This is a genomic window from Burkholderia sp. BCC0506 (assembly GCF_902833145.1).
Classification (GTDB): domain Bacteria; phylum Pseudomonadota; class Gammaproteobacteria; order Burkholderiales; family Burkholderiaceae; genus Burkholderia.
In genome coordinates, this window is sequence record NZ_CADFEN010000002.1 from 113,381 (window position 1) to 171,051 (window position 57,671).

The following is a 57,671-nucleotide window of genomic DNA, read 5'->3' on the forward strand; positions in this document are numbered from 1 at the left end:
TTATCGTGGTGCGGCCGATAAGCATCCGGGCTGCCGTCGATGCGTAGAATGCCCGCATGAACCCCTGGATCGCAGTCCTGCCGATGTACAACGTGACGCCGCGCCACGCCACCCTGTGGCGCGCGTTGCTGCGTGACGCGCTCGACGCGTTCGCGAACGCAGGCGGGCCTGCCGGCGTCGCACTGCCCGACGCGCCGTTCGACGACCTGCATGCACTGTGGCGGCGCGACGATCTGCTGCTGTCGCAGACCTGCGGCTACCCGTACCGGGTGCTGGGCTTGCGCGACGTCGTGAGCTTGGTTGCGACCCCCATTTTCGACGCGGACGGCTGCGATGGGGCGTGCTACAGCAGCGTACTGGTTGTATCGGCGCGGGTGCATGCGGGCGGGGCGACGACGCTCGCCGCCTGCCGCGGGTTGCGGGCCGCCTTCAACGGCGTGGATTCACACAGCGGGATGAACGCCTTCCGGCACGCGGTCGCGCCGCATGCGCACGACGGGCGGTTCTTCGGCTCGGTCACGCCGGTCGGTTCGCACCTGAACGTGCTGCGTGCGCTGGCGTCGGGAGAAGCCGATTGCGCGGCGATCGACTGCGTGACGTTCGCGTACGTGCGCGACGCGCTGCCCGATCTGCTGACGGACATCCGGATCATCGGCACGACGGCGTCCGCGCCGGGATTGCCGTTCGTTGCATCGCGGGCGTTGCCGGACGCGAAGGTCGCCGCGCTGCGCGACGCGCTCGATCGCGCGGTCGCAGCCGATGCGCAGCGGGCGCGCGTGCTGAGGCTGAAGGGATTCGAGCGGCTGTCGCCGGCCGACTACGACACGATTGCGCGGTTCGAGCGGGAAGCCGTCGCGCACGGCTATCCCGAACTCGCGTGACGCACGGCGTGGCGTGCGGCGTGCTGCGACCGCCCGCGCTGCGTCAGGTTACTCCTCGTCCATCAAGCGGACCTTGACCCGCTTGCCCTTGATCTTCCCCGCATTGAGCTTGCGCAGCGCATCGCGCGCGACGCCGCGCTCGATCGCGACATAGGTCGAGAACTCGGTCACGTTGATCTTGCCGATCTGCTTGCCGTCGAACCCGGCGTCGCCGGTCAGCGCGCCGAGCACGTCGCCCGGACGGATCTTGTCCTTGCGCCCGCCGAGGATCTGCAGCGTTTCCATCGGCGGCAGCAGCACGCTGTCGTCCGCCGGCGTCAGCTCGGCGAGCGGATGCCATTCGACCTCGCGCTTCTGCGCCTGTTCGATCGCGCCGACGCGGCCCATCTCGTCCATGCTCGCGAGGCTCAGCGCCCAGCCGTCCTGATCCGCGCGGCCCGTGCGGCCGATACGGTGCACGTGCACTTCGGGGTCGGGCGTCACGTCGACGTTGATCACCGCCTCGAGCTGCGCGATGTCGAGCCCGCGCGCGGCGACGTCAGTCGCCACCAGCACCGAGCAACTGCGGTTCGCGAACTGGATCAGCACCTGGTCGCGCTCGCGCTGGTCGAGCTCGCCGTGCAGCGCGAGCGCGTGGAAGCCCTGCGCGTGCAGCACGTCGAGCAGGTCGCGGCACTGCTGCTTGGTGTTGCAGAACGCGATCGTGCTCACCGGGCGGTAGTGGTTCAGCAACTGGCCGACCGCATGCAGCCGCTCGTCCTCCGTCACTTCGTAGAAGCGCTGGCGGATCTTGCTGTCGTCGTGGCGTTCCGCGAGCTTGATTTCCTTCGGATTGCGCAGGAACTGCTGGCTCAGCTTCGCGATGCCGTCCGGATAGGTCGCGGAGAACAGCAGCGTCTGGCGCGTCGTCGGGCACATCCGCGCGACTTTCGCGATGTCGTCGAAGAACCCCATGTCGAGCATCCGGTCGGCTTCATCCAGCACCAGCGTGTTCAGCGCGTCGAGCTTCAGGTTGCCGCGATCGAGGTGATCCATGATGCGGCCCGGCGTGCCGACGACGATATGCGCGCCGTGCTCGAGGCTCTGCGCCTGTGGACGCATCGGCGTGCCGCCGCAGAGCGTCAGCACCTTCACGTTCTCTTCGGCGCGCGCGAGGCGGCGCACTTCCTGTGCGACCTGGTCGGCCAGCTCGCGCGTCGGGCAGAGGATCATCGCCTGCACGTCGAAGCGGCGCGCGTCGAGACGCGCGAGCAGCGCGAGCGAGAACGCGGCGGTCTTGCCGCTGCCCGTCTTCGCCTGCGCGATCAGGTCCTGGCCGGCCAGCGCGACCGGCAGGCTGGCGGCCTGGATCGGCGTCATGTCGACATAGCCGAGCTGCGCGAGGTTCGCGAGCGTGGCGGGCGTCAGCGGCAGTGCGCTGAACGGCGTGGCGGTCGGTTGGCTCAAGACAGGTCTCCGAGGTAGGGGCGGCCTTCCATCTGCTCGTAGAGAACGTTGCCTTCGTCGTCCTCGAAGCGTTCGAGGTAGTTGCGGGCGCCGCACAGCGGGCAGCGGAACAGCAGCCCCTGGCCTTCGTCCTTGATGACGACGTCGGACTGCTCCCACTGCGTGCCGCAGCTCTGGTTTCGGCAGGTAAACACGGTCTTTCTCCAGCTGAATTCGGTTGATGGCGCGCCCGGGCGGGCGCGGCCACGGCGGGCGGCGCTCGCGCGGCTCGGGCGCGGGCCGCACCGGCGGTCGCTCGGGTTGGGTCGATGCGGGTGATGGATCGGGCGGCGACGGGGTCGCGCGTGCCGCAATTCTAGCGGAAGCCGGTGCTGGCGCCCGGCGCGCGCCACGAAAAACGGCCGCCCGGGAGGGCGGCCGTGTCGGGCGGCGCAACGGCGCCGCGCGGGTGTGGCGCGGCGTCGGGCGCGTTACAGCGCCATGTCGGCCGACGCCTTCGCCGGGCGGGCCGGCACGGCGCCGGTGGCCTGCGACGGCATGCCGAGGTCGATCTTCGGCGGCGGCGACAGTTGCAGCACGTCGCTCGTGTAGGTCCATTCCTCGACGACTTTCGCCGGGCTGTCGTTCAGCTTGGTGCCGTAGCTCGGCACGATCTGGCGGATCTTCTGCTGCCACTCGGGCGTCGCGACCTTGTCCTTGAACACCTTCTTCAGCAGGTTCAGCATGATCGGCGCGGCGGTCGACGCGCCCGGCGACGCGCCGAGCAGGCCCGCGATGCTGCCGTCCTGCGACGCGACGATCTCGGTGCCGAGCTTCAGCACGCCGCCCTTGACCGGGTCGCGCTTGATGATCTGCACGCGCTGGCCGGCCTGCCACAGGCGCCAGTCTTCCTTCTTCGCGTTCGGGAAGTATTCCTTCAGCGCGTTGAAGCGGTCGTCGTCGGACAGCATCAGCTGGCCGGCGAGGTACTGCACGAGCGGGAATTCGTCGACGCCCACGCGCATCATCGGCGCGACGTTGTGCAGGTTGGTGCTCTTCGCGAGGTCGAAGTACGAGCCGTTCTTCAGGAACTTGGTCGAGAACGTCGCGAACGGCCCGAACAGGATGATCTTCTTGCCGTCGATGATCCGCGTGTCGAGGTGCGGCACCGACATCGGCGGCGAGCCGACCGACGCCTTGCCGTACGCCTTCGCGAGGTGCTGCTTCACGACCTCGGGGTTGTCGGTCACGAGGAACGAGCCGCCGACCGGGAATGCGCCGTAGTCCTTCGCTTCGGGAATGCCCGACGCCTGCAGCAGGTGCAGCGCACCGCCGCCCGCGCCGATGAACACGAACTTCGCGTCGACCGATTGCGGCGGTTCGTCCGAGTGCAGCTTGACCCACGACACGTGCCACGTGCCGTCGGCGTTGCGCGAGATCTCGCGCACTTCGCTCGACAGCGACAGCGTGAAGTTCGGCTGCGTCTTCAGGTAGCCGACGAACTGGCGCGTGATCTCGCCGAAGTTCACGTCGGTGCCGATCGGCGTCCAGGTGGCGGCGACCTTCTGCGAACGGTCACGGCCGTCCATCATCAGCGGCACCCACTGCTTGATCTGGTCGTAGTCTTCCGAATACTGCATCCCGCGGAACAGCGGGCTCGCCTGCAGCGCTTCGTAGCGCTTCTTCAGGAAGCGGACGTTGTCGTCGCCCCACACGAAGCTCATGTGCGGCGTCGAGTTGATGAACGTGTGCGGGTTCTTCAGCACGCCCTGCTTCACCTGCCACGCCCAGAACTGACGCGAGATCTGGAACGACTCGTTGATCTCGATCGCCTTCGAGATGTCGATCTTGCCGTCCGCCTTCTCCGGCGTGTAGTTCAGCTCGGCGAGCGCCGAGTGGCCGGTGCCGGCGTTGTTCCAGCCGTTCGAGCTTTCCAGCGCGACGCCGTCGAGGCGCTCGACCATCGTCATCGACCAGTCGGGCTGGAGTTCGTGCAGCCAGACGCCGAGCGTCGAGCTCATGATGCCGCCGCCCACCAGCAGGACGTCGACCTTCTTCGTGTCGGCGGCGTGCGCGGACGATGTCGCGACGCACAGCGCGAGCGCCGACAGTATTACCCGTAACGTTTTGATCACAGCAGATCCCTTTTTCAACTTGGATGCATCGGTTTGCCATGCCGCCCGGCGTGCGGTTCCGTTGCGCCGAAACACGGATCCGGAGATCCGGATCGCGAATCCGGAATTCCGGATCGGCGCCGTGTGCCGTTGCATTTGCGCACGCGAAGCCATTCGGAAGGACACCTTCGGATCGGCTTCCCGCGAGCAGGCAAGTGCCTGCGTCGCGACGGTGCGCCACGCGCCCGGGCTCTGGCGGCAAGCCTGAGCGGACGGCGCTCCAGGCTGCGTCGAAAGAGGCCGCGTGCGACGCGTTTCGCGGGGGCGGGGTGGCAAGGGGCGCGTAATATAACCGAACTCGGACAACGTGTCGCAGGCGACGAATATCCTTGTTTTCGTGGGGTTTTTTGTGCGTCCGGGTTTCCGGAATGACGGTGCGCGACGCAGGAAAACCGGTGGGGATCGGCGGGGCGGCGGGGGCGGTCATGCACGCCGGGCACCGGACCGGCACATCATCGAGTCGCGGCGTTGCACCGCGACTCGTTCACGGTGACATCACTTCACTTCGCCCCGCCGTTCCGGCAGAACTGCTCGTAAGCCTGCGGCGAATTCGCGAAACCCTTCTGCTTCGCGAGTTCCCACGGACGCTCGCATTGCCGGGTCGTTTCGCACCAGGCATAGCCGGCCGAGCCGATGCAACCGTGTGCATCGCGATCGCCGCCGACCAGCGGCGGAACCGCTTGCGCGGAAGATTCGGCGGGTGTCGACGCATTGGCCGGCGCGGACGATTGCGCCGCACAGGCGCTCAATGCGCATGCACAGACGATCGCGGCGGCAAACGACGCGGTGGGAAAGTCACGTTTCATCGGGTAGCGCTCCATGGGATGACGATCGACGGTGGATGCCCGTGTGTGGGCGCGTGAAAAACATGAAGTCACGCGTCCGATACTGGCCCGCGCGACGAGAACTTCACCGTGTGCGACGCGAGGCTCGACCGGATCGACGACACGCGGGCCGGGCTTCTCGGCACGCGCTCGACGAAGCGGGCGACGGTGCGGGGCGCGATGCTGGTCATAGTCTAGCGCGGCATGACCGGAGAAACGAGCTTCACATCGCCCGGCCACCTGAAGCACGGCGCGATCCTGGCGTTCACGTGCAGGAGCGGCAGGAAGGCGTCGCTCGACATCGTCATGATGTCACGTCGCAGCCGGGGCGCGCGGCGCTGCTTCACGAAATCCGCATCCGCGCAGCGTCCGCGCGACGCTCCGCGTCGTGCACGATGTGCAGCTCCCGCGTGCGGATCGGCAGCGCGCAATCCGCATCGGCGAGCGTCTTGCGGACCTGGCGCGCGAGGCGCCAGCGCATCGCCCAGAACGTGTCGGTATGCGTCCACACGCGCATGTTCGCGATGGCCGTGCTGTCGTCGAAGCGCATCACCATCACGTCCGGCGCGGGATCCTGCAGCACGTCGGGATCGGCCACGGCCAGTGCGCGCAATGCATCGAGCGCGCGATCGATGTCGTCATGCACGGACACTTCCACTTCGAGATCGAGACGGCGCGTCGGGTTGCGCGTGTAATTGCGAATCGAACTGCCCCACAGCGCGCTGTTCGGCACGTACTCGCAGATACCGTCCGGCTTCGTGAGGCGCGTCATGAACAGCCCGACCTCCTCGACGGTACCCGCGACGCCCGTGCCGCCGTCGATGTAGTCGCCGACCTTGAACGGCCGCAGCAGCAGAAGCATGATGCCGGCCGCGATGTTCTGCATCGTGCCCTGCAGCGCGAGCCCGATCGCGAGGCCGGCCGCGCCGAGCACCGCGACGATGCTCGCGGTTTCGATGCCGAGCTGCGACAGCGCGCCGACGATCGCGACGATGCGGATGCCCCACACCGCGACGTCGCAGAGGATCGGCCGCAGCGTGTCGTCGACACGCTCCTTGTTCGAGAGCAGCCGGTTCAGCCAGTTGCCGACGCGTTTCGACAGCCACCAGCCGGCGACGAGCAGCGCCAGCCCGGCGGCCAGCTTGAGGGAAAGGGTGGACAACGCGTTCCACAGGAACGTCCAGCGTTCCGGGTGAAGTTGATCGAGAAACATGACGGGTTCCGGTTTGGAGACAGATGACGCAGCGCCTGGCGCTGCCGGCAGCGTTCGACTGACCATGCGGCGCGGTGGTTCACGCGAATGTGCGGAGGCGTTGATTTGATACTCGTACTAAGCGATGGATGGAGAAAATAGGATTGGTCCTATTCAGCCATTTTGAGCACGCCGATACACTCGCCTTCATGTTGCCGGATCGCGATGCAGGTTCCTCCGCGATATCCGGCTCTCTCCCGGTTTTTCATTTTTCATCGATAGATAGCGAGTGACGACGTCATGCGGTTAGACCTGCGTTTCCGTCTCGCACGCGAACAAGGTCAACCCGTGCGACGCGCCGTTCGCTGTGTTCCGTTTCGCCGCGCGCTGCTGCGCGGTGCTGTCGCGGCGGCTTGCGCGGCCGGCGCGCACGCCGGGATCGCGCAGGCGTCTCACGACGCCGTGCCGGTCGCGCCCGTGTCAGCGGAAACGACCGACCTTGTCGACGTGCCCTTTTTCAATTCCGCGCGCACGACGTGGGGCGGCCTGCGCGCATCGTCCGCGGCGCCGCTCGACGTTGCTTATGCGTCGCATGCGTTGAATGTGCCGGCAGGCACCGAGCGCGACGATCCGGTCGCGCGCTTCGGCGCCTGCGTCGCGTATCGCGTGCTGTGCGAGACGGCGCGCGGTGCGGTCGAACGCGGCTATGCGTCACGGTTCGATTACGGGCTGGCGTCGGCGCTGCCCGCGACGGGTGCGCAGCCGGCGTTCGCGCGCGGTCCGGTCGACCTGGCATCCGCCGGGCCGTTCACGCTCGCGTTGCCGGATCGCGGCACGCATGCCGGCGCGATCGTCGGCAGCCTGCGCGCGTCGCTGGCGCGCGCCGATCTGCCGGCCGGCGTCGCCGCGCAGATCGTCCGCATGCTGGCCGGGCGCGTCGATCCGAAGCAGCGCGGCGCGCATGGCGATACTTTCCGTGTGGCATTCGAGCCCGACCACGACGCAACGCGGCCGGGCCGCGTGCGCGTGACGGCGTTCGACATCCGTTTTCGCGGGCAGCGCGTCGCCGGCGTGTGGTTCGTCCCGCAGGCAGGCTCGCCGGGTGCCTACTACGATCTCGACGGCATGCCGCTCGCCGGCGCGCGCTTCGCGATGCCGGTCGCCGCGACACGCATCAGCTCGCGATTCGGCGAGCGCGTGCATCCGGTGAGCGGCGCGCGTCACGTGCATTCGGGCGTCGATCTCGCGGCGCCGGCGGGCCGCGCCGTGCATGCGTCGGAGCACGGCGTCGTCGCGTTCATCGGCACCGAGCCGCGCGGCTACGGCAAATACGTGGTGATTCGGCATGACGGCGGCTACGCGTCGTACTACGCGCATCTATCCGCGTTCGAGCCGACGCTGCGAACCGGTGCGCGTGTGATGCGCGGTCAGCGCGTCGGCGCGGTCGGCAGCACGGGGACCGCGACCGGTCCGCATCTGCACTTCGAGGTGCGCCGGCATGCCCGCCTCGTCGATCCGATCGAACTCGTGCACGCGGCCAGAGCGGCGAAACTGAAGGGCGCGCAGCGCGTGGCGTTCAACCGCGTGGCGCGCGATGCGCGCACGCAACTGGCGTCGGCCACGTTCGCGCAACCGGTGGCGATGTCGAAGGCTGTCGCGCTGCAGGCGGGGTGATCGGTGCGGAGCGCGTTGCGCGGTTGACGAATCTCGACAGTCAGCACCCGCGCACGATTACCGATAATGCGGGCGTGCGATGGCCGTGATGATTGGACGTGTGAGGATGCGGGTATGCGATCGGCCATGGCACGCGTCGTCGCGGCCGATCGCATACCCGCTGCGCGAGCCGGCGCTCGCGGAGGGCGGAGCCGCACGGGCCCATCGCCACGCCGGGCGGCGTGGCGACGCTCGTCAGGCTGCCGCGACTTAACCCAGCGGCCAGTTCAGGATCGCGATCCCGTCGTTGTAGTCGCCGTCACCGCCATCTTCCGACCCGACCAGCCCGAAGTAGGTCTTCTTGAAGATGTCGACCTGACGCGAACCGATCTTCGACGGCTTGCCGTTCGCCGTCACGACCACGCGCACCTTCCCCTTGCCGGAGTTCACGATCTGCGTGTTCAGGTTCGCGTCCTGCGTGCCGGTGCCCTGGAACGTCGCGGCCGGCTTCGGGTTGTCGTCGACGAAGACCTCGATCGTCTGCTGCGCGGACGAATTGACCAGCGCGGTCACGCCGAAGGCGATGTTCGGCGGCAGGTTGAAGACGCCGTCGCGTTCGCCGCCGCCGCTCGGCGTGGGCGCCGGCGGCACGGGTTGCGGCGTCGCTTTCGAGAAGTAATTGACCACCGCGCCGACGCCGAACTTCGCCGCGGCGCCGGGCAGCACACCCGGCGCGCCCGCCCACGTCACCGTGCAGGCAACGACCTCGCCTGCCGCATCGGTTTTCACCTTGTTCTGCCAACTGCCGACGTCGAAGCTGTACGGGATCGTCGCGATATCGACGAATACGTCGTATTGCGGCAGTTTCTCGACCAGCTGCGCGGTCATGAACTGACGCATCCGGTCGAGCACGGCCTGATCGCCGTTGGCCTGCACGGCCGTGGCGTCGTTGCCCGCGAGTTGCAGCAGTGCGTACAGATCGTCGTGGGTAAAGGGTTGTGACATGTCGTCCTCGTCTCGATGGAAGGGCTTGCATCGCACGGCCGGCGAACGGATTTACCGGGCAGCGTGCGGAGCAAAGCGTGGGACTGCAAATGACTGCTCGAACGATTCGCAATGTGTGGTTGGCCCCGTCGCCATTGCGATGCTTCATGGCGGCTGCCGCTCAGCCGAGAACCCGCCGGCCGCCATGGAAGCGGCCGGCGGCGCTCGATCGTCGATCGCGCGTCAGGTCAGCCGATCGGCCACTGGAGCACGACGATGCCGTCGTTGTAGTCGCTGTCGTGACCGTCTTCCGACACGACGATCCCGAAGTTGACCGTGAACGGCGAGCCGTCCGATTTCTTGCCGTTGATCGGCGCGAGGCGTGCGTCCGTCGCCGACTTTTTGCCGTTTACGGTGACTTCGAAGCGAAGCTTCCCGTTGCCCGAATTCAGCGTGGCTTCGCGCGGGCCGTCGCGTGTCGTCAGCTTGTGATAGGCGGCGGGTTCCTGGCTGTCGCCGATGAACAGCTTGATATGCTGTTGCTCGGCGGCATTCGCGAAGAAAATCGCGCGGAAATCGGTATTCGGCGGAATCGAAAACTCGCCGGCACGGTTGGATGACGTTTGAGAGTCGGCCATGCTTGCCTCCTGATGAGTATTGGATAAGGCGTGAGCCTTGTCGCGCAAACGTTTGCCGTTTGAAACACGACATACAAAGCATGGCGAAAAATAAATAAAAAAATATTCTGGTGAGAATGGCTATTGTTCAGTAAATCGGAAAGCAACGCTGATCGATTTAATGAAATGTGCTTAATGAAGCGGATTTGGATATATTCGATAAACGATATCGATGCGTGTATCGATTTCCTGAATGATGCGCGAGCGCGCAATGCGAAGGCGGAGTGGGAGCGGCGGGGGCAATCGGACTTCGGAGCAGACGCTCGGCGTTCGCATATGGCAGCGTTTCGTTTCAACATCGGCATCTCTGTCGTGGCCGCGCCCACCGGCCACCGTCGAACGCCCACACCGAAGCCCGATTGCAGGGGAGGAGGGGGGTGCGGCAACCGGCGAAGAGGATGGACCGACTCACTCCGAACATGAATAGGACCTCACTGGCGCCGCACCCGTGAAGCATATCGATGGGGGAAGCCGCCGCCTATCGGACGGGACTGATTCTGCGCCAGCGCGCGTGTCGAGGGACGGATCGGGATCGGTGCGTATCCGGTTGACAGCCACAGGCACCCTGTGATTTGATGCCGGTCATGCACGCCGCCCAGTTCTCCTTCTCGCTACGACTACTAGCCCGCTTCTCCGGGCTGGGTCTGCGGCTGCGCGCTTTCCATTTGCTTCTTTCCTGAAGCGCCAGATTTTCCCCGTATCACCGACCTGGCCCCGGTTGTCGACCGGCGCCTGAGTTCGTCCTTCTTTCGTCACCACTCCGCTCCGTCCCGGTCGCTCAACCGCCAAGGCCGTCGTTTGCCGTACCGCTTTGCCGTTGTGCCGCTTTTTGCCGTTTTCACCGCGGCGTGCGTAGCCGGCTCCCGATGCCGATGGCCGCCGCGCCGCGCTTCACCGACAAACAGACCGAGGACCGACATCATGATGCTGAAGAACCCCGCGACGAAATACCGACCGTTCACGCCCGTCAACCTGCCCGACCGCACGTGGCCGTCGCGCACGATCACGCAGGCGCCGATCTGGATGAGCACCGACCTGCGCGACGGCAACCAGGCGCTGTTCGAACCGATGGACGCCACGCGCAAGATGCGGATGTTCAAGACGCTGGTCGCGATTGGTTTCAAGGAGATCGAGGTCGCGTTCCCGTCCGCGTCCGAAACCGATTTCAACTTCGTGCGCGAACTGATCGAAGGCGGCCATATTCCCGACGACGTGACGATCGAAGTGCTGACGCAGGCGCGCGACGACCTGATCGAGCGCACCTTCGCGTCGCTGCGCGGCGCGAAGCGCGCGATCGTGCACCTGTACAACGCAACCGCGCCGGAATTCCGCAAGATCGTGTTCGGCCTCGATCGCGACGGCGTGAAGCAGCTCGCGGTGAACGCGGCGCGCACGATCAAGCGGTGCGCCGATGCGGCGACCGACACGCAATTCACGCTGCAATACAGCCCCGAAACATTTACGGCGACCGAACTCGATTTCGCGAAGGAAGTCTGCGACGCGGTGTTCGACGTGTGGCAGCCGACACCCGAGCGCAAGTCGATCGTGAACCTGCCGGCCACGGTGGAAATCGGCACGCCGAACTACTATGCGGACCAGATCGAATGGATGCACCGGAACCTCGCGCGCCGCGATTCGCTGATCCTGTCCGTGCATCCGCACAACGATCGCGGCACGGCAGTCGCCGCGGCCGAGCTCGCGGTGATGGCCGGCGCCGACCGGATCGAGGGCTGCCTGTTCGGCAACGGCGAACGCACGGGTAACGTCGATCTCGTGACGCTCGCGTTGAACCTGTACACGCAGGGTGTCGATCCGGGCCTCGATTTCTCGCAGATCAACGAAGTCGCGCGCACGGCCGAGGCATGCACACAGTTGCCGGTCCACCCGCGCCATCCGTATGTCGGCGACCTCGTATTCACCGCGTTCTCGGGCTCGCACCAGGACGCGATCAAGAAGGGCTTTGCCGTGCAGCGCGCCGACGCGATGTGGGAAGTCCCGTACCTGCCGATCGATCCGAACGATCTCGGCCGCACGTACGATTCGATCATTCGCGTGAACAGCCAGTCGGGCAAGGGCGGTATCGCGTATCTGCTCGAACAGGGCTACGGCGTCGCGCTGCCGCGCCGCATGCAGGTCGATTTCAGCGCGGCCGTGCAGCGCCTGACCGACGACAGCGGCCAGGAGGTGACGAGCGCGCAGATCTGGGCGCTGTTCCAGCAGGAATACGTCGACGGCGCCACGCCGCTGCGCTATGTCAGCCACGAACTGACCGAACGCGACGGCCGCGAGACGATCGTGCTGACCGCCGACGTGCACGGCGAGCGGCGCGTGCTGCGCGGCGAGGGCAACGGCCCGCTCGACGCGCTGATGCATGCGCTGCACACGCCGCTGCGGATCCAGCATTACGAGGAACGCGCGCTGTCGCAGGGCGCCGATGCGAAGGCGATCGCGATCGCCGAGCTGGCCGGTACGGGCGTGCGCGGCAGCGCATTCGGTGTCGGTATCGACGCGAACCTGACGACCGCGTCGATCCGTGCGGTGATCAGCGGCGTGAACCGCGCGTATGCGCGTGCGGATGAGGTTGTGCAGGCAACCTTCTTTGCCGGCCAGCCGGCGGTGCAGGCTGTCGCGTAACGGCGGCAGGGGCGGTCGCACCGGGATTCTCGGGAGCGGCCGCGTCGCCCGCAGGGGCGCTGCATGGCCCGTCGAGCGCCGCCTGTGGCGCCTGCTTCATGAAATCCACCCACGCGCGTGTCTTCGCATCGAGATGCGGGCGCGACGGATACACCAGAAACATCCTCACTTCGTCCGCGTCGCCAGCAGCGGCGCGAGCGACTTCGCCTGCGGTATCCGTCCGATCGTGTCCAGCGCGGCGGCTTCGAGCCGGTGGCGTTGCGCGGTATCGCGTACCAGCTCGACGCAGGTGTCGACCAGCGCGTCGTACGGCGCCGCGCGGAAGCCGTCGGCGTAGTCGGGATCGACCGACGTCGTCGGCGATACCTCGCCGGCGATCGCCCTGCCGTTCGTCATCAGATAGAACGCGCGCACGACCTCGAAGATGTGCGACGCGTAGTGATGCAGGTTCAGCACGACCTTCGCACGCGCGATGAAGGCGTCGCGTTCGGCACCGTAGATGCCGCCGCCGACGATCCCGATGTTCAGCCCGCGTGCCCGCAGCGCATCGAGAATCGCCGCGCGTCGCGGGCCGATCGTGCCGTAGAACAGCACGTCGATATCCTGATCGACGTCGTCGCGCAATGCGACGCAGCTTCGGATGGAAACCGAGCTTCAGGTAGCGCGCGTGCCCGATGCCGAGGCCGCGCAGCTTCGCGAGGTTGCGTTCGCTGTAGTCCCAGGTTTCATATCGCGACGCCCAGCGGTAGATGTTCCGGTTCCACGGCTGTTCGTCGACATGCAACTGCTCGGTGTTGACGACGATCGTGTCGTCCGGCACGTGCGCGGTCATGCCCGGATCGGCGAGATGGCAGCCGATCAGGATGTTCCGCGCATCCGGCATCATGTTGTTCTCGTTGACGTGCACGACGTGGCCGAGATCGTCGAGCCCGTACGCGATCACCTCGGCGCCTTCCGTGAAGGCGCCCGAATGCGTGTAGCCGGGCGGGCGGACGAGGCAGAGGTTGTAGTCCATGACGAAGCTCCTGTCGGGATGGCGACCGTCAACCCGCCAGATGGCGAAGATGGGCGGCGATGGCGTCCAGCACCGGCTGCCATTCCGCGAACGTCTTCTGCCGATACAGCGACGCACTCGGGTAGAACGGGCTGTCGCGGCGATCGTGCTGCCAGACCCAGTGCGGGTTCGCATCGAGCAGCACCCACGTGCGCTGGCCGAGCGCACCGCTCAGGTGCGCGGCCGACGTGCAGACGGTGATCACGAGATCGAGCGTGCCGATGAATGCGGCGGTGTCGTCGATCGTGCGCCAATCGCGTGTGCAGTCGTTCACGACGAAGCCGGCCGAGCGGGCGGCCTCGATGTCGTGCTGCGCGCCCGGTTGCAGCGAGTAGAACGCGACGTTCTGCTGCAGGCCGCCGAATGCTTCGGCATAACGTTCGAGGCCCACGCGGCGAAAGCGGTTGCGCTGGTGGGAGAGACTGCCCGTCCACGCGAGGCCGACCTTCAGCCGCTTTTCGCCCGCGAGCGCCGTACGCCACGCATCGGTGGCTGCCGCATCGGCGTGGAGGTACGGCGCCGTCGTGGCGAGCGCGTCGCGGTCGAGACCGAGCATGCCCGGGATGCTCATCAGCGGCAGCTCGACATCGAACGCGGGCAGATCCTCGATACGCATGCTGGTGTCGAACACGTCGACGTGTCGTGCAAGGCTGCGCGCGAACAGGTCGCCCATCACCGGAAACGCATTCCACACGATCCGGCCGCCTTCGCGATGCACGCGTTCCGCGAGCAGCGGTACGTAGCGGCAGAACTGCAGTGCATCGCCGAGGCCCTGTTCGCCCCATACGAGCAGCGTCTTGCCCTTCAGCGATTCGCCGTGCCAGCGCGGCCCGGCAAACACCGGCAGGTTGCCGCGCAGTTCGGCCGACCCTTCCCAGCGCGCTTCGTAGTTGGGCCAGCCCGACGCGAAGTCGCCGCGCGCCAGCTGGAGCAGCGACAGGTTATGACGATACGTCGGGTGGTGCGGCGCGAGTTCGACGGCGCGTTGCGCGTGCCGTTCGGCCTGGCCCCACCATTGCGCTTCCTTCATGGCCGTCGCCGCGTTGTTTACGGCCAGCGCGCTGTCGGGCGCCAGCGTGACCGCGCGGGTGGCCGCGCGCAATGCGCCGTCGAGATCGAAACGGTCGATGCGCGTGATGACCGCATTGGTCCATGCGCGTGCGTCGTCGGGGTCGTCGTCGAGCGCGCCTTCGATGAGCGCGAATTCCACTTCGGGATCGCCACCCGTGAGGCGGATCGCGAGCGCGAGATTGTTCTTCAGCGACGGCCACGCGGGTGCGAGTTCGAGCGCGCGGCGATAGGGTGCGATCGCGTCCGCGTGACGTCCGGCCATCTGCATCGCGTAGCCGCAGTTGAATGCCGCTGCCGGCGAGTCCGGACGCAGATCCCAATGGGCGATGGCCAGTTGGGCGGCGCGCTCGGCCTCACCGCGATCGATCAGCGTTTGCGTGGCGGTGGAGACGGCGTCGTCGCTATCGGGCGAGGCGGCATTGGCTGGCGTGGCGAGCATCGTGTCGTCGGTATCGGCGAGCGCGGGCGCGTCGTGGGGCGTGAACTGCATGTCGGGGCTCCGGAGGGCCGGCCGCGCGTCGAGGCAGCGGTCGGTGGCGGGGTTTGTCGTGAGGCGCCGGCGGCTTGTGTGTGTTGGGTACAAGCAGCATGGCGCCGGCTTGACGTCCACTTTATGGATCCGCACCCGGCAACTGAATAAGACCAGTCCGAATCGATCCGACCGTGCGATACGCCCCCGGTCTCGAACGCGTGTTTCGTCGCGTTCGTAGTCCCAGTCCTATTTTTGGGTTCGGAGACTGCCAATAAGACCTGTCTGATAGAGATCGCGTGCGGCGATCTTTGTAATACGCAGTATTCCGGCCGACGTCGTTCGGCAACTATCAGACAGGGAGTACTGACGATGAGCGCAGCAGATTTTCTGGTGAAAGGCACCGTGATCGGAATGGTCGCAAGCGCGGCCACGGTCGGGATGGTCCATGTGGTGGTCGAGTTCGGCACGCGCTGGTCGTCGAGCGGCATGGTCGTGACGATGGCGACTGCCTTGCTGATGGCGATGCTGCTGCTCGTGCCGCCGCTCGTCACTGCCTGGCGCAACCGCGAGGATGTGGTCGATCCGTTCTACGAGCCGGCGGCATTGAAGCCGATGTTGCAGGGGCGGACGATCGGCATCGTCGTCGGCATCGTGTTCGGCATTTCGATCGTGACGGGGTGGTGACGATGTCGATGCCCGTGACCGACCGAACCGATCCGGCCATGGCATTCGCCAGCGCTCCCTTGATCGATGCGCCGACCGTCTGCAAGACGCTTCGCGTGATCTCGCTGCGAGGCGAGTGTGGCCGCCGCGATGCGTTTCGCGCGAATAATCCGGCGCTCGCGTTCGAATTCGTCGATGCGATCGACGGCCGGGCGCTGTCGGATGACGATATCGCGCGAAGCGGCCTGTTCGCGCCGGCGTTGCCGTACACGCGCGGCGCGATCGGCATCGCGATGACCACGCATCGCCTGTGGACCGACATCGCCGCAGGCAACGAACTGGTCACGATCGTCGAGGACGACGCGATCTTCCGCCCGGACTTCGACGAAACGGCGATGCAATTCCTCGCCGCGCATGCCGGCCGCTACGACTTCGTCGCGTGGGGCTACAACTTCGATTCGATCCTGCGCGGCGCGATCTTCAACAGCCGCACGCCGGTGACGATGCGCTTCGACGAAGCGGCGCTCGCGCAGGCCGTCGACGATTTCCGCACCGACCGCGGCCCCGTGCTCGTGATGGACCTGCTCGAGTTCTACGGGATCTGCGCGTACACGATCTCGCCGGCCGGTGCGCGCTTCCTGCTCGATCACTGCTTTCCGCTGCAACCGGAGACGCTGTTTTCGCACGGGCTCGGCCGCACGCTGCCGAACTACGGGATCGACGTCGCGATGAACAAGTTCTATGGCGCGATGCGCAGCGTCGCTGCCTTTCCACCGCTCGCCGTGACGATGAACGCGCGCGAGACGTCGACGATTCAACGGTGACGTCATGCGGAATAGGACCAGGCTGATTGTGCCGATGCCGTATGCGCTTCGACAATGCGAAGGTCGGGCCGCTGCATGGTTTGCGCCCGATACCTCGTATCCGAAGCGCAGCTTCGTTGGACGCGCTGCCCGTTCGCCGGGCAGCGCATTTTTCTCCGCACGCGGCCGATGCGAACGGCGTTGCCTGCACGGCCCGGTCCGGATGGCAAGCGGTGAATGCCTTGCGGCGACCGGTGGGCTCGGTCGCATCTGCACCATTCGGGTCGCAGGTTGGGAGAACGATGCCTCATGCGAGCGCAGGGCATTCATCGCTGTCCTTCCCTTCGTCTGTCGCCGTCGCCCCGCCGACGGCGTCGACGCTGCTCGGCAACGCGCGGCCGGCTCGAACGGTTCGCGCTTCAGGTCTGGCCGTGGCGCGATCGCGCGTGCGGCCTGTCAGGCACCGACCCGATCGGTTGCCCGCGGTGAAGCTGCCGCATCTCCTCCCGGCCGCCATCGCGCGCGGCATCTCCCTCCATCGATGAAGGAATCGTCATGAAGAAGCATCACATTTCCATTGTTTCCACCCTGATCGCACTCGCGTGCGCCTGCGGCGCTCCCGTCGCGCGCGCCGCAGGCACGAAAACCGAAACGCCGCTGCCGCCGGGCGTCGAAGCGGTCGTCAACGACACACCCATCGCGCGCAGCGATGTGGACAGCATGATCGAAGCCACCGGGCAGGCTGTCACGCCCGAACTGCGAGCACAGGCCAAGCGAGAGCTGATCGCCCAGCATCTGGTCGAGCAGGCGGCGGAAAAGGCCAACTACGGCAGCCGCCCCGAAGTGAATCGCGTCGTGATGCGTGCGCGCACGGTCGCGGCGACGGATCTCTACCTGCGTGACAACGTGCGCCCGCAAGCGGTGACCGATGCGCAGGTGAAGGCACGTTACGACGATATCGTCGCGAGTGCCGCGCAGTTCGAATATCGCGCGGACGTGATCGCCGTGGCCGATCCGGCCGAAGTGAACGCGCTGGTCGCGGAGCTGAAGCAGGGCGCCGCGTTCGACGCGGTGGCGAAGAAGTACAACACGACGCCGAACGGCGGTGTCGCGCAGTGGGTCGAGTTGCGCACACCGGTGGCCGAAGGGAAGACGGGTGGTTTGCCGTTGCCGCTCGCGCAGGCGATTACGTCGCTGCAGCCGGGTGCCGTTGCAGGCCCGATCCGGGTCGGCAATGCGTTCGCGATCGTGAAACTCGACGAGAAGCGCGCGACGGTCGTGCCGACCTTCGACGCGGCGAAGAACGTGCTGCGTCAGCAGCTCGAAGCGCAGGCGCAGCAGCGTGCGATGACGGCGCTGGTGGACAAGCTGGCCGGGCAGGCGACGATTCAGCAGTAAGCGGGTGTATCGGGAAGACGGCGGATCGGGTGATCCGTCGGGTTAGCCGCTGCCGTGGACCACGGTGGCGGCTTTTTTCTTTGTGTCGAGCACGTACGGTCGCTATTGTTTGAACTTCATTCGCACAGCATTGCGGGTATCGTCCGCAGGTAATCGAAGGAGGAAATCTACTATGACAGATTCTTACGCAGACGAAGATCGGTATGTTCCGGTGCCGCATACCGCGGCCGACACGGCGCGCCTGCTTGCCGATCCGGCCATCAAGGCGGCATACGATGAGATGGCGGATGAGTTCGCTGCGCTCCGCGCACGACTTGAACAGAATCAGCCCAGTCCGATTGGTTGTAACGATTGTTCACGTTAAATTGAACGAGTGTGGCGCCGGAACCGCTTCGGCGGCGGCCGTTGGGCCCGGCCGTCGTCATGCTATGTGTTTGATAGCACCTACTCCTAACGCTGCCTCATGCGAGCGCCGAGGCGCTTCCGGCCGCCACACATTTCTTGAGGACGTACTCGGCCTCGTAGCGTTCAACCAGGATCACCAGCCTCTCCAGTTCGTCACCCTGCGGCGTGCCTCGCGCCGGATCCAGATCGACGAGAGTGGATACCCCCTTGAGGGCGGCCTTGTAAGCGGCCTCGGTTCGAATCCGGTGAGTGTTCGCTTTGATAGTCATGGTGATTCAACTTTGCTCTCGTGCTTGCCCGTCGCGGACAAGCACGATTGGCCATCGGGTATCGATTTTCTCCACGTTCGACCGACGCGTAGCTATGCCGGACGTGAATGCCTGATGGTGCTGGTCTTTGGTCAGGCCGTCAGACCGAAACCGTAATCCCCGCCGGCCCGAATTTCCCCGCCGGCTTCACCACGATCTCCACGTGCTGGCCGAACGACGCCAGCGTCAGCATCAGTTGATCCAGCGTCACGTTCCGGAGCCGCTCGCGCTGCTCGGGCGTAACCGCCGGTCGCGCCATCTCGGCGAGCGCCGCGGCCTCTTCCTCGTTCAGGCCGCGCGATGCGATCAGGGCGTTGAGCTTCAGCACGAGGGCGGACTTGGCCGCCAGTTCACCGACGTCGTAATAGTCGAAATCGTCCGGCACGTTGTCGGCGTGTTGATTCGATGCGTCGTAGTGCATTACGCGTCCTCCGTCATCATCGAAAGTTGCCGCTGTTGCCCTGTTCCGCAATCGGCATCGTGGAATCCATCCTTTCCAGCAGGGCTCGGGTCCGTATCATCGATCGGCGTGATCACCAGCCGCTTGTGCGATACCTCGACGTGCAGACGCTGCTCGGGATCGAAGCCCGCCGCCTCGATCCATCGGCCGGACAGCTTCATCCACAGATGCACGACAGGCGGCGCCATGTCGGCGAGCCGGAGGTGCGGGACGATACGGCGGGATTGAATAGACGATCGAGGGGAGACAAAACGATCGCGGAAATACGTCGGTGCGTTATGATTCGCGCCAGCCATGGTCAACTCTCCTGTGTTGAGTTGGTTGTGGTCAGCGGCCCGCAGGTGCTGTTTCACCTGCGGGCCGCGCTCGTTTACGCAACGGATTTCGAGCGCCGCATCATCACATGCATCGCATGTCGAAGCGGCCTGAGAATCCTGGCGAAAACGTGCAACCACTTTAGTCGAGAACATCCGGCGTCAGGGTTCAGTCACGTACGAATTCATCGGTATTGGCCATCAGGCCAGTGCGTCAAACGCTTGCTGCATAACGAATCCGGCGCAATCGCGCCGGCTGACTGCATCGTCGATTCATTCCCGATGTGTCAGAAATCGTTTCAACCGACGGCTTCGATCACCCCGCCGCACGCCGCATGAGGATCTCGTTCGCGCTCTGTCGATAGCGCTCGAACTCCCGCGCGAACGCCGCCGCATCGCCCGCCAGCGCCAGCGCTTCCATCGACGCGCAGAGCCCTGAAATCTCCCGCTCGCCGATCATCGCGAACGCCCCGCGCATGCTGTGAATCTCCGAACGCGCGACCTTCAGATCACCGTCCTGCAAGGCCCGTGCGATCGTCGCGCTCGAGCGTCGCGTGGCATCGACGAGCACCGTGTGCAGGTCTTTCGGCAACGGGCCGGGCGCGCGCGCCGGTGCGGGCGGATACGTCGGCCGCCGCCACGTCCCCGCATATTTCGCGATCGCCTGTTCGAGCGATTTCAGCGACGTCGGCTTCGTGACGATCTCGTCGATACCCGCTTCCCACGCCAGCCGCAACTCGTCCGGTTCGGCATGCGCGGTTACCGCCAGGATCGGCTGCACGCGGCCGCGTTCGCGCAGCACGCGGGCGAACGCGTAGCCGTCGAGGCCCGGCATGTTGAGATCGGTGAGCACGACCGCGTAGTCGTGGCGGTCCACCAGATCGAGCGCATCGGCAACGTTCGACGCGATATCGGCCTGATAGCCGAGTACGTCCAGCTGATCGTGGACGAGCGAACGGTTGACCGGGTTGTCGTCGACGAACAGCACGCGTCCGTTCGGCGCATCCTCGCCCGACGGCGCCTGCGCGGCACCCGGCTGGCGGTCGAGCGGCAGCGGCAACGTGACGACGAAGGTCGAGCCGACGCCCGGCACGCTGTTCGCCTCGATGCGCCCGCCCATCGATTCCGCGAGCTTGTAGCTCAGCGCGAGGCCGATGCCCGTGCCGCCGAAGCGGCGCGCGATCGACTCGTCGGCCTGCGCGAATGGCTCGAACACGTGCGCGAGCTGATCGGCCGTCATGCCGATGCCCGAATCGCTGACGCGGATCGTCACGGGCGTCGCGTCGCCGCCCGGGGCCGACACCGACAACGCCACCGCGCCGCGATCGGTGAACTTGATCGCGTTGCTGACCAGGTTCACGACGATCTGCCGCACGCGCATCGGGTCGCCGACATACGTATGCGTGACCGCCGGATCGACGTCGATGCGCAACGCGATGCCCTTCGCGCCGGCCACCGGCTCGAACAGGTCCGCGACGTCGCGCATCAGCTCGTCGATCCGGAAGCCGGTCGCCTCGAGCGTCATCCGGTCGGCCTCGATCTTCGTCATGTCGAGCACGTTGTTCAGCATGTCGAGCAGCATCCGCGCGGCCGACGTGACCGCATGCAGGCGCGGCTTCTGCCGGCTCGGGTCAGGTGCCTTGTCGAGCAGTTCGAGATTGCCGAGCATCGCGTTCAGCGGCGTGCGGATCTCGTGGCTGATCGTAGCGAGGAACGTCGACTTCGCTCGGTTCGCGCTATCGAGCGCGCGTTCAGCGTCGGCGCGCGTCGTGATGTCGGAGAAGCTGCACAGCAGCGCGTCCTTGCCCTTGTAGCGCACGCGGACGAAATTGATGAGCAGGTCGCGCGTGCGCCCGTCGGAGAGCGTCACCGGCAGTTCGACGTCGAGCTGCACCGGCGACGCATCCGAGTGCTCGCGGTAGCGCGCCAGCAGCCGCTCGTGCAGCGGCGGGTCGCCGGCCTCGCGGTCGTACAGCTCGAGCATCCGGTTGCGCAGCAGCACCTGATGCGTGTCGGGGGACACGAGGCCGATGCCGAACGGTGCAGTCGCGATGATCGTGCGGCTCATCCGCTCGCTTTCGAACACGCGGCGCGAGCGGCGGAACAGCGGCGCGAACACGCGCAGGTCGAATGCGATCACGAGCGTCCACAGCACGATCAGGATGGTCGCGGTCGCACCGAATTCGCGCAGCATCGTTGACCAGATCGCCCGGGCGATCGTGCGCCACGAATACGCATAGACGATCGCGTAGCCGGTATCCGAGATCCGGTCGGTAATCGTGAACACGCCGTGCCGGTAGCTTTCGTCGAAATGCACGAGGCCACGTCGCCACGTACCTTCGGCGAGCGCGTGCTTCATCAGCGCGGCGCCGTCCTCCGCATCGCCGGTGCGATCGGCGTCGAGCACCACGCGGCCGTGTTCGTCGACCAGCATCGCGACGGCGTCCTCGGGCGCGTGCCTGAGCCGGTCGGCGATCACGTCGACGTCGAAATCGCTGACGAAGGTCATGAAATGCTTTTGCCCGTCGAACGCGGGCTCGACCAGACGGAACACCGTCTTGCCGGTCAGCGGATCGATCGCCGGCGCCTGCCACGCGATCCGGCGCGACAGACGCCAGTAGCGTGCGATGGCCGGATCGGACCAGTCGGCCACATCGAACGCGAGGTGTTGGATCAGCGCATGCGTGTCGGGCACGCCGATGCGCGTGAGCACGTCCGGATACGGCATCGACGGCGGGGGCGTGATCGCGATCACGTTGCGATCGGGGCTGTACGCGTAGCCCCGCACGGCGCGCCCGGTCTGCCGTTCGGCGGCAGCAACTGAAATCGTTTGTCGCTCCATCAACTGCACGTAGCGATCGGTTTCGTCGCTGGCCAGCGCATCGGGCGACGCGGCCAGGAAGATCTCGCTCACGCCGCGCATCGGCGCGAGCAGTACGTGACCGTCCTTGCGAAGCGCGTCGGATGCTTCGCGCGCATGCGGCGGATGACCGTTCCACAGCAGTTCGGCGTTGATCACCGCGCGGCGCATCGACGCCTGCTTCGCGTCCATTTCGAGTTGCACGAGCGCCTTGTGCGTGATGAACAGGTCGCGCCGCTCAGCGACGTAGTCGCGCACCGAGCCGACCAGCAGGATGCCGGCCGTGATCAGGATCACGAGCGACAGCACGACCGCGCCGCCGTACAGCGTGAAGCGCTGATAGCGGTTCAGCAGGCTCAGGTCGCGCGCGTCGTCGTCGATCGACGCGAACGGCGCGCTGGCATCCGTGTGGGACGCGAAGAGGTGGCGGATGGGCATGAGACGAAGACCGGTGAATCAATGCGCAAATCGGGAGACGCGCCGCGGCGAGGCCGGAACGCGAACGATATCCGCGAGCCGCATGAAGGCAGCGCGATGCGCCGCCGGCTCAAGGAACGGGAAAATTATCGGGATAGCAGGCGGGTCTGTATGTAGGGCAGTCCGAAACACTCGCGCGCGATGGATAGGACCAGTCCTATTCGTGCAATCGGTTGCGCGCTGCGTATATAAGGCCGGCGATACGCTCGTGTCAAACGGAATCGATCAAGAGAACGTAGCGTCGGGTCGCGTGTTGCACGACCGATTGTCAAGCATCGTCATGTTAGGACTGGGCCTACGAAATAAGTCGCCGCACGTCCAGCCGTCTGATTATCGAAATGACAGGCGATCAATACATTGGCATCTGTGGACGAGGAGCGTCCTTCTCCCCTTTTTTCTACAGAGGCAATCAACATGAACAAGAGTTATCGCACCGTCTGGAACGCGACGACGGGTACATGGACGGCGGCAGCCGAAACGGCGCGGATGCGCACGAAATCGAAGTCGAATTCCGCGATGCGGTCGTCGGTGACGGCGGCGGTGGCGGTCATGGCCGGCGTGGGCGGCGGTGCGATGTCGGCCGATGCGAATGCGCAGGCGGCGAACGGCAATGGTTCGCTGACGCTGTGCACGCCGGGCGGTAGCGGTGGCTATTACGGGTCGGTTTTCGGCGGCGGATCCATCTCGGGTACGCGATTGACCGGGTGTGGGTCCGCGGTCTCCACGTTCAGGCTCAGCGAAGGTCACGTAAGGTCGTTTCAGTTGTATAACAACAGCGCTGCGAACGGCTCTGGCGTAGGTCAGGCAAGTGCCGCGACCGAGGCCGGCATCAGCGGCACCGTCGACGGGCACCTCTTCTTGCTGGGCGGCTCCGGCGTGCACCTTCGTGGCCCGGTGGACGTCGACAGCAACGTCAACATGACGAACCACCGCATCAACAACCTCCAGGCGGGTGTGGCGGGTACGGATGCGGTCAACGTGAACCAGTTGAATGCGGCGATTGCGGCGGCCAATACGACGAATCCGTACGTGGTGACCAACACGGGTACGTACGCGGCCGCGACACCGGCGCGCGCAGGCAACAGCGCGACCGCGATCGGCGCCAACGCTGACGCGACGGGTATCTTGGCCGTGGCGCTCGGCGGCAACACTGTGGCGAGCAATCAGAACGCTACGGCTATCGGCACGTTGGCGCGTGCGACCGGGTCGGAAAGCGTCGCGGTGGGTACAAGCGCAAATGCCGCGGGTGCCAACGCATCTGCCCTCGGGCGGGCCGCTGCCGCCCAGGCCGCTAATACGACTGCCGTGGGCACCGTTTCCGCCGCTACCGCGGATGGCGCAACCGCGCTCGGCTATTCGGCGAGCGCCGTCGGCACGAATGCCATTGCCGTCGGTCGTCAGGCGAGCACCAGCGGCACGTACGGCACCGCGATCGGCTATCAGGCGAAGGGCACCACCAACGCCGTCGGGATGGGTGTGCTCGCGGATGCGAGCGGGAGTGCCAGCGTCGCGCTGGGCAATCGCGCAAGCAGCGCGGGCACGAACGCGGTTGCTATCGGCAGCGGAGCGGTGGCCGGCAATGCGAACTCGGTCGCACTGGGAACCGGGTCGGTAACGAATCGGGACAACTCGGTTTCCGTTGGGTCGGCGAGCGTTCAACGGCAGATCACGAACGTGGCCGTCGGCACGCAGGGCACGGACGCGGTCAACGTGAACCAGTTGAATGCGGCGATTGCCGGCGTGAAGACGCCGGACAATCCCTATGTGCGTATCAACAGTACCGGCGCGGCTGCAGCGGCTGCGGGCGGCAATGCCATCGCCGTTGGACAAAACGCGAGTGCGCAGGGTAATCAGTCGATTGCAATGGGCACCAACGCATTGACGAACGCCACGAGCTCCGGTTCGGTTGCGTTGGGTTCGAACGCGTCCGCCACGGGCGACTGGAGCGTCGCTTTGGGCGGTGCGACAGGAACTGGCCGAGGCGCGGTTGCAACCGGAACCCACGCGGTAGCGCTGGGGACGCTTTCCCAGGCGACTGCCACGGACTCCGTCGCGTTGGGTTATGGGTCGGTGGCCGACCGCAGTAATACGGTATCTGTCGGTGCGGGCGGGCCGAATGGCACGCGACAAATCGTCAACGTCGGTGCGGGTACGCAGGCAACCGATGCGGTGAACGTCAGCCAGTTGAAGGGCGTGACGGATTCGCTCGGCGGTGGCACGACGATCGGTGCGGACGGCAGCATCACGAAGCCGACGTACAACGTGGGCGGCACGGATTACCACAACGTCGGCGACGCCCTCGATGCATTGAACAAGAACAGCAGCGGAAATCCGCTTGCGGTGGCATACGACAGCGCGGCGAAGGACACCGTGACGCTGGGCGGCGCGGGCGCCACGACGCCGGTCGCCCTGAAGAACGTGGCCGACGCGAAGGACGACCACGATGCGCTGAACCTCGGTCAGCTGAAGAACGCCGGCCTGGTCGGCGACGACGGCTCGGGCAACCTGACGTCGCTCGCCGTGACGTACGACGACGCGAAGAAGGACAGCGTGACGCTGGGCGGCACGGGCGCGACCACACCGGTGGCGCTGCACAACGTGGCGGACGGCGTGCTGTCGGCGACGAGCAAGGATGCCGTGAATGGCTCGCAACTGTTCGCGACGAACACGCGCGTCGGTGATCTGGAGGACTCGCTGTCGAAGGGCGGCGTGATCGATCCGGTGACGGGTGAATCGCTGGCCGTGGTGTACGACAGCAATGCGAAGGACACCGTGACGCTGAAGGGCACGAATGGCACGACGCTGTCGAACGTGAAGGCCGGTGTTGCGGACATGGACGCGGTGAACGTGTCGCAGTTGAAGGGTTCGGGTCTGATCGGAGACGACGGCAAGTCGATCGCCGCGGTGACGTACGACCGTAATGCGGACGGCACGCCGAACTATGGCACGGTGACGCTGGGCAACGGCAATGGCCCGACGCAAGTCAAGAACGTCGCGGACGCGACGGACGACGGCGACGCACTGAACCTCGGTCAGTTGAAGGACGCGGGCCTGGTCGGCGACGACGGTGCAGGCAAGCTGACGTCGGCTGCGGTGACGTACGACAAGAACGCGGATGGCACGATCAACCACGACAAGGCGACACTGGCGGGCACGAGCGGCACGACGCTGTCGAACGTGAAGGCAGGCGTGGCCGACATGGACGCGGTGAACGTGTCGCAGCTGAAGGGTTCGGGCCTGATCGGAGACGACGGCAAGTCGATCGCCGCGGTGACGTACGACCGTAACGCGGACGGCACGCCGAACTACGGCACGGTGACGCTGGGCAACGGCAATGGCCCGACGCAGGTCAAGAATGTCGCGGATGCAAAGGACGACCACGACGCGCTGAACCTCGGTCAGCTGAAGAACGCCGGCCTGGTCGGCGACGACGGCGCAGGCAACCTGACGTCGCTCGCCGTGACGTACGACGACGCGAAGAAGGACAGCGTGACGCTGGGCGGCACGGGCGCGACCACGCCGGTGGCGCTGCACAACGTGGCGGACGGCGTGCTGTCGGCGACGAGCAAGGATGCCGTGAACGGCTCGCAACTGTTCGCGACGAACACGCGCGTCGGTGATCTGGAAGACTCGCTGTCGAAGGGTGGCGTGATCGATCCGGTGACGGGCGAATCGCTGGCCGTGGTGTACGACAGCAATGCGAAGGACACCGTGACGCTGAAGGGCACGAATGGCACGACGCTGTCGAACGTGAAGGCGGGTGTTGCGGACATGGACGCGGTGAACGTGTCGCAGTTGAAGGGTTCGGGTCTGATCGGAGACGACGGCAAGTCGATCGCCGCGGTGACGTACGACCGTAACGCGGACGGCACGCCGAACTACGGCACGGTGACGCTGGGCAACGGCAATGGCCCGACGCAAATCAAGAACGTCGCGACCGGCGTCGACGACACCGACGCGGTCAACGTCAAGCAACTGACGTCCGGCCTGTCGGATCTGAAGGACGAAATGTCCCGCGTCGACCTGCGCTTCGTCAAGGTCAATGCCGACCCGGTCACGGGCACGCCGGCTATCGCAAGCGGCGCGCTGGCTGTCGCCATCGGCTCCGACGCGCGTGCGACCAGCGCCAACTCGCTGGCGCTCGGCAGCGGTGCGCGCGTGACGGGCGCCGGCTCGGTCGCGATCGGCTACAACTCGGTTGCAAACCAGAACAACGTCGTGTCGGTGGGCGACGTGGGCCGGGAACGCAAGATCGTCAACGTGGCGGATGGTGACGTCGCGTTCCAGAGCACCGACGCGGTCAACGGCGGCCAGCTCTATGCAGCGCTGAACACGCTCTCGACGTCGGTGACCTCGAAGACGCAGCAGGCGATCGACAACTTCTCGTCGGAGATCGACAAGAAGACGAAGGCCGCGATCGACGAGGTGAGCTCGCGTTCGATGCAGACGATGGACGTCAGCGATCCGCTCGTCGCGATCGAAGGCCTGCAGGGCAACAACGTCGCTTCGCTGAACGGCGCGGATCCGGCTACGGCAACGGCAGCCGCGATCGGTTCGTCGACCGCGGCAAGCGGCGCCAACGCGGTGGCGATCGGCCTGCAAAGCGGCGCGGGTTCCAACAACTCGGTCGCGCTCGGCAGCTTTGCGCAAACCGGCGCCGGCCAGGACTACTCGGTCGCGATGGGTTCGAACGTCCAGACGAACGGCACGCAAGCCGTCGCGATGGGTGCGAACACGCAGGCGAACGGCAACTATGCACTGGCGATCGGCAACAACGGCGCACAGGCGGTGGGCGACAGCTCGATCGCGGTCGGTAACGGTGCGAACGTGCGCGCCGGCGCGACCAACGCGATGGCGATCGGTACGGGTGCGAACGTCGCCCGCAACGTCGAAGGCGCGATGGCGCTCGGCGCGAACGCGACCGCGGGCGCGACCAACAGCATCGCGCTCGGCGCGAATGCGTTCTCGGATCGTGCAAATGCACTGTCGATCGGCCGTGCGGGCGCGGAACGCCAGATCGTCAACGTCGCAGCCGGTACGCAGGCAACCGATGCGGTGAACGTCAGCCAGTTGAAGGGCGTGACGGATTCGCTCGGCGGCGGCACGACGATCGGCGCGGACGGCAGCATCACGAAGCCGACGTACAAGGTCGACGGCAGCGACTACCACAACGTGGGCGACGCGCTGGATGCGCTCGCATCGCGCAGTGCTGGCGATCCGAACGCGGTCGCATACGACAGCGCGGCGAAGGACACCGTGACGCTGGGCGGCGCGGGCGCCACGACGCCGGTCGCACTGAAGAACGTGGCCGACGCGAAGGACGACCACGACGCGCTGAACCTCGGCCAGCTGAAGAACGCCGGTCTGGTCGGCGACGACGGTTCGGGCAACCTGACGTCGGCTGCGGTGACGTACGACAAGAACGCGGATGGCACGATCAACCACGACAAGGCCACGCTGGCGGGCACGAGCGGCACGACGCTGTCGAACGTGAAGGCGGGTGTTGCCGACATGGACGCGGTGAACGTGTCGCAGCTGAAGGGCTCGGGCCTGATCGGCGACGACGGCAAGTCGATCGCCGCGGTGACGTACGACCGTAACGCGGACGGCACGCCGAACTACGGTTCGGTGACGCTGGGCAACGGCAATGGCCCGACGCAAGTCAAGAACGTCGCGGATGCGACGGACGACGGCGACGCGCTGAACCTCGGTCAGCTGAAGGACGCGGGTCTGGTCGGCGACGACGGCGCAGGCAAGCTGACGTCGGCCGCAGTGACGTACGACAAGAACGCGGACGGCACGATCAACCACGACAAGGCCACGCTCGCGGGCACGAACGGCACGACGCTGTCGAACGTGAAGGCAGGTGTTGCCGACATGGACGCGGTGAACGTGAGCCAGCTGAAGGACGCTGGCCTGATCGATCCGTCGACGGGCAAGTCGATCGCCGCAGTCACGTACGACAGCGCGGCGAAGGACACCGTGACGCTGGGCGGCGCGGGCGCCACGACGCCGGTCGCACTGAAGAACGTCGCCGACGCGAAGGACGATCACGATGCGCTGAACCTCGGCCAGATGAAGGATGCGGGCCTGGTGGGTGAAGACGCCTCGGGCAACCTGACGTCGCTCGCCGTGACATACGACAGCGCGTCGAAGAACAGCGTGACGCTGGGCAACGCCGGTACGCCGGTGGGTATCCACAACCTTGCAGCCGGTGCGGTCAACGCGACGAGCAACGATGCGATCAACGGTTCGCAGCTGTTCACCGTGTCGAAGAGCGTCGCGGACAAGATCGGCGGCGGCGCGGGTGTCGGCGCGGACGGCTCGATCACGGACCCGACCTACTCGGTCGGCGGCCAGGACTACCACAGCGTGGGTGATGCTCTCGATGCGCTCGACAAGAACAGCGGTAACAATCCGCTGGCCGTGGCGTACGACAGCAATGCGAAGGACACCGTGACGCTGGGCGGCGTGGGCGCCACGACGCCGGTCGCACTGAAGAACGTGGCCGACGCGAAGGACGACCACGACGCGCTGAACCTCGGCCAGCTGAAGAACGCCGGTCTGGTCGGCGACGACGGTTCGGGCAACCTGACGTCGGCGGCGGTGACGTACGACAAGAACGCGGACGGCACGATCAACCACGACAAGGCCACGCTGGCGGGCACGAGCGGCACGACGCTGTCGAACGTGAAGGCGGGTGTTGCCGACATGGACGCGGTGAACGTGTCGCAGCTGAAGGGTTCGGGCCTGATCGGAGACGACGGCAAGTCGATCGCCGCGGTGACGTACGACCGTAACGCGGACGGCACGCCGAACTACGGTTCGGTGACGCTGGGCAACGGCAATGGTCCGACGCAAGTCAAGAACGTCGCGGACGCGACGGACGACGGCGATGCACTGAACCTCGGCCAGCTGAAGGACGCAGGTCTGGTCGGCGACGACGGCGCAGGCAAGCTGACGTCGGCCGCAGTGACGTACGACAAGAACGCGGACGGCACGATCAACCACGACAAGGCCACGCTGGCGGGCACGAACGGCACGACGCTGTCGAACGTGAAGGCAGGCGTTGCCGACATGGACGCGGTGAACGTGAGTCAGTTGAAGGACGCTGGCCTGATCGATCCGTCGACGGGCAAGTCGATGGCAGCAGTGACGTACGACAGCGCGGCGAAGGACACCGTGACGCTGGGCGGCGCGGGCGCCACGACGCCGGTCGCACTGAAGAACGTGGCCGACGCGAAGGACGATCACGATGCGCTGAACCTCGGCCAGATGAAGGATGCGGGCCTGGTGGGTGAAGACGCCTCGGGCAAGCTGACGTCTGCCGCGGTGACGTACGACAAGAACGCGGACGGCACGATCAACCACGACAAGGCGACGCTGGCGGGCACGAACGGCACGACGCTGTCGAACGTGAAGGCGGGTGTTGCCGACATGGACGCGGTGAACGTGAGTCAGCTGAAGGACGCTGGCCTGATCGATCCGTCGACGGGCAAGTCGATCGCGGCGGTGACGTACGACAGCGCGGCGAAGGACACCGTGACGCTGGGCGGCGCGGGTGCCACGACGCCGGTCGCACTGAAGAACGTGGCCGACGGCACGGATCGTCACGACGCGATCAACCTCGGCCAGTTGCAGGACGCGGGCCTGGTGGCGCCGGTCGATCCGACGGACCCGGGTAAGGGCCTGAAGTCGCTCGCCGTCGCATACGACAGCGCGACGCAGGACGTGGTCACGCTGAAGGGCGCGGACGGCACGACGATCACGAACGTGAAGGCGGGCGCGGTCACGGCCACCAGCACGGACGCGATCAACGGTTCGCAACTGCACGCGACGGCGCAAAGCGTGGCCGATTCGCTGGGCGGCGGCTCGACCGTCGACGCGGACGGCAAGGTGACGAACCCGTCGTACTCGCTGGCCGACCCGACGGATGCGTCGAAGAAGGCTGAGTACAGCAACGTGGGTGACGCGCTGGCGAACCTCGACGGCCGTACGTCGACGAACACGGAGAACATCACCGTGATCAACAAGCAGCTCGCCGATTCGGGTCTGGTCGATCCGGTGACGGGCCAGTCGATCGCGGCGGTGACGTACGACCGCAATGCCGACGGCACGCCGAACAAGGGTTCGGTGACGCTCGGCGGCGCGGGCGCGACGACTCCGGTGGCGTTGAAGAACGTGGCGGACGGTGTGGATGCGCATGACGCGGTGAACCTCGGTCAGCTGCAGAGCGCGGGCCTGGTGGCGCCGGTCGATCCGACGAACCCGGGTGCGGGCCTGACGTCGCTGGCGGTGACGTACGACAAGCACGCGGACGGTTCGGCGAACTTCGACCAGATTACGCTGAAGGGTGCGAACGGCTCGACGATCACGAACGTGAAGGCAGGCGCGGTATCGGCCACCAGCACGGACGCGGTGAATGGCGCGCAGTTGCACGGCGTGTCGCAGAGCGTCGCGAAGTCGCTCGGCGGCGGCGCGTCCGTCGATGCGAACGGCAACGTGACGAACCCGTCGTACAAGGTCAGCGACAAGACGTTCGACAACGTCGGCGATGCGATCGAGAACATCTCGAACAGCCTCGTCCACGGCTCGATCGGCCTGGTCCAGCAGGACGACGTGACGCGCGACATCACGGTCGCGAAGGATACGGACGGCACGACCGTGAACTTCGCGGGCACGGCGGGCGACCGCGTGCTGACCGGCGTGGGTGCGGGTGCGGTGAGCCCGACGAGCAACGACGCGATCAACGGCTCGCAACTGCACGGCACCGCGCAGAGCGTGGCGGACGTGATCGGCGGCGGCACGACGGTCGATGCGGACGGCAAGCTCGCGGATACGTCGATCGAGGTGAACGGCAACAAGTACAAGACCGTGGCCGAAGCAGTCCAGGCCGCGGCGCAGTACGGTGCGACCGATTCGCTCGCGGTGCGTTACGACCTGAATGCTGACGGTACGCCGAACTACGGCTCGGTGACCTTCGGCGGCTCGGGCTCGGCACCGGTGCGCGTGACCAACGTCGCGGATGGCGCAAGCAAGTACGACGCCGTGAACTTCGGTCAGTTGAGTGAACTGAACGACAAGATCGGCGGCCTCGACGACCGCGTCGGCGCCCTGGAGCAGAACCCGGGCACGGGCAACCCGAACCCTGGCGGCCCCGGCAACGAGTACTTCGCCGGCACCGACATCGGTTCGGACGGCACGACGCCGGCGAACGCAGGCGACGGCACGGGCAACACGGCCGCCGGCTCGAACGCGCGGGTCAGCACGGGCGTGAGCAACGGCACGGCGATTGGTTCGGGCGCCGGCGTGTCGAAGGACGGCGGTGTGGCGATTGGCTCCAACGCGGCGAGCGCCGCCGAAGGGGCGGTCGCGATCGGCCGCGGTTCGGACGCATCGGGCAGCAAGTCGAGCGCGATCGGCGACGGCGCGAAGGCGACGGGTGCGAATTCGGTGGCGCTGGGTTCGGGTTCGCAGGCAACTGAAGCGAACACCGTCTCGTTCGGCGATGGCAGCGAGGACGGCAACCGCCGGATCGTCAACATCCGCGACGGTATCAACGAGACCGACGCGGCCACGAAGGGTCAGCTCGACCGCGCAGTGGGCGGCTTGCAAGGCCAGGTCAACGACCTGTCGCGCAATGCGTACTCGGGTATCGCCGCAGCCACCGCACTGACGATGATTCCGGGCGTCGATCCGGGCAAGACCGTGTCGTTCGGTATCGGCGGCGCGACCTACAAGGGCTATCAGGCGGTGGCGTTTGGCGGCGAAGCCCGCATCACGCAGAACCTGAAGATGAAGGCCGGCGTGGGTCTGTCGAGCGGTGGCAACACCGTCGGCGTGGGCGCTTCGTATCAGTGGTAATGCGCCGGGCGGGGCGTGAGCCCCGCCCGCGTCGTCCACCTGACTGAATCCGAATCCATTCAACCTTTTTCAGGCGTCCGCCTTCGCGGCGGGCGTTTCACCATGACCATGAAAACCTTGTTGTTGCGCGCCGCATCGATCGGCGCGATCGCGATGGCGCTCGGTGCGTGTACGACGCAATCGGGCCTCACCTACGACATCCGCGCGGTGTCGATTCCCGGCAAGCCGGACAACGTGTTCCGCGTGAGCTGCGACGGGCTGCTCGGCAGCGCGAATGCGTGCGCCCGCGCGGCGGAAGAATTCTGCCAGGGCAAGGGCTTCACGCCGCTCGAGATGATCGACCGCGTGTACAGCCGTGCGCCGATGAAGGACCCGCGCGAGATCACGTTCATGTGCGGCAAGCCGCAGCCGGTCGTGCAGGCCGCGCCGCCGGCTCCGGCGCCGCAACCGGCTCCGCAGCCCGTGCCGCAGCGCCAGGTGCTGCTGCAAGGCGACGCGAACTTCGCGTTCGACAGCGCGGCGCTGACGCCGGAAGCGCGCAGCCAACTCGACCGCTTCGTGCAGATCAACAACGGCGTCGAATTCCGCCGCGTGGCGATCACCGGCTTCACCGATTCGACGGGCAGCAACACGCACAACCTCGCGCTGTCGGCTTCGCGGGCCCGCAACGTGATGAACTACCTGCGCAGCAACGGCCTGAAGGCGCAGTCGTTCGTTTCCGAAGGTCTCGGCGCCGCCGAACCGGTCGCGTCCAACGCGACCGCGGAAGGCCGTGCGCAGAACCGCCGTGTCGAGATCAGGATCGACGCCAAGTAACGCGTAACGGATGACGCTCTACCGGTACGTGCGGGGATCCGGTCGGCGCTGAGCCGATTGAAGGACGCTCCCTCCACCCGCCCTGTACCTGGAACCGCCGGCTCGTCACGAGCCGGCGGTTTTTTTACGGGTGCGCACCCCGACCGGCCGCGGCCGGCCGGCCGGGCCGATGGCTGATGCGCCCGTTTTCGTGCGAAGATAGCGCCCAATTACGATCCACGACGCCGCGATGCGCGCCGTCGCCGCCCGCCGGGCGGCGAGCCGGCCGCGACGATTGCCGCGCAAATCTGGACGACTATGGGAAGCTATCTGATACGCGTGGTACTGGCCGACGACCACCCGGCGATGCTGGTCGGTGTCGAGCACGGCCTGTCGTCGGTGCCGACGATCCAGTTGACCGGCAAGGCCGTCAATTCGACCGAGCTGATCCGGCTCGTCGAGGCCGGCGTGTGCGACGTCGTGGTGTCCGACTATGCGATGCCCGGCAGCGCGCACGGCGACGGCATCACGCTGTTCTCCTATCTCCAGCGCAATCACCCGGCCGTGAAGCTCGTCGTGCTGACCATGCTCGACAACCCGGCCGTGATCGGCGCGCTGACGCGGCTCGGCATCGAGTGCATCGTCAGCAAGTCCGACACGATCGATCACCTGATTCCCGCGATTCATGCGGCCGCGACGGGCGGCACGTATTTCTCGCCGTCGGTCGAGAAGGTCGTGCGCACGCTCACGTCGCATTCGAGTGCACGGGCCGCCGACCAGAAGCGCGAGCTGAGCGACCGCGAACTCGAAGTCGTGCGGCTCTATGCATCGGGCCTGACGGTCAACGAGATCGCCGACAAACTCAGCCGCAGCAAGAAGACGATCAGCACGCAGAAGGCGCGCGCGATGGAAAAGCTCGGGATCGAGAAGGATATCGACCTGCTGCGTTACGCGATCGAACACGGGATCGTCGCCGCATCGGCCAGCGAAGGGCGGGGCGGCGATGCCAAGGAGGAAGGCAGCGTCGATCCTGCCTGACGGCAGGCGCGACGATGCTCGCCACGCAGGATGGCGGCGATGAAGGAAGGTGATTGCGCCGGCTTGTACCGGCGCACCAAAACCCCGGCACCGCAAGGTCGCCGGGGCTTTTTGTTTCAGGTCGCAGCGACGGGGTTATGTGCTGGTTTCGTCGTTGCGCACGGGCGGCGCATAGCCGTAGTCGGTTACGAGCCCGCACGCGATTGCGTAGCGCACCAGGTCGACGTCGCGCTCGATGCCGAGCTTCTGCATCGCCGAGCTTTTTTGCGTGCTGATCGTCTTCTTGCTGCGGTTCAGCTTTTCGGCGATCTCGTTGACCGACAGCCCCGACGCAAAGAGGCGAATCACCTCGACCTCGCGCACCGACAGCGCGGGTGCCCTGCCGCCGACGCTGCCCGTGTTGCGCAGGATCCGGTCCATCGACGGCGACAGGTAGCGGCCGTTCGTATAGGCCGCGTGGATCGCCATCGTCAGGTGGTTGGGCATGTCCGATTTGCTGACGATGCACGCGATGCCGATATCGATCAGCGCGCGCAGCGCCACTGCGTTTTCCATCATCGTCATCACGACGATCTTCAGCCCCGGAAACCGCTTGAGCAGGGTCGTGAACATCGCGAGGCCGTCGCCGTATTCGGTGCCGGGCATCGCATAGTCGGACACCAGCACGTCGCACGGATGGTTCGACAGCGCATCCATCAGCTCCGTCGAGTTGTGCGCGGTCGCGACGACCGCGACGGTGTTCGTGGCCGACAGCTCGTAGCGGGCGCCGATGACGACGGCCGGATGATCGTCGGCGATCACGATGCGAATGGGGAAGGTTCTGTTCATGGGTTTCTCATGCGTTGCACCGTGCCTCGCGGCGCGGGCTCGGCATCGTTGACGCGAGTGCCGGTCTTAGGTTCATGGTAGGGTGCGTGCGCTGATTAATCCGTCGTCCGTGGCTGATTCGAGATTGCATCTTTGTAGGACTCGTCTGACGGGTGCGACGGAGTGCTTGAGTACGATGAGGAGGCACGGAAACATGCGCGTGACCCGTCGCGCTGTCCGCATTTCAGTGAGCGCTCGATACTCGCAATGCGAGGCATTGCGCGGGCGCAAAAAGAGAAGCCCCGGGTGCGGCCGGGGCGTTGTCAAGCGTTGAGGAAAATCGCCCGCTTCCGGCGAGGCAAACGAAGCCTCGGGATTGTCGGAAGGCGGGCGCGTTGCATGGCGGTCGTGCCGCCTCGACGACTTACCAGTAGAACCCGCCGCCGATCACGCCGCCGACTTCACCACGGCTGCTCGTGTTGACTGCGGCCTTGACCGTCCACTTGCCGTCGCGGGTCATGTACGACAGACCCATCGCGGAACCGTACTCGCCACCGTACGTGCTGCCGGCCATCGACACGAACGTGCGGCCCGGCAGCGTCGACTGCGGCAGGCCCGCCACCGCCATCGCCGCGGCAACGCCGCCCATCGCGTCCTGACGTGCGCTGCTGACTGAGTTGTTCATCTGCTGCACGTTGACCGCATCGGTCGGCGCCGTACCGGCCGCGACGTTCGTGATCTGGCGTTCGGCACCTGCGGAGCCGACGGACACCGTGTTGTCGCGATCCGCGACCGAGCCCGCACCGAGTGCGACCGAGTTGTTGCCCGATGCGATCGAGCCCTGACCGATGGCCGAGCCGTTGTTGCCCGACGCAACCGCACCCTGACCGACGGCCGTACCGTTGTTGCCCGACGCGACCGCGCCCTGGCCAATGGCCGTGCCGTTGTTGCCCGATGCGACCGCACCTTGACCGACGGCCGAACCGTTGCTGCCCGACGCGACCGCGCCTTGACCGATGGCCGAGCTGTTCGAGCCGGACGCGTCGGCGCCATCGCCAACGACGATCGAACCGGGACCGCCCGTGCCGGTACCGACACCGCTGCCCGAACCACCGTCCGAACCACCGTCCGAGCCACCGCCTGCCTCGAGGTCGCCGACGCGCCCGGCGAGGTCGCCGTACTGCTTCGCGAACTCTTGCTGCAGATCGTAGAGCTGGCTGCCGTTGATGGCTTCCATGCTAGTCGCGCTGATTTCGCCTGCCGCCACCTTGCGCAGGACCGTGCCATTCGTGCCGGCGAAGGTCACGCTGTCGAACGACAGGCCGGTGTCATACGTGACCGCGCCGACTTCCTTGCCCGTGTAATCGATCAGACCGGTGGCGCGCAACTGCGACATCGTCACGACATCGTCGTCGTCCACGCCGTTCGCGACGCCGGACAGCACGCGTGCACCATTGGTGCCGGCGAAGTTCACCACCGAGCCGCCGCTGGCCGCGCCGACCGTGATCGCACCCGACATCGGATCCTGCTGGACGAGGCCGAGTGTGCCGCTGCCGATCTGGGCGGCAAGGTTCGTGATCGCACCTTCATTGGCCGTCGTGCGACCGTCGAGGTTCGACACCGCATCCGCGACCGTGCCGACCGTGGTCGTGCCGCCGCTGCCGTCGCCGACCGTGAAGCTCGGTGCGGAGATCGAGCCGTCCGGGTTGACCGTCGAGCCGCCGCCGATGGCCGATGCGACGCTTTCGGACACGCCGTGCAGTTGCGAGCCGTTCACCGCTTCGGTGCTGGCCGCCGACACGTCGCCGGCTGCGACGCCCGTCAGCTTGCGGTTACCGGCCGTGCCGGCGAAGTTGACCGCTGCGCCGTCGGTATTCGCGCCGACCGTGAGATCGGCGCCGGCGCCAGCCTGCTGGACGAGGCCGAGCGTGCCGCTACCGATTTCGTTGGCAAGCTGGGTGATCGCGCCTTCGTTGATCGTCACACGGTTGTCGAGGTTCGTGATCGCACCTTCATTGGCCGTCGTGCGACCGTCGAGGTTCGACACCGCATCCGCGACCGTGCCGACCGTGGTCGTGCCGCCGCTGCCGTCGCCGACCGTGAAGCTCGGTGCGGAGATCGAGCCGTCCGGGTTGACCGTCGAGCCGCCGCCGATGGCCGATGCGACGCTGCTCGACACGCCGTGCAGTTGCGAGCCGTTCACCGCTTCGGTGCTCGTCGCCGAGACCGCGCCTGCCTTGATGCCGGTCAGTGTGCGATCGCCGGCCGTGCCCGCGAAGTTGACCGCCGCACCGTCGGTGTCCTTGCCGACGGTGAGGTCTGCACCCGCACCGGCCTGCCGCACCAGGCCGACCGAACCCGAGCCCACCGCAGCCTGCAGGTCGCCGATGTCGGTTTCGGCGGTATCCATGCGGGTGGTGAGGGCGCTCACGTTGCCGTTCGTGGTTGTCAGCGCACCGTCCAGTGCGGTGAATGCTCCGCCGATCGTGGTTTGCGTGCCGCCGTTGGCGAGCGTGTACGTCGGGCCGGTAACGGCGCCCGTCGTCGGATCGATGGCGGCGCCGCCGCCGAGCGCGGTCACGACCGGCTCGAGCTGCGAGACGTTCACGGCGTCGGTGGCTGCCGTGCCGGCAGCCATGTTGGTGATCTGGCGTTGCAGCGTCGGCGAGCCAACCGACACGCTCTTTTCGCGGTCCGTGGCAGAGCTGTCGCCGAGCGCGACCGATTGCGCATGGGTGGCATTCGCGGACGAGCCGAGCGCGACGGTCTGATTGGCGCTTGCAATCGCGCTTGCGCCGAGGGCCGTGGAGTAATCGCCCGTTGCGCTCACCAGATAGCCGACCGCCGTGGATCGACCGCCGCTCGCGGCCGTGCCACCGCCGATCGCGACGCCACGATTCACTGCATTCGAGCCGGCACCGACGGCCAGCGCGTTACCTGTCGCGGTTGCATCGTTGCCGATCGCGACCGCCGGGTAGACTGCGCCGGTCGCGTTGGCCGACGCATTGTTGCCGATCGCGATTGCGCCAGCGACCGTCGCGGTGGCTGCGGTGGTGCCGTTCACCTTGACGTACGCGTTGTCGACCTTCGTCGACAGACGGGTATTCATCTGGCCGACGTTCACGGCATCGGTGTCTTGCGTACCGGCGTCCAGGTTGGTGATCCGGCGTTGCTGCGTGGCCGAGCCAACCGATACGGTGTATTCCTTGTCGGCGATCGAACTCGCGCCGAGCGCGACGGAATTCGCGGCGCTTACCGTTGCGCCTGCGCCGAGGGCCATGCTTTGGGTGCTGTCGGCCGTTACTTGCGCCAGACGACCGATTGCCACGCCGTACTGAGCGGTATCGACGACTGTCGCGGCGGAGCCAACGGCCACGGCACGGTCGCCATCTGCGTGGGACAGGGCGCCAAGAGCAACCGCATTGCCCCCACCGGCCGCGGATTGAATCCCCATCGCGATGGCGTTACCACCAGTCGCCACCGCCGAGGGACCCGAAGTTGTATTGATCTTGAGGTAGGTATCCTCGACCGCAGCGTTCACGCCGATCGGGCTGGTGCTTACCGAGTTCGCCGCCATGCGCAGAATGGCCGACTGCTCTTCGACGGCGTCTTCGTCGTCAGTAGCAAACGCGGCGCCAGCCGGGAGCGCCAGCATGGCGGCCACGGCCATCGCCAGCGCGGTCTTTCCGGATTTCGTGCGGCCCTTGGCCAGTTCGGATGCGACGGCCCACGTGCCTGCGGCTGCGTTGAAAACGGTGCGATAGGTCTTGTTCATTTCCCTACTCCTTTCAGTTTGTCAGGTAACAAACCCATGGTAGGGATCGGACGCGTCCCGATCTGTCGTCCGGGGCCTATTCGAGATAGCGATTGCGTAGGGCTAGTCTTACGATTTACTTTCGATTGTGTCGCCGAAACCTAAACATGTTCGGGCAGAAAAACGGGGACGGGTGTAAGCGGCCCTCAAGCAAAGACGTGGAGATCCGGTTTTTGATGGGCGGCCGCGGGGGCAGCACAGTCGACCCGCCCGGCATGAGGGTTTCCGTGTCCGGGAGCCGTGTATCGAATGACATCAAGCTTGCTGGTGCGACGATAGATTGAAGTTCGCCGATCGCGCCGCTTACCACCCGCTCGTGAATCGTCACGAATCCGCTGCGCGACGAGCTCATGGCGCTGTGGAAGCGTGCCGTCGAATGGCATCTGTATATCCGCACCGTAGCTGCAGGCTCAGGATGAGAGGGAGTCGCGATGCACTCCGATTCGACTTGACTAAAGTAAAGCGCCCGCCGCAACAGTTCGCGGCGGGACGTATTTGAATCTACACGTCAAGAGATATCAACTTGCGTTGAGGCGAATCCGGAGTTCGTGAATTTCGGCTCGCAATGCTGCGATGCTCCTCTCCAATTCGGCGCGCGATTCCGCAATGGCCCTCTCCGATTCGGCTCGCAATTCTGCAATGACCCTCGCTGACTCGGCGAGAAGTGCCTCTCGAACTTGCCCGACAGTCACTGCGTCCGTCAATTGCTCCCCGTTCGCTACGTTGACGATCTGACGTAGCTTTGCAGTCGAGCCGACAGAAAGCGTATCCGGGCGATCGGCTACGGATTCGTAACCGATCGCCATGCTGCTCTGGGCGCTCGCCGTTGCAAGTCGGCCAATCGCAAGAGTTTGCGCTGCGGATGCGGTTGCTCCCGACCCGATCGCAGTTGTTTCCGGCCCAGTTGCAATCGTCCGCCGGCCAATTGCGATTGCACCTCCTACCGGAGCTTGGGCTTCATAGCCAACTGCAACACTGCTCTCGTTTGTGCCCTCCGCTCCTGCAACTGCCCTGCCACCCAACGCTATGGAGTACGGGTATGCAGTGGCTCCCGTATTGTTACCTCGGACGGCGATAAACTGGCTGTCCGCCTTCGCCGACAGGGCCGCTTTCGTTTGACCCCAGGTGGCCGCGTCGTTGTCTTGCGTGCCGTTGGCAATACCTGTCAGCCGGCGCTCACCGGTTGTTCCCTTGAAGTCGACCGCTGCGCCATTGGTGGCAGCGCCCACGGTCAGATTCGCACCCACGCCCGCTTGCTGCACCAGACCCGTCGTGCCGGCTTCCAGCTCGCTCACCTTGCCGTCGATCGTCGTGACCTTGCCTCCGACATTCGCCACGCGACCGTCAAGCTCGGCTACGCCCGTGTTCAGGTGGGTGATGGCGGCGGTATTCTCTGCGACGGCCTCGTTGGTCGCATGCAGTTGACTACCGTTCACCGCGTGGGTGCTGGCACTCGACAGTTCGCCCTCGTCCACGCCCATCAGCCTGCGCGCGCCTTCCGTGCCGGCGAAGCTGGCGGACGTGCCCGCACTGCCCGCAGCCACCGTGATCGCATTCGTAGTCGGGTTCTGCTTGACCAGGCCCAGCTCGCCACTAACCAGATCGTTGCGGATGTTCGTGACCGCCGTTTCGTTGTTCGTCACACGCGCATCGACGCTATCCACTCGGGTGGACAGGTTCTTCACGCTGACGTTGGTGGTGTTCAGTTGCTTGCCGTTCACCGCGTCGTTGCTGGCGCTCGACACTTCGCCCTCGGCCACGCCCATCAGCTTGCGAGCACCGTCCGTGCCGGCGAAGTTGGCCGACGTGCCGCCGCTGGCCTCGGCCACGGTGATCGCATGTGTGATCGGATTCTGCTGAACCAGCCCCACCGAGCCGCTACCCAGTTCATTGCGAATGTTCGTGACGGCCGTCTCGTTGTTCGTCACGCGCGTGTTGAGGCCTTCCATATTATTGGACAGGTTCTTCACGGTGACGTTGGTGGCGTTCAGCTGCTTGCCGGTCACCGCGTCGTTGCTGGAGCCCGACACTTCGCCCTCGCTCAAGCCCGTCACCCTGCGCGTACCCTCGGTGCCGGCGACGTTGACCAACGTACCTCCGCTGGCCTCGGCCACGGTGATCGTATTCGTGACCGGATTCTGCTGGACCAGGCCCAGCTCGCCACTAACCAGATCGTTGCGGATGTTCGTGACCGCCGTCTCGTTGTTCGTCACGCGCGCATCGACCCCATCCACTCGGGTGGACAGGTTGTTCACGTTGACGTTGGTGGCGTACAACTGCTTGCCGTTCACCGCGTCGTTGCTGGCGGTCGACACTTCGCCCTCGGTCACGCCCGTCAGCTTGCGGTCGCCGTCCGTGCTCGTAAAGTTGACGGCCGCGCCATCTGTCGCCTTACCGACGGTCAAATCCGCACCCGGTGACGATTGCTGCACCAGGCCGATGGTGCCGCCGGTCAGGTCGGTGCGGATTTGCGTGATGTCCTGCGTATTCTTCGTTACCTGGACGCTGATGCCATCCACCGTGGTGTTCAGTGCCGTGACACGAGCGTCGACCGCATTCAGTTGGCGAAGGTTCACGGCGTCGGTGGCAGTTGTCGCGTCAGCCACGTTGACGATCTGGCGCTGCTGCGTGGCGGAGCCGACGGAAACCGTGTTCTCACGGTCAGCCGAAGACCCGTAACCGAGCGCCACCGCATTCGAGGCCGTGGCGCTGCTGGTCGGGCCGATGGCGGTGCTGTTTTGCGCGTATGCATGCGTGCGGAGGCCAATGGCAATGGCGGACTGCGCAGTTGCTTCAGCATTCGTGCCCAACGCAATCGATCCTGCATCACCGGTTGCCCTGGTGCTTTCGCCCAAAGCAATCGTCGCGCTGTTGCTTGCGGCACCTGTCGATTGCGCGTCACTGCCGATGGCAATGTTGCTGGCTCGGCCGCTGACAGTGGCGTTGACAGTACCGCCAACCTTGACGCGTGCGTCATCCACCTTCGGCGACACCGTGGAAACCAACTGCCGGAGGTTCACGGCATCCGTTTCCGCTGTACCGTTATTCACGTTCGTGATACGTCGCCACAATGTCGCCGAGCCGACCGACACCGTATTTTCGGTCTCAGCCACGCTGTTTGCGCCAAGTGCCACCGCCCTAGTTGCCGTCGCGCTGGCGCTGGCACCGATAGCGGTCGCATGCAAACCCGATGCACTCGAGCTGCTCCCGATCGCGAGGCTGAAACTGTTCGCCCCCGCCAAGGCTTTCGCCCCGTCCCCGATCGCATAGTTGGCGGCGTTCGACTGAGCACCAAATCCGATTGCGCCGCCACCCGCATAGCCGCTCGTACCAGCGATTGCGTTCACACCAATAGCCATCGTGCCGTAGCCGCCGAGTCCCCCCGACGCCGTATCTGCTTTCGCACTACTACCGATTGCAATATTAGCGCTATTGCTACCGGACCTAGCCAACGCACCACTTCCGATTGCCACCGACCCGCCACCGGACGCAGTAGCGGCAGGCGTCGTCCCGTTTGCGAGAACCTTGATATAGGTGTCTTCAAGCGCCGCCGCAGTTCCAGTCGCCTCCATACTGCCGGGAATCGGGTTATTCAAATTGTGACTGGCCGCCTGAGAAGTCCGTCCATCCATGTCGGCATTATCTGCGCCGGCTGGCAGCGAGCCAGATCTGATGTTCTGGTCGGGCTCAGCGGCTTTGGCACCATTGGAGCTAAGGGCTTTGTTCATGTCTCGTCACCTTATTTCAGTTGAGTCGGAGCGAAATGGGTGCTGCTGCATCAATCCAGCCACCGCGAGACGCGCGCTGCTGCTAAGGGCTGGCAATCGACGGTCACTTCGAAGGAGAGTTTGCCGTTGCAGGGCACAATTCGAGAAAGCCTGAAATATCGGTCATCCGTTCTTCTTGGCGATCGGCGGACAAGTCATTTTTGCACGCCACGATAAGATTTGCTGCCACATAAACGGCTAAAAAATCATATCAAAAACAAGCAAATAATCTACGGTTCCGCAATTTATTTATTGATCAAAAATTGGATACTGTTGTCGAATTAATTTAATGATTCGTGTCAGATCGTCAAGTTCCTGGTCTGTCCCGTACCTTGCTCACAGTTCACATTCCGCGTGGACCATTTTCACCGCTGCGCAACCCTAGGACCCCAACAAATGTGGCTGCTACGTGGAGTCGATGTCTTCAATGTGTATTCGACGCAACATTGAGTCTCCGAGCGGATCATGGAACAATTTTCCGCGAGATTAGTATTCCGGGATTCGTAATTGTCGCTATATAAATCACGAAAAGCGAAGCAATGTCCATCGACGTGGCTGAGAAAATTCACGTGTCCATACAGATTAGGATCGGGAAGCAGGCGTGGAATTTTCAGAAATGGGTAGACGAGTAGTTTTGGTCAGCACCTGCCCGTCGATATGGACGGTATTCAAGCGATGGGGGAATACTCCACACTTGATGCGGCCGGAGCAATCGATGAGCACAAGATGTCGCGCGATCCCATGCACGACGCTTCCCACCGCCGCCAAATCCTGTGATCGCCGCGCTTGGGCGGCGGTAGCTCGGCGAAGGGCTCGTTAACAATACGATCGTGGTCGCTATTCGTATCGACGGCACAATCGTGAAGGTGCTCCGAGCACCGTGCCGGCGAGCTGCGACCTGTGCCGCTTGCCGGTGAGCGGCCGTTCAGCGCGCATGGCGCGCCATGCGTCCGCGTCCTTTTCAGAAAATCAGCGTGTTGTTCATCGCACGCAGGCAGACGGTCAGCAACTGGCTCGGGAAGAGGCCGAGCAGCACGACCGCGAGGCCGTTCACCACAAGGATCGTGCGCTTGCAGAAATCGCCCGAGATCGGCGTCGAATCCTGCGGGGCATCGAAGTACATCAGCTTGACGATGCGCAGGTAGTAGAACGCGCCGAACAGCGACGTGATCACGGCCAGCACGGCCAGCCACGTGAGACCGGCATTGACGGTCGCCTCGAGCACGGCGAGCTTCGCGTAGAAACCGACGGTCGGCGGGATGCCGGCCAGCGAGAACATCATGACCATCATCACGAACGCGAACACCGGGCTGCGCTTGTTGAGGCCCTTGAAGTCGTCGATCGTCTCCGCCTCGAAATCGCGGCGCGCGAGCAGCATCACCACGCCGAACGAGCCGAGCGTCGTGATCAGGTAGACGATCGCGTAGAACATCGCCGAGCTGTACGCGTTCGCCGGTGCCGCCGCGTCGCCCTTCACGATGCCCGCGAGCAGGCCGAGCAGCACGAAGCCCATGTTCGAGATCGCCGAGTACGCGAGCATCCGCTTGATGTTGCGCTGGACGATACCGGTGATGTTGCCGACGATCAGCGACAGCGCGGCCAGGATCATGAGCGCGGTCTGCCAGTTCTGGGCGAGCGGCAGCAGGCCCATCACCAGGAAGCGCAGACCCCACGCGAACGCGGCCACCTTCGGGCCGCCGCCGACGAACAGCGTCATCGCGGTCGGTGCGCCCTGGTAGACGTCCGGCACCCACATGTGGAACGGCACGGCGCCGAGCTTGAACGCGATACCGGCGACGATGAAGATCACGCCAAGCATCAGAATGGCCGAGTCAGTGTTGCCTTCGACGGCCTTGTAGACCTCAGAGAGGTTAAGCGAGCCGGTCGCGCCGTAGAGCATCGAGATACCGTACAGCACGAAGCCCGACGCGAGCGCGCCCAGTACGTAGTACTTCATCGCGGCTTCGCTCGACTGCGCGGCATCGCGACGCAGCGCGATGACCGCGTACAGCGACAGCGACATCAGTTCGAGACCGAGGTACAGCGTCAGGAAGTTGTTGCCCGAAATCATGACCAACTGCCCGAGCAGCGAGAACATGCCGAGCAGGATCGTGTGATCCTGGAACAGATTCCTGTCCTCGAGGTATCTGCGCGAGTAGGTGAGCGTTATGGCAAAACCCAGTGATGCAACCGATTTCATTACGTAGGAAAACGAATCGACGACGATCATTTGCGAGAAGTAGTAGTGCCTTGCTGCTCCCGTCGATGCGTACGCGAACCAGGTGCCTGAAGCCAGGGTTGCGATTACGGCGATCCAATAGATGATGCGCGTCGATTTTGCACTCGACGTGAAATCTCCTATCCGCATGGAAACGACGATTGCAACGACCAGCAGGAGATCCGGGAACAAATGATGTATGGGAGCGCTTTGCATAAAACGTGCCTCGAAATATAAAAACACGCACGGAAGCCTTGCGGGAAATCGCTCCTTTCAGTGCAGCCGATCTGACGTATTGGCCCGCCACTTGTCGCTACCGTTTCAATTCCAGTCAAGCGATAGGGAAGGCTGCGTAACGGCAGGAGTGACGAACCCGTCGGAGCGATTGCGGCAAGACTCCGAAAAAAATAGGGAAGCTGTCTGATCACCGGCGCAGTGCTTGCTCGAAATTCCGGGATGGAACGAAGAGGCAATCGCGCGGCGGGTTTCGCAAATCTGGTCGAATGCGTTTTCGGAATACGGCCGGCAGAAACGTCTTCGCAAATTCCCGGACGAGAACGGGATCGATTCAATGAATTGTGCGTCTTTGACGATCTCGCCAGGAAATAACGGGAATCGCGATGGCGGATCAGGCGGCGATTTTCATGATGATCAAGCCACTGACGATCAGGAGGGCGGCCACGACTCGCATGAGGTTGGCGGCCTCGCCAAGCACGAAAAGACCCACGAGAAAGGCGCCCACCGCTCCGATGCCGGTCCAGATCGTATAAGCAGTTCCCAACGGGAGCGCTCTCATGGAGATCGACAGCAGACCAAAGCTCGCAATCATCGTGGCGACCGTAACGACAGACGGCCACAATCTCGTAAATCCGAGTGACTGCTTCATGGAGAAGGCCCACACGACTTCCAGCAGGCCAGCAAGAATCAAGAAAATCCAGGCCATTCGGCTCTCCTAAAAAAGAGCCGGGCCGTCCCGGACATTTTCCCTTGATGGGTGAGGGCGTGGCCTCATTTTGATGAAAGTGGATTGTAATGTCTTTCCCGGGAGGAGGCAACCGATCGACATCGAAGCGATGCGATGCGGACCGTCGGGCCACGGACGGAAAGGTGTCGCTTGAAATCCGGCGGCGGCTTCGCGGCTGGCAGGCGTCGGTCCCGTTCGTTCTACGCTTTTGAATTCCCTATGGAACTTTATTCCCGCCTGCGGCGCCTGCCGGGGCGCGCCGTCGCTTCCGTTGCCGCAGGTTACGCCGCGCCCGAGCCCTTGGCCCACGATGCGTAGTAGCTTTTCATGTGCTCGACGAACACGCGCACTCTCGCCGGCGTGTGCCGATGTCGTGGATAAACCGCGTAGTAGCTCAGTTGCCCAAGCCGGTAACCGGGCAGGATACGCACGAGCCGGCCTTCGGCAATATCGCGCGCCACCGTGAGATGCGTGAACGCGGCGATGCCGAGCCCCGCGACCGCTGCCGCGTGAACCGCGGTAATGGCGTCGATCCGCAGCGCGGCTTGCCCTGCGATGCCCGTCGTGTCGCCGTTGTCGGCCGTCAGCGTCCAGTCGCCGTCACCCTGCGGTTTGCGATGCATCAGCAGGTCATGGCCGGCGAGGTCGACCGGCGACCTCGGCAGGCCGCGGCGCGCGACATAGGCAGGCGCGGCGACGAGGATCTCGTCCGAACGCGTCAGCGTCCTCGCGACCAGTTCCGAATCCGACAGCGCCCCGGTGATGCGCAATGCCACGTCGAAGCCGTCCGCGACGAGATTGACGAACCGGTCGCTGCACGAAATATCCAGTTGGACCTTCGGATAGCACGCCCGGAACGCCGGCAGCCACGCGCCCATTTCGAACGTGCCGATCGCCATCGGTATCGACACGCGCAACAGCCCGCTCGGCTCCGCACGTTCGGTCGACAGCGCGTCGGCTGCGGCATCCACGCGATCGAGAATGTCGACACACGATGCGTAGTACCGCTCGCCGTCGTCCGTCAGCGAGAAATGGCGCGTGCTGCGCTGTACGAGCTGCACGCCGAGCACGGCCTCGAGCTGTCGCAACTGGCGCGAGACCGTCGAGTGCGTCATGTCCAGCCGATCGCCCGCGATCGAGAAGCTGCGCGTCTCGGCCAGCGTGCGGTACACGCGCATTGCAAGCAGTTGATCCATGGAACGGCTCCCTACGCTTTTCCGGTTCGTCTGTCGGCCCGACGACGATGGCCGGCGCACATCTTATCCCGAGTCGCGGATACGGATGAAACCGGCCGACTCGCGCCGGCGAACGAATAAGACGGGTCCTATTCAGTCGCCTTCAGCGTTGATCGATACTCGATTCGATCGCATGGCCACGCCCTCCGCAACTGTGCGCGGCGCGCACAGATCATGTGCGCACGCGCGGTAGCCGGACATCGGCCCGCTCCCTAAACTCGCTTCATCCACTGACGAACCGGAGTACGACATGTCTCACCCGACCATTCTCGCCATCGTCGGCGCTTCGCAGCCGACCGTCCTGTCCCGCGCCAGCACGGCGCTGCTCGTCATCGACTTCCAGAACGAGTATTTCAGCGGTCGCATGCCGATTCCCGACGGCATGGCGGCCTTGAGCAATGCGAAGCGACTCGTCGATATGGCGGACCGTTACGAAATGCCGGTGTATCACGTGCAGCACGTGAATCCGGCTGGCGCGCCGGTATTCGCCGAAGATTCGCCGACCGTCGAATTCCACGAGGCCCTTCGACCCGAGCCGCGTCATCGCATCGTGCAGAAGTCCAACGTCAGCGTGTTTCAGGGCACCGACATCGAACAACGGCTGAAGACCGACGGCATCGAGACCGTGATCATCGCCGGCCTGATGACGCACGCGTGCGTCGCCGGCGCCGCGCGGGATGCGGCGCCAGCCGGGTTCGACGTGATTGTCGCGTCCGATGCGGCGGCGACGCGCGATATCGATTCGCCGGCCGGCGGAACCGTCGGCCATGCCGCGCTGCACGCGGCGTCGCTGGTTACTGTCGCCGATACGTTCGGCGCGGTGATGTCGACCGACGCGATCCTGGCCTTGCACATTCTCTGATCGGAAGAGTAATCTAAGGAATACAAATGAAATCGCTCTCGAAGTATCTCGCCGCTGCCACTGCCGTGTTCGCACTCGCCGCGCCGTTTGCCACCGCGACGCATGCCGCGGAACAGGCCAAGGCGGTCCCGCAGCCGCTCGTGTCCTTTCCCGCCTCCGACCTGAAATGGCGTGAGTTGCCGGGCACCGGCGGCATCAAGGTCGCCGACCTGCGCGGCAGCATCACCGGACACGGTCCGTACGACGCATTCGTGATCTTCCCGGCCGGCAAGGACAATCCGTATCACCTGCATACGCAGAACCTGCCGACGGTCGTGCTGAAGGGCACGTTCTACGCGATCATCGACGGCAAGCGTACCGAGTACCCGGCGGGCTCCTTCTACAACTTGCCCGCCGACATGCCGCATTACAGCGGCTGCGAGAAGGGCGAGGACTGCCTGCTGTTCCAGTACCAGGCCGATCACTTCGATCTCGTGCCGGTGGCAAGGAAGTAAGCCGGGCGGCCGCTCCGGAGGTGCGTCTGGATTCAGACAGGTTCTGATAGACGCCGCCGGGGCTGCCCGCAATCTCGGCCGCCTGATGACCCGGCGCCAGGGCACCTTCGACGTACCGCGCGATATCCTTCGTTCTTCCGCAAGGTCGACATCGCGGTGCTGGTGCTCACCGTCGCGAGTGTGCCTGTCGTGATGGCCGTCCTGCTCGCGCTGGCTTCAGGCGGACGGTGCGTGCGTCGCGCGCCGTTGAAGCGCTTCCTTCGCGAGGGTTTCCGTATCCGCGAGCCGCGCGTCGAACGACGTCAGGTCGCCACCGTGGACGAGGGCTTGCAGTTCGCCGACCGCATCGGCCACCGCATGCTCATGAATCGTCGCGAACGCGCCGCGCAGGGAATGAAGTTCGTGCCGCAGCGCGGCGATGTCATCGCGTGCCCGAGCATCGCGAATCCCCGCGAGCGATTGCACGAGACTCGTTTCGAGCAACGCATGCACATCCGGCGGCAACGGCCCTTCCGCCAGATCGACGAGCGCCCGCCGGGCCGGCGCCTGCGCGGCGGCATGCGCATACCGCCGCACGGTGTGATCGATCGTGTCGAGCAGCACCGGCTTCACCAGCACCGCGACGATCCCCGCTTCCGCACAGCGCGCATGCTCGGCCGCGCTCGCATGCGCGGTGACGGCCACTACCGGCATCTCCGGATACTGCGAACGCAGCACACGCGCGAGCGTATAGCCGTCCATCCCCGGCATGTTCAGGTCGGTCATCACGAGGTCGTAGCGCGCATCGGCGCATCGGCGCAGCGCCGCGGCCCCTTCCTCGGCCGCATCCGCCGCATAGCCGAGCGTGACGAGCTGCCCCTGCAGCAGCGTGCGGTTCACCGGATGATCGTCGACGACGAGCACGCGCGCGGTCACGGCCGGCAGCGCGGCATCGTCGGCCTGTGCGGCGTCGTGTTCGGCCACCTGCGCGTCGGTGGCCGGACGCAGCGGCAGCGTGACGACGAACGTGCTGCCCTTGTCGGGTTCGCTCTTCACGTCGACCGTGCCGTGCATCATCTGCGTGAGCTGCTTCGTCAGCGCGAGCCCGAGCCCCGTGCCGCCATAGCGGCGCGTGATCGACGTATCGGCCTGCGTGAATGGGCGGAACAGCGTCGCGCGCTGCGCTTCAGTCATCCCGATACCCGTGTCGCTCACGCCGATCGCGATCGGCGAAGCCGGGTCCGTGTCGTCGCGCAGGTACACCTCGAGCGTGATTTCGCCGTGGTTCGTGAACTTGATCGCGTTGCCGACGAGGTTCGCGGCGATTTGCCGGATCCGCGTCGGGTCGCCGAGATGGCGCGCGGGGAGCGCATCGTCGACGAACACGTCGAACTGCAGGCCCTTGGCCGCTGCGAGCGGCTCGAACATCGCGCCGGTCTGCCGGATCGTCTCCGCGAGATCGAACGGGATCGCCTCGATCGTCATCTGGCCGGCCTCGATCTTCGACAGGTCGAGGATGTCGTTGATCAGGTCGAGCAGCACCGACGACGCGCCTTCGACCGTATGCAGCCGCTCGCGCTGCGTGTCGGCCAGCGGCTCGCGGCCGATCAGTTCGAGGTTGCCGAGGATCGCGTTCAGCGGCGTGCGGATCTCGTGGCTCATCGTGGCCAGGAACGCGGATTTCGCGTTGTTCGCGGCGTCGGCGGCGCGCGCCGCTTCGTCGAGCCGGCGCTCGATGTTCTTCTGCGACGTGATGTCGGAGAAGTTGCACAGCACGACGTCCGTGTCGCGGAAGCGCGTGCGCACGAGGTTGACGAGCAGGTCGACGGTTTCGCCGCCGGCGGTCGGCAGCGTCACGTGCAGATCGGGTTGCCATGCGGCGGCGGCAGGCGAGCGGTCGAAGCGTTCGAGCAGCCGTGCCGGCAACGACGGTTCTCCCGCGCGGCGCGCATCGTAGTCGCGCATCGTGTCGTTCTGCAGCAGCACCGCGCCATCGGCGAGCGACAGCAGCGCGATGCCGGACGGCGCGGCTTCGACGATCGTCCGGTTCAGGTTCTCGCTGTCGATCACGCGGCGCGTGCGCGCGTCGTCGGGTTTCAGCACGCGGCGGTCAAAGCGCACGAGCAGCCACCACACGAGCGCGATCACCGCGAGCATGATCGCGACGTACCAGCCCGCGCGCAGGCCGATCGTCGCGAGCAGCGAGCGCAGCGTGAAGGCTTGCACGAGGGTCCAGTCGGTCTCGGGAATTGGCTGGCTCAGCGAAAACAGCCCGTCGCCGAAGGCCGTGCGCGGGTCGCCGCGGCGCGCGGCCTCGCGCGTACGCGCGGCGAGGCGTTCGATCGCGGCGCGCGTGGCGTCGTCATCGGCCGCAGTGCCCGCGCGCAGCAACGTGCGGCCGTGTGCATCGACGACGATCGCCGCGTCGGTCGTATCGCCCGTCGACAAGCGCGTGCGCAGCACGTCGACCGGCAGCGTCGACAGGAACACGGCGCGCGGCGATTGCCCGTCGTACACGGCGCCGGCGATCCGGAATACGTCGCGCCGCTGCACGGGGTCGTAGACGGGCGGATGCCATTCGTATTGCCCGGGCGGCGGCGTGCCGACGCCGGCGGCGACCTTGGCGACGAGCGTGGCCGCATCGGTGGCGGGCGACGCGGTGAGCGGATCGGGCGGCACCGGTTCGGGAATCACGACCGCGAAGCTGCGGTCGGGGCGATACGCGTAGCCGGCGATCGAGCGGTCGGCGTCGTGCTTCGCGACGTATGCGCCGACGCGATAGCTCATGTCGCTCGCCATCGCGAGATCGTGGGCGTAGCTGTCGGCCGGGTGCGCGGGCGACAGGTCGGCCAGCACGAGCGTCGGCGGGAAAGCCGGGCTGCCCTGGATGATCAATCGGCCGCGGCCGGCCGCGAGGGCGGCCACGCGGGCGGGATCGGTCGCGCGCGAATTCCACACGGCTTCGTCGTGCGTGACGAGCGTGTCCATGCCCGTCGTACGCATCTTGAATTCGATCTGGACGAGAAACTGCCGCACCGCGAAGGTCGTATAGCGCGCCTGGATCGCCTCGCGCGCCATCGTGTACAGCATCAGGCCGCTCGCGAGCAGGATCGCGACCGTCACGGCCGCGCCGCCGGCATAGAGCAGCGCGCGCTGGCGACGGCCGACGCGGGTCGGCGCGGCGGACGCGTGCGCGGCGGCTGAGCGGGAATGATCGGGTGCGGCGCGGTGGTCCATCGGGAGCGGGGCGGTCGGCCAGGGTGCCCCCATGATAATGGAGTCCGATCAGCGCGCAATGGGGCCTGTCAGGGTTGCGGGGGCGGGCCGTCGAGTCGACCGGGCGACGCACGCGCGATGAAGGCGCGGCGACTGGCGACCGCGCGAGCCGGCAGGATGCCGATGCGCCGCCGACTATTGTCGCGTCGCGTCTTCCTCCGCGGGCTCCGTACCCGGCTCGCACGTGACGAGCCGATAGCCGAACCCGTACATCGTCATCATCTTCACGCCATGCCGGCCGTCGAGTTCGAGCCGGTCGCGCAGATACGCGACGTGCGTGTCGAGCCGCCGGCTGGAGGCGGCGACGAGCGATCCCCACACGAGCTGGCTCACGTGCGCGCGGTCGAGCGCGCGGCCCATGTTCAGGAAGAACGCGGTCGCGATCTGGAAATGCTTCTCGGTCAGCACGTGCTCGCGGCCGGCCACGTTCACGCTGCGTGCGGCCGTATCGAATTCGAACGCACCGATCCGCCAATGACGATGATGGGTCGCACGATGATGCGACCAGCGCAGCCATGTCGCGATGCTGGCGATCAGCGTGTCCGGCGGCACGCCGTACGGATGGTGTTCGTTGGCGCCGGCGACGAAACACGCGGAGCGCGCGAGCTCCGCGTCGCGCTGGCTGATCGACACGATCGCCACGGTGCCGGCGAATCGCGCGCGCAGCGCCTGGATCGCGTCGGTCGTGCGGCGGCAAGCCGATTCGCATTGCACGATGAAGAGATCGAACGCGCGCGTGTCGCAGGCCGCGAGCAGGTCGGGCAGATACTCGAAGCGCGACGGCCGGTAGCCGGCGCGGCGCAGGATATCGTCGATGCGCAGGCGGTCGTAGCCGTAACCGGCACGCCGCAGCCGATCGTCGAACGTGCCGCGGCTCGGATGGTCGATCGTCAGGATCGCGATGGCGGTGGAAGGGGCGTCGGTCACGATGCGGGCGGACGAAGCCGGCGCGGCGCGGGTGCGGCGTGCGTACGCGGTCGGACGAAAAGAGGCGGGATCATGGCCGGACAGTTCCGGGCAGCTAGCGGCGTGACGCCGTCCAAAAAAAGTCCCGCCGGGGAGGGCGGGAAAAGTATCGACTATGGAGCCTGTACTCCAGGAGGCAACGGAGGACAAGCAAGCCGATTGTGTTCGGTTCGGACTCTGAAGAAAATCAGTCTGGTCTGAAATTGTGCACGACGAGTGCATTCCATCCGGTACCCTCGTTCAAACAAAGCGATCTTCTTGTCGCTTTCTGTCGGCAGCAATCCTTCGTTAGAGCGATCTGCATGATTTTTGTCTATCGCTACCGGGTGAAATCGCTCAACGGACTGCTCAACAAGCAGAGCCGTGCGATGAACTCCGTCTGGAACTTCTGTAACGACACGCGGAAGCACGCGCTCAAGTGGAACAAGGGGCAACGTCGAGACCGGCTTCAACACGTTCTCGAGCCGTATCAACGCGCGTGACGCGCAACTGAAGGCGAAGCTGTCGTCGAACGTGGTTGTTCATGGGCCTGCGCGGCCGGTTCTGATGGCGATGCGTCGTCGTGTGAGTCGGCGCGTGCATGCGTGAGGAAGGGTATCCGGCCCGGTTTCCCGTCGTTGCGATAGGACTGGGCCTACCGCCGCGTGTGGCGCGATGTATCGTGGTCCGATTTACCGAAACCGGTGCCAAAGCGATACTCGAAGCCATTCGTTCAACTACGGGAGCACGGATTGCCGCGGCGGATGTCGCGCAATGCGTCGTCGACATCATGAGCATGCAGGACATCACCGGGCATTACGCGATTCCGCTCGCGCATCCGTTCTCCGATGTGCCGCCGCCGTACGGCCGGCGACGCCGGCCGTTCGTGGCGAGCCGACGCGCGCGGCAACACGTGTTCGATATCTACGGCCCGCCCCGCATGCCGGCACCCGCGGCGGGCGGCGGCAACGTCGCCAAGGCTGCGCGGCCGGTCAAGACCGTTCGCGCGGCCGACTTCGGCTCCGACAACCGCGCGTGGGTGCGCCCACATCCGCTGCGTCGCCGCTGGCGGCTCACGCTGATGGCGTGCGCACTGTTCGGCGCGACGTGCGTGCTCGCGACGCATCTGGTCGACGAGCGCCAGCACGCGGCCGAGCAGGGTGCGGTCTATTCGGCGGTGATTTCGGCCGGGCCGACGGCGGCCGTCGCGGCGACCGAAGTCGCGCGGGCGACCGGCCGCCCGGCGGAAGTGTCGATCGTGCGGGCGGATCGTGCGGCGCCGACGGATGCGCAGATGAAGGCCGCCGCGACGGTGGTGGCGGAAACCGCGTCCGCGCAGGCGCGCGCGTTGCACGTCGCAGGCAGCGGGTCGGCGGGCGAGCCGGTGGCGGTGGCGATGGCGGTTGCGTCGAATGCCGTCGTCGCCGAAGCCGCCGCGCCGCGTGCGGATCGTGGATCGTCGGCGAGCAAGCCGGTTGCGGTGGCTGAGCGCTCGGCGGCGACGAAGTCCGCTGCGGCGCCGCGCGGCAAGGCGGCGCGTCAGGCGGGCGCGAACGCACCTGCCGCGCAACATGCGACGAATGCGGCACGCGGTGCGACGCCGCATGCTGCGCAGCAAATGACCCGTGCGACCGATGTGCCGCCACCTGCGCCGATATCGAGTTCGGCCCAGGCCGTCGGCATGACGGCCGCGGAGTTCACGCAATGGCTCGCCGCGACGCGCGACACGTCGCGACCGACCGCGGGCGGCACCGATCTCGCGGTCGAGCTGCCGAGCCACACGCGGTTGATCGAGCGCTGACCGGCGAGCGTTACGCGGCTGATGTATCGACGGGCGGAGCAGCCCCGGGGCGACGCCCTGCATCGGCGTCGCTTTCCCGGTTTCCATATTTCGACTATTATCGAAATATGGAAACCAACGAAACCATTGCCGCGCTCGCGGCGCTCGCGCATGAATCGCGCCTCGCGGTCTTTCGCGCGCTCGTGCAGGCCGGGCCGCAAGGCATGCCGGCCGGCCAGATCGCCACGCTGCTCGCCGTGCCGCCGTCGTCGCTGTCCTTTCACCTGAAAGAACTCGCGCATGCGCGGCTCGTGACGAGCCACCAGGACGGCCGCTTCGTGTTCTATTGCGCGAACTTCGACACGATGAACGGGCTGCTGGGCTATCTCACGGAAAACTGTTGCGGCGGCAATCCGTGCTCGCCGGTGTCCGGCTGTTCGCCTTCCGGAAAGACCAATCGCCCCCGTCAATCCTGACGCGCATTCGCGCGACCGCCCTATGACCACGAACGTCCTGATCCTCTGCACCCACAACTCGGCGCGCAGCGTGCTGGCGGAAGGCATGCTCAATCACTGGGCCGCGAAGCTCGGCAAGGATGTGCGTGCCTACAGTGCCGGCAGCGCGCCGAGCGGCCGGCTGAATCCGTTCGCGCTGGAGGCGCTGACGAACGCCGGCGTCGACGTTGACGGGTACCGCAGCAAAAGCTGGGACGAGTTCGTCGGTGATGGCGCTCCGGAGATGCGCGTCGTCATCACGGTGTGCGACAGCGCGGCGTCCGAGACGTGTCCGTATTGGCCCGGCAGCCCGGTCAAAGTGCATTGGGGCTACGCCGATCCGTCGCACGCGACGGGCGGCGACGACGGCAAGCGTCTCGCCTTCGAACTGACGCGGCAAGCGATCGGGTACCGGATGCTGCAGTTGCTGGCGCTGCCGCTCGATCGCATGAGCGACGACGCACTCCGCGCAGCGCTGATCGAGATTGCCCAACACTGATCGCTGACAAGGCGATGTGCGCGAAACGCGCGCCGCCTCGACTTCAAGACCGACCCGCGCCCGATGCCTACGTCCAACGTCACGCCGCCCGACACGGCGGTCGCCAAATCCGCCATCAACTTCTTCGAACGCTATCTGACCGTCTGGGTGGCGCTGTGCATCGTCGTGGGCATGGCGCTCGGCCAGGCGCTGCCGGCCCTGTTTCAGGCAATTGGCCGGATGGCCTACGCCCAGGTCAATCTGCCGGTCGGATTGCTGATCTGGGTGATGATCATCCCGATGCTGGTCAAGGTCGATTTCGGCGCATTGCATGAAGTGCGTCAGCATGTCAAAGGCATCGGCGTCACGCTCGTCGTGAACTGGCTCGTCAAGCCGTTCTCGATGGCGTTCCTCGGCTGGCTGTTCATCCGCCACCTGTTTGCACCGCTGCTGCCGGCGGACCAGATCGACAGCTATATCGCCGGGCTGATCCTGCTGGCGGCCGCGCCGTGCACGGCGATGGTATTCGTGTGGAGCCGGCTCACGGGCGGCGATCCGCTGTTCACGCTGTCGCAGGTCGCGCTGAACGACAGCATCATGGTGATCGCGTTCGCGCCGCTGGTCGGCCTGCTGCTGGGCATGTCGGCCATCACGGTGCCGTGGGCGACGTTGCTCACGTCGGTTGCGCTCTACATCGTCATTCCGGTGATCCTCGCGCAGATGCTGCGCAAGCGATTGCTCGCGAACGGCCAGGCGGCGTTCGATGCCGCGATGACGAAGATCGGCCCGTGGTCGATCGCCGCGCTGCTGGCCACGCTGGTGCTGTTGTTTGCGTTTCAGGGTGAAGCGATCCTGAAGCAGCCGCTGGTGATCGCGCTGCTCGCGGTGCCGATCCTGATCCAGGTGTTTTTCAATTCCGCGCTCGCGTACTGGCTCAATCGCGCGGTAGGCGAACAGCACAGCGTGGCCTGCCCTTCGGCGCTGATCGGCGCATCCAACTTTTTCGAACTGGCGGTTGCGGCCGCGATCAGCCTGTTCGGTTTTCATTCTGGCGCAGCGCTGGCCACCGTCGTCGGCGTGCTGATCGAAGTGCCGGTGATGTTGCTGGTCGTGCGCATCGTCAACCGGTCGAAGGGCTGGTACGAGTGCCGGGCTTGAGATCACGAAACCCTCTACCCATGACCGACTATCTGAACGATCTGCCGCAACTCGACGCCACGCTGTTTCGCGTGCCGGACGTCGCGCAACTGCGGCCTGCGGCGCCATCGACGCGTCCGCCGCGGTTCCTGCTGCTGTACGGCTCGCTGCGCGAGCGTTCGTTCAGCCGTCTGCTGGTCGAGGAAGCCGCGCGCCTGCTCGCGGCGATGGGCGCCGAGGTGCGGGTGTTCAATCCGAGCGGCCTGCCGCTGCCCGATGACGCGCCGGAGAGCCACCCGAAAGTGGTCGAGCTGCGCGAGCTCGTAATGTGGTCGGAAGGCATGGTGTGGTGTTCGCCGGAACGGCATGGCGCGATGACCGGGATCATGAAAGCGCAGATCGACTGGATTCCGCTGTCGGTCGGCGCCGTCCGGCCGACGCAGGGCAAGACGCTCGCGGTGATGCAGGTGAGCGGCGGCTCGCAGTCGTTCAACGCGGTGAACCAGATGCGCGTGCTCGGGCGCTGGATGCGCATGCTGACCATCCCGAACCAGTCGTCGGTGGCCAAGGCGTTCATGGAATTCGACGAGGCGGGGCGGATGAAGCCGTCCGCGTATTTCGATCGCGTGGTGGACGTGATGGAAGAACTGGTGAAGTTCACGCTGCTCACGCGCGACGTTGGCCCCTATCTGGTCGACCGGTATAGCGAGCGCAAGGAAAGCGCGGAAGAACTTTCGAAACGCGTCAATCAAGCGCGTATCTAGCGTTCGTCGTCGAATCGACGCCGGGGCGCTCGGGCACGTGCCGGTGCGCAGTGTCGGATTGGCGGGAGCGTGTTGGATCCAGGGATGTGACAGCAAACCAGGAGTGGAACGATGACACATATTCGTCAAGCGATCGAATCCGATCTGGCCTCGATCGAGGCGCTGCTTCGGGCCAGCGGTTTGCCGACCGAGGGCGTCGCCGTTTATCTGCCGCATTTCGTTGTTGCCGAC

39 protein-coding genes and 2 pseudogenes (1 of these 41 cut by a window edge) are annotated in these 57,671 nt (G+C 65.6%); 20 read left to right on the top strand and 21 right to left on the bottom strand.

The genetic code is table 11. The annotated features are described in order from the left end of the window. Window positions 1-56 precede the first annotated feature (56 nt). Entirely contained in the window at window positions 57-881 is an 825-nt protein-coding gene (locus tag HWX62_RS04605; protein WP_175930331.1) for a PhnD/SsuA/transferrin family substrate-binding protein, read from the top strand. Between the two features lie 48 nt (window positions 882-929). Here the strand turns inward: HWX62_RS04605 and dbpA are convergent, their stop codons facing one another. From dbpA to HWX62_RS04630, 5 genes are all read right to left on the bottom strand, one after another. Continuing rightward, window positions 930-2,327, bottom strand: coding sequence for an ATP-dependent RNA helicase DbpA (dbpA, locus tag HWX62_RS04610; RefSeq protein ID WP_175930330.1), 1,398 nt, complete (start codon window positions 2,325-2,327; stop codon window positions 930-932). After that, window positions 2,324-2,521, bottom strand: a complete 198-nt coding sequence (locus tag HWX62_RS04615; protein WP_175930329.1) for a hypothetical protein — start codon at window positions 2,519-2,521, stop codon at window positions 2,324-2,326. The genes dbpA and HWX62_RS04615 overlap by 4 nt, the downstream gene beginning before the upstream one ends. Window positions 2,522-2,797: 276 nt before the next feature. Next, window positions 2,798-4,459: a malate dehydrogenase (quinone) gene (gene mqo, locus HWX62_RS04620; RefSeq protein WP_175930328.1), complete on the bottom strand. Its 1,662-nt coding sequence runs from the start codon at window positions 4,457-4,459 to the stop codon at window positions 2,798-2,800. A gap of 521 nt (window positions 4,460-4,980) precedes the next feature. After that, window positions 4,981-5,286, bottom strand: a complete 306-nt coding sequence (locus HWX62_RS04625; protein ID WP_175930439.1) for a hypothetical protein — start codon at window positions 5,284-5,286, stop codon at window positions 4,981-4,983. A gap of 361 nt (window positions 5,287-5,647) precedes the next feature. Continuing rightward, a complete protein-coding gene (locus tag HWX62_RS04630; protein ID WP_175930327.1) occupies window positions 5,648-6,517 on the bottom strand; it encodes a mechanosensitive ion channel family protein in 870 nt (289 codons plus the stop codon). Between the two features lie 279 nt (window positions 6,518-6,796). On the opposite strand from HWX62_RS04630, the gene HWX62_RS04635 reads away from it, so the two are divergent. Further along, window positions 6,797-8,170: a M23 family metallopeptidase gene (locus HWX62_RS04635; RefSeq protein WP_175930326.1), complete on the top strand. Its 1,374-nt coding sequence runs from the start codon at window positions 6,797-6,799 to the stop codon at window positions 8,168-8,170. Between the two features lie 249 nt (window positions 8,171-8,419). On the opposite strand, the gene HWX62_RS04640 is transcribed toward HWX62_RS04635, so the two are convergent. Continuing rightward, window positions 8,420-9,154, bottom strand: coding sequence for a fucose-binding lectin II (locus tag HWX62_RS04640; RefSeq protein WP_175930325.1), 735 nt, complete (start codon window positions 9,152-9,154; stop codon window positions 8,420-8,422). Window positions 9,155-9,381: 227 nt separating this feature from the next. Next, window positions 9,382-9,771, bottom strand: coding sequence for a fucose-binding lectin II (locus HWX62_RS04645; protein ID WP_175930324.1), 390 nt, complete (start codon window positions 9,769-9,771; stop codon window positions 9,382-9,384). A 963-nt stretch (window positions 9,772-10,734) separates the two neighbouring features. On the opposite strand from HWX62_RS04645, the gene leuA reads away from it, so the two are divergent. Beyond that, window positions 10,735-12,444, top strand: a complete 1,710-nt coding sequence (gene leuA / locus HWX62_RS04650) for a 2-isopropylmalate synthase (RefSeq protein ID WP_175930438.1) — start codon at window positions 10,735-10,737, stop codon at window positions 12,442-12,444. Between the two features lie 165 nt (window positions 12,445-12,609). Here leuA and HWX62_RS32990 read toward each other — a convergent pair whose 3' ends face one another. Continuing rightward, a complete protein-coding gene (locus HWX62_RS32990) occupies window positions 12,610-13,068 on the bottom strand; it encodes a hypothetical protein (RefSeq protein ID WP_244135962.1) in 459 nt (152 codons plus the stop codon). A gap of 419 nt (window positions 13,069-13,487) precedes the next feature. Then, window positions 13,488-15,059 carry a hypothetical protein gene (locus HWX62_RS04660; protein ID WP_175930323.1) on the bottom strand — a complete coding sequence of 524 codons (1,572 nt, stop codon included), beginning with the start codon at window positions 15,057-15,059 and terminating at the stop codon, window positions 13,488-13,490. Window positions 15,060-15,410: 351 nt separating this feature from the next. On the opposite strand from HWX62_RS04660, the gene HWX62_RS04665 reads away from it, so the two are divergent. The 4 genes from HWX62_RS04665 (at window position 15,411) to HWX62_RS04680 (ending at window position 18,269) form a co-directional block, all read left to right on the top strand. After that, the gene (locus HWX62_RS04665; protein WP_175930322.1) at window positions 15,411-15,725 is read left to right on the top strand and encodes a hypothetical protein; all 315 of its coding nucleotides are present in this window, start codon (window positions 15,411-15,413) and stop codon (window positions 15,723-15,725) included. A 38-nt stretch (window positions 15,726-15,763) separates the two neighbouring features. Continuing rightward, window positions 15,764-16,528, top strand: coding sequence for a glycosyltransferase family 25 protein (locus HWX62_RS04670; protein WP_244135963.1), 765 nt, complete (start codon window positions 15,764-15,766; stop codon window positions 16,526-16,528). 534 nt (window positions 16,529-17,062) lie between these two features. Beyond that, window positions 17,063-17,905, top strand: coding sequence for a peptidyl-prolyl cis-trans isomerase (locus tag HWX62_RS04675; protein WP_175930320.1), 843 nt, complete (start codon window positions 17,063-17,065; stop codon window positions 17,903-17,905). 172 nt (window positions 17,906-18,077) lie between these two features. Beyond that, window positions 18,078-18,269 (top strand): hypothetical protein, encoded by a 192-nt coding sequence (locus HWX62_RS04680; RefSeq protein ID WP_175930319.1) that lies wholly within the window; start codon window positions 18,078-18,080, stop codon window positions 18,267-18,269. 97 nt (window positions 18,270-18,366) lie between these two features. Here HWX62_RS04680 and HWX62_RS04685 read toward each other — a convergent pair whose 3' ends face one another. From HWX62_RS04685 to HWX62_RS04700, 4 genes are all read right to left on the bottom strand, one after another. After that, complete coding sequence (locus tag HWX62_RS04685) at window positions 18,367-18,579, bottom strand: hypothetical protein (protein WP_175930318.1); 213 nt, start codon at window positions 18,577-18,579, stop codon at window positions 18,367-18,369. A 139-nt stretch (window positions 18,580-18,718) separates the two neighbouring features. After that, window positions 18,719-19,039 carry an XRE family transcriptional regulator gene (locus tag HWX62_RS04690; RefSeq protein ID WP_175930317.1) on the bottom strand — a complete coding sequence of 107 codons (321 nt, stop codon included), beginning with the start codon at window positions 19,037-19,039 and terminating at the stop codon, window positions 18,719-18,721. Beyond that, the gene (locus HWX62_RS04695) at window positions 19,039-19,548 is read right to left on the bottom strand and encodes a SymE family type I addiction module toxin (protein WP_244135964.1); all 510 of its coding nucleotides are present in this window, start codon (window positions 19,546-19,548) and stop codon (window positions 19,039-19,041) included. Before HWX62_RS04695 ends, HWX62_RS04690 begins: the two co-directional genes overlap by 1 nt. Before the next feature lie 160 nt (window positions 19,549-19,708). After that, window positions 19,709-22,690, bottom strand: coding sequence for a sensor histidine kinase (locus tag HWX62_RS04700; RefSeq protein ID WP_175930316.1), 2,982 nt, complete (start codon window positions 22,688-22,690; stop codon window positions 19,709-19,711). A gap of 453 nt (window positions 22,691-23,143) precedes the next feature. Between HWX62_RS04700 and HWX62_RS32995 the strand changes: the two are divergent. The 4 genes and pseudogenes from HWX62_RS32995 to HWX62_RS04715 all read left to right on the top strand — a co-directional run. After that, window positions 23,144-23,218 (top strand): annotated as a pseudogene (locus tag HWX62_RS32995) (ESPR-type extended signal peptide-containing protein); the annotation flags it as partial. 429 nt (window positions 23,219-23,647) lie between these two features. Continuing rightward, window positions 23,648-32,593, top strand: coding sequence for a YadA-like family protein (locus HWX62_RS04705; RefSeq protein ID WP_244135990.1), 8,946 nt, complete (start codon window positions 23,648-23,650; stop codon window positions 32,591-32,593). 102 nt (window positions 32,594-32,695) lie between these two features. Beyond that, window positions 32,696-33,409 (top strand): OmpA family protein, encoded by a 714-nt coding sequence (locus HWX62_RS04710; protein WP_175930315.1) that lies wholly within the window; start codon window positions 32,696-32,698, stop codon window positions 33,407-33,409. Window positions 33,410-33,706: 297 nt separating this feature from the next. Then, a complete protein-coding gene (locus HWX62_RS04715; protein WP_175930314.1) occupies window positions 33,707-34,426 on the top strand; it encodes a response regulator transcription factor in 720 nt (239 codons plus the stop codon). A gap of 135 nt (window positions 34,427-34,561) precedes the next feature. Here the strand turns inward: HWX62_RS04715 and HWX62_RS04720 are convergent, their stop codons facing one another. From HWX62_RS04720 to HWX62_RS04745, 6 genes are all read right to left on the bottom strand, one after another. Continuing rightward, window positions 34,562-35,254 carry a response regulator transcription factor gene (locus tag HWX62_RS04720; RefSeq protein WP_175930313.1) on the bottom strand — a complete coding sequence of 231 codons (693 nt, stop codon included), beginning with the start codon at window positions 35,252-35,254 and terminating at the stop codon, window positions 34,562-34,564. Window positions 35,255-35,657: 403 nt separating this feature from the next. Next, window positions 35,658-39,008: an ESPR-type extended signal peptide-containing protein gene (locus tag HWX62_RS04725; RefSeq protein ID WP_175930312.1), complete on the bottom strand. Its 3,351-nt coding sequence runs from the start codon at window positions 39,006-39,008 to the stop codon at window positions 35,658-35,660. A gap of 557 nt (window positions 39,009-39,565) precedes the next feature. Beyond that, window positions 39,566-42,775 (bottom strand): hypothetical protein, encoded by a 3,210-nt coding sequence (locus HWX62_RS04730; RefSeq protein ID WP_175930311.1) that lies wholly within the window; start codon window positions 42,773-42,775, stop codon window positions 39,566-39,568. Window positions 42,776-43,775: 1,000 nt separating this feature from the next. Further along, window positions 43,776-45,248, bottom strand: coding sequence for an NADH-quinone oxidoreductase subunit NuoN (nuoN, locus tag HWX62_RS04735; RefSeq protein ID WP_175930310.1), 1,473 nt, complete (start codon window positions 45,246-45,248; stop codon window positions 43,776-43,778). Window positions 45,249-45,660: 412 nt separating this feature from the next. Then, window positions 45,661-45,975 (bottom strand): SMR family transporter, encoded by a 315-nt coding sequence (locus tag HWX62_RS04740; protein WP_175930309.1) that lies wholly within the window; start codon window positions 45,973-45,975, stop codon window positions 45,661-45,663. 302 nt (window positions 45,976-46,277) lie between these two features. Beyond that, window positions 46,278-47,192, bottom strand: a complete 915-nt coding sequence (locus HWX62_RS04745; RefSeq protein ID WP_175930308.1) for a LysR family transcriptional regulator — start codon at window positions 47,190-47,192, stop codon at window positions 46,278-46,280. A 289-nt stretch (window positions 47,193-47,481) separates the two neighbouring features. On the opposite strand from HWX62_RS04745, the gene HWX62_RS04750 reads away from it, so the two are divergent. Further along, window positions 47,482-48,093, top strand: coding sequence for an isochorismatase family protein (locus HWX62_RS04750; RefSeq protein ID WP_175930307.1), 612 nt, complete (start codon window positions 47,482-47,484; stop codon window positions 48,091-48,093). Window positions 48,094-48,119: 26 nt separating this feature from the next. Continuing rightward, window positions 48,120-48,587, top strand: coding sequence for a cupin domain-containing protein (locus HWX62_RS04755; RefSeq protein WP_175930306.1), 468 nt, complete (start codon window positions 48,120-48,122; stop codon window positions 48,585-48,587). Between the two features lie 216 nt (window positions 48,588-48,803). Here the strand turns inward: HWX62_RS04755 and HWX62_RS04760 are convergent, their stop codons facing one another. Together HWX62_RS04760 and HWX62_RS04765 are read right to left on the bottom strand one after the other, a co-directional pair. Then, on the bottom strand, window positions 48,804-51,836 hold the full coding sequence (locus HWX62_RS04760) for a hybrid sensor histidine kinase/response regulator (RefSeq protein ID WP_244135965.1): 3,033 nt from the start codon (window positions 51,834-51,836) through the stop codon (window positions 48,804-48,806). A 141-nt stretch (window positions 51,837-51,977) separates the two neighbouring features. Beyond that, on the bottom strand, window positions 51,978-52,769 hold the full coding sequence (locus tag HWX62_RS04765; RefSeq protein WP_244135966.1) for a winged helix-turn-helix domain-containing protein: 792 nt from the start codon (window positions 52,767-52,769) through the stop codon (window positions 51,978-51,980). A gap of 341 nt (window positions 52,770-53,110) precedes the next feature. On the opposite strand from HWX62_RS04765, the pseudogene HWX62_RS04770 reads away from it, so the two are divergent. The 7 genes and pseudogenes from HWX62_RS04770 to arsN2 all read left to right on the top strand — a co-directional run. Beyond that, window positions 53,111-53,236, top strand: a pseudogene (locus HWX62_RS04770) (RNA-guided endonuclease TnpB family protein); the annotation flags it as partial. A 341-nt stretch (window positions 53,237-53,577) separates the two neighbouring features. After that, window positions 53,578-54,588 carry a serine protease gene (locus HWX62_RS04775; protein ID WP_175930305.1) on the top strand — a complete coding sequence of 337 codons (1,011 nt, stop codon included), beginning with the start codon at window positions 53,578-53,580 and terminating at the stop codon, window positions 54,586-54,588. A 107-nt stretch (window positions 54,589-54,695) separates the two neighbouring features. After that, window positions 54,696-55,043 (top strand): metalloregulator ArsR/SmtB family transcription factor, encoded by a 348-nt coding sequence (locus HWX62_RS04780; RefSeq protein WP_175930304.1) that lies wholly within the window; start codon window positions 54,696-54,698, stop codon window positions 55,041-55,043. Between the two features lie 22 nt (window positions 55,044-55,065). Further along, window positions 55,066-55,560 (top strand): arsenate reductase ArsC, encoded by a 495-nt coding sequence (locus HWX62_RS04785; RefSeq protein ID WP_175930303.1) that lies wholly within the window; start codon window positions 55,066-55,068, stop codon window positions 55,558-55,560. 63 nt (window positions 55,561-55,623) lie between these two features. Continuing rightward, window positions 55,624-56,697 (top strand): ACR3 family arsenite efflux transporter, encoded by a 1,074-nt coding sequence (arsB, locus tag HWX62_RS04790; protein ID WP_175930302.1) that lies wholly within the window; start codon window positions 55,624-55,626, stop codon window positions 56,695-56,697. A gap of 20 nt (window positions 56,698-56,717) precedes the next feature. After that, window positions 56,718-57,440 carry an arsenical resistance protein ArsH gene (arsH, locus tag HWX62_RS04795; RefSeq protein ID WP_175930301.1) on the top strand — a complete coding sequence of 241 codons (723 nt, stop codon included), beginning with the start codon at window positions 56,718-56,720 and terminating at the stop codon, window positions 57,438-57,440. A 111-nt stretch (window positions 57,441-57,551) separates the two neighbouring features. Then, window positions 57,552-57,671: the start of an arsenic resistance N-acetyltransferase ArsN2 gene (arsN2, locus tag HWX62_RS04800; protein WP_175930300.1), read on the top strand. It continues 333 nt past the right edge of the window; the window shows 120 of its 453 coding nt (coding positions 1-120); it begins with the start codon at window positions 57,552-57,554; the stop codon falls past the right edge of the window.

Excerpts from the sequence above, each read along its gene's own strand:
- arsB (WP_175930302.1), top strand. The coding sequence starts at position 55,624 with ATGCCTACGTCCAACGTCACGCCGCCCGACACGGCGGTCGCCAAATCC.
- nuoN (WP_175930310.1), bottom strand. The coding sequence starts at position 45,248 with ATGCAAAGCGCTCCCATACATCATTTGTTCCCGGATCTCCTGCTGGTC.
- HWX62_RS04745 (WP_175930308.1), bottom strand. The coding sequence starts at position 47,192 with ATGGATCAACTGCTTGCAATGCGCGTGTACCGCACGCTGGCCGAGACG.
- HWX62_RS04660 (WP_175930323.1), bottom strand. The coding sequence starts at position 15,059 with ATGCAGTTCACGCCCCACGACGCGCCCGCGCTCGCCGATACCGACGAC.
- HWX62_RS04730 (WP_175930311.1), bottom strand. The coding sequence starts at position 42,775 with ATGAACAAAGCCCTTAGCTCCAATGGTGCCAAAGCCGCTGAGCCCGAC.
- HWX62_RS04675 (WP_175930320.1), top strand. The coding sequence starts at position 17,063 with ATGAAGAAGCATCACATTTCCATTGTTTCCACCCTGATCGCACTCGCG.
- HWX62_RS04705 (WP_244135990.1), top strand. The coding sequence starts at position 23,648 with ATGACGAACCACCGCATCAACAACCTCCAGGCGGGTGTGGCGGGTACG.
- HWX62_RS04625 (WP_175930439.1), bottom strand. The coding sequence starts at position 5,286 with ATGAAACGTGACTTTCCCACCGCGTCGTTTGCCGCCGCGATCGTCTGT.
- HWX62_RS04670 (WP_244135963.1), top strand. The coding sequence starts at position 15,764 with ATGGCATTCGCCAGCGCTCCCTTGATCGATGCGCCGACCGTCTGCAAG.
- HWX62_RS04720 (WP_175930313.1), bottom strand. The coding sequence starts at position 35,254 with ATGAACAGAACCTTCCCCATTCGCATCGTGATCGCCGACGATCATCCG.
- HWX62_RS04755 (WP_175930306.1), top strand. The coding sequence starts at position 48,120 with ATGAAATCGCTCTCGAAGTATCTCGCCGCTGCCACTGCCGTGTTCGCA.
- HWX62_RS04640 (WP_175930325.1), bottom strand. The coding sequence starts at position 9,154 with ATGTCACAACCCTTTACCCACGACGATCTGTACGCACTGCTGCAACTC.
- HWX62_RS04710 (WP_175930315.1), top strand. The coding sequence starts at position 32,696 with ATGACCATGAAAACCTTGTTGTTGCGCGCCGCATCGATCGGCGCGATC.
- HWX62_RS04690 (WP_175930317.1), bottom strand. The coding sequence starts at position 19,039 with ATGCACTACGACGCATCGAATCAACACGCCGACAACGTGCCGGACGAT.
- HWX62_RS04680 (WP_175930319.1), top strand. The coding sequence starts at position 18,078 with ATGACAGATTCTTACGCAGACGAAGATCGGTATGTTCCGGTGCCGCAT.
- HWX62_RS04715 (WP_175930314.1), top strand. The coding sequence starts at position 33,707 with ATGGGAAGCTATCTGATACGCGTGGTACTGGCCGACGACCACCCGGCG.
- HWX62_RS04775 (WP_175930305.1), top strand. The coding sequence starts at position 53,578 with ATGAGCATGCAGGACATCACCGGGCATTACGCGATTCCGCTCGCGCAT.
- leuA (WP_175930438.1), top strand. The coding sequence starts at position 10,735 with ATGCTGAAGAACCCCGCGACGAAATACCGACCGTTCACGCCCGTCAAC.
- HWX62_RS04635 (WP_175930326.1), top strand. The coding sequence starts at position 6,797 with ATGCGGTTAGACCTGCGTTTCCGTCTCGCACGCGAACAAGGTCAACCC.
- HWX62_RS04630 (WP_175930327.1), bottom strand. The coding sequence starts at position 6,517 with ATGTTTCTCGATCAACTTCACCCGGAACGCTGGACGTTCCTGTGGAAC.
- HWX62_RS04725 (WP_175930312.1), bottom strand. The coding sequence starts at position 39,008 with ATGAACAAGACCTATCGCACCGTTTTCAACGCAGCCGCAGGCACGTGG.
- HWX62_RS04605 (WP_175930331.1), top strand. The coding sequence starts at position 57 with ATGAACCCCTGGATCGCAGTCCTGCCGATGTACAACGTGACGCCGCGC.
- HWX62_RS04645 (WP_175930324.1), bottom strand. The coding sequence starts at position 9,771 with ATGGCCGACTCTCAAACGTCATCCAACCGTGCCGGCGAGTTTTCGATT.
- HWX62_RS04695 (WP_244135964.1), bottom strand. The coding sequence starts at position 19,548 with ATGTTCTCGACTAAAGTGGTTGCACGTTTTCGCCAGGATTCTCAGGCC.
- HWX62_RS04750 (WP_175930307.1), top strand. The coding sequence starts at position 47,482 with ATGTCTCACCCGACCATTCTCGCCATCGTCGGCGCTTCGCAGCCGACC.
- HWX62_RS04760 (WP_244135965.1), bottom strand. The coding sequence starts at position 51,836 with ATGGGGGCACCCTGGCCGACCGCCCCGCTCCCGATGGACCACCGCGCC.
- HWX62_RS04785 (WP_175930303.1), top strand. The coding sequence starts at position 55,066 with ATGACCACGAACGTCCTGATCCTCTGCACCCACAACTCGGCGCGCAGC.
- arsH (WP_175930301.1), top strand. The coding sequence starts at position 56,718 with ATGACCGACTATCTGAACGATCTGCCGCAACTCGACGCCACGCTGTTT.
- HWX62_RS04740 (WP_175930309.1), bottom strand. The coding sequence starts at position 45,975 with ATGGCCTGGATTTTCTTGATTCTTGCTGGCCTGCTGGAAGTCGTGTGG.
- HWX62_RS04780 (WP_175930304.1), top strand. The coding sequence starts at position 54,696 with ATGGAAACCAACGAAACCATTGCCGCGCTCGCGGCGCTCGCGCATGAA.
- HWX62_RS04665 (WP_175930322.1), top strand. The coding sequence starts at position 15,411 with ATGAGCGCAGCAGATTTTCTGGTGAAAGGCACCGTGATCGGAATGGTC.
- HWX62_RS04685 (WP_175930318.1), bottom strand. The coding sequence starts at position 18,579 with ATGACTATCAAAGCGAACACTCACCGGATTCGAACCGAGGCCGCTTAC.
- HWX62_RS04700 (WP_175930316.1), bottom strand. The coding sequence starts at position 22,690 with ATGCCCATCCGCCACCTCTTCGCGTCCCACACGGATGCCAGCGCGCCG.